The sequence below is a fragment of the Cognatiluteimonas telluris genome (assembly GCF_011320095.1).
Classification (GTDB): domain Bacteria; phylum Pseudomonadota; class Gammaproteobacteria; order Xanthomonadales; family Xanthomonadaceae; genus Cognatiluteimonas; species Cognatiluteimonas telluris.
This window is the reverse complement of record NZ_JAANOY010000004.1, coordinates 112280-169950: the sequence shown is the minus strand read 5'-3', so window position 1 is coordinate 169950 and position 57671 is coordinate 112280. Positions and strand designations below refer to the sequence as shown.

50 protein-coding genes, 1 tRNA gene and 1 pseudogene (2 of these 52 running past the window's edge) are annotated in these 57671 nt (G+C 67.9%); 29 read left to right on the top strand and 23 right to left on the bottom strand.

Going from position 1 to position 57671, the window contains the following annotated elements; all coding sequences use genetic code 11:
- From G7B67_RS04885 to G7B67_RS04865, 5 genes are all read left to right on the top strand, one after another.
- Positions 1–1523, top strand: the final stretch of a protein-coding gene (locus G7B67_RS04885) for an RHS repeat-associated core domain-containing protein (RefSeq protein WP_341480460.1). It extends 4501 nt beyond the left edge of the window; 1523 of the gene's 6024 nt are visible here — the last part of the coding sequence; its start codon lies beyond the left edge, outside the window; the stop codon is at positions 1521–1523.
- A 2-nt stretch (positions 1524–1525) separates the two neighbouring features.
- The gene (locus G7B67_RS04880) at positions 1526–2770 is read left to right on the top strand and encodes a DUF2750 domain-containing protein (protein ID WP_166208740.1); all 1245 of its coding nucleotides are present in this window, start codon (positions 1526–1528) and stop codon (positions 2768–2770) included.
- Positions 2771–2936: 166 nt separating this feature from the next.
- Positions 2937–9896 carry a carboxypeptidase regulatory-like domain-containing protein gene (locus G7B67_RS04875; RefSeq protein WP_166208737.1) on the top strand — a complete coding sequence of 2320 codons (6960 nt, stop codon included), beginning with the start codon at positions 2937–2939 and terminating at the stop codon, positions 9894–9896.
- Positions 9893–10588, top strand: coding sequence for an aquaporin Z (gene aqpZ / locus G7B67_RS04870; RefSeq protein WP_166208734.1), 696 nt, complete (start codon positions 9893–9895; stop codon positions 10586–10588). The genes G7B67_RS04875 and aqpZ overlap by 4 nt, the downstream gene beginning before the upstream one ends.
- A gap of 47 nt (positions 10589–10635) precedes the next feature.
- Positions 10636–10947: an outer membrane protein assembly factor BamE gene (locus G7B67_RS04865; protein WP_166208731.1), complete on the top strand. Its 312-nt coding sequence runs from the start codon at positions 10636–10638 to the stop codon at positions 10945–10947.
- A 137-nt stretch (positions 10948–11084) separates the two neighbouring features.
- Here G7B67_RS04865 and G7B67_RS04860 read toward each other — a convergent pair.
- A tRNA-Pro gene (locus G7B67_RS04860) sits at positions 11085–11161 on the bottom strand.
- Positions 11162–11304: 143 nt separating this feature from the next.
- Here G7B67_RS04860 and hisS point away from each other — a divergent pair.
- The 11 genes from hisS to hisIE all read left to right on the top strand — a co-directional run bounded on the left by hisS (position 11305) and on the right by hisIE (position 22506).
- The gene (gene hisS / locus G7B67_RS04855) at positions 11305–12720 is read left to right on the top strand and encodes a histidine--tRNA ligase (protein ID WP_166208729.1); all 1416 of its coding nucleotides are present in this window, start codon (positions 11305–11307) and stop codon (positions 12718–12720) included.
- An 8-nt stretch (positions 12721–12728) separates the two neighbouring features.
- Positions 12729–14645 carry an HAL/PAL/TAL family ammonia-lyase gene (locus G7B67_RS04850; protein ID WP_166208726.1) on the top strand — a complete coding sequence of 639 codons (1917 nt, stop codon included), beginning with the start codon at positions 12729–12731 and terminating at the stop codon, positions 14643–14645.
- 357 nt (positions 14646–15002) lie between these two features.
- Positions 15003–15323: a YerC/YecD family TrpR-related protein gene (locus tag G7B67_RS04845; RefSeq protein ID WP_166208723.1), complete on the top strand. Its 321-nt coding sequence runs from the start codon at positions 15003–15005 to the stop codon at positions 15321–15323.
- Positions 15324–15332: 9 nt separating this feature from the next.
- A complete protein-coding gene (hisG, locus tag G7B67_RS04840; RefSeq protein ID WP_166208720.1) occupies positions 15333–16247 on the top strand; it encodes an ATP phosphoribosyltransferase in 915 nt (304 codons plus the stop codon).
- A complete protein-coding gene (gene hisD, locus G7B67_RS04835; RefSeq protein WP_425482408.1) occupies positions 16244–17560 on the top strand; it encodes a histidinol dehydrogenase in 1317 nt (438 codons plus the stop codon). Before hisG ends, hisD begins: the two co-directional genes overlap by 4 nt.
- Positions 17557–18636, top strand: a complete 1080-nt coding sequence (gene hisC / locus G7B67_RS04830) for a histidinol-phosphate transaminase (protein ID WP_166208717.1) — start codon at positions 17557–17559, stop codon at positions 18634–18636. Before hisD ends, hisC begins: the two co-directional genes overlap by 4 nt.
- Before the next feature lie 5 nt (positions 18637–18641).
- Positions 18642–19718 (top strand): bifunctional histidinol-phosphatase/imidazoleglycerol-phosphate dehydratase HisB, encoded by a 1077-nt coding sequence (hisB, locus tag G7B67_RS04825; RefSeq protein ID WP_166208784.1) that lies wholly within the window; start codon positions 18642–18644, stop codon positions 19716–19718.
- Entirely contained in the window at positions 19715–20320 is a 606-nt protein-coding gene (gene hisH / locus G7B67_RS04820) for an imidazole glycerol phosphate synthase subunit HisH (protein WP_166208714.1), read from the top strand. Before hisB ends, hisH begins: the two co-directional genes overlap by 4 nt.
- Positions 20321–20358: 38 nt before the next feature.
- Positions 20359–21093, top strand: coding sequence for a 1-(5-phosphoribosyl)-5-[(5-phosphoribosylamino)methylideneamino]imidazole-4-carboxamide isomerase (locus G7B67_RS04815; RefSeq protein WP_166208711.1), 735 nt, complete (start codon positions 20359–20361; stop codon positions 21091–21093).
- Positions 21087–21863 (top strand): imidazole glycerol phosphate synthase subunit HisF, encoded by a 777-nt coding sequence (hisF, locus tag G7B67_RS04810; protein WP_166208708.1) that lies wholly within the window; start codon positions 21087–21089, stop codon positions 21861–21863. Before G7B67_RS04815 ends, hisF begins: the two co-directional genes overlap by 7 nt.
- Positions 21853–22506, top strand: coding sequence for a bifunctional phosphoribosyl-AMP cyclohydrolase/phosphoribosyl-ATP diphosphatase HisIE (gene hisIE, locus G7B67_RS04805; RefSeq protein WP_166208705.1), 654 nt, complete (start codon positions 21853–21855; stop codon positions 22504–22506). Before hisF ends, hisIE begins: the two co-directional genes overlap by 11 nt.
- A gap of 30 nt (positions 22507–22536) precedes the next feature.
- Here the strand turns inward: hisIE and mtnC are convergent, their stop codons facing one another.
- From mtnC to G7B67_RS04700, 21 genes are all read right to left on the bottom strand, one after another.
- Positions 22537–23235 (bottom strand): acireductone synthase, encoded by a 699-nt coding sequence (mtnC, locus tag G7B67_RS04800; protein ID WP_166208702.1) that lies wholly within the window; start codon positions 23233–23235, stop codon positions 22537–22539.
- A gap of 2 nt (positions 23236–23237) precedes the next feature.
- Positions 23238–23795: a 1,2-dihydroxy-3-keto-5-methylthiopentene dioxygenase gene (locus tag G7B67_RS04795; protein ID WP_166208699.1), complete on the bottom strand. Its 558-nt coding sequence runs from the start codon at positions 23793–23795 to the stop codon at positions 23238–23240.
- Positions 23792–24427: a methylthioribulose 1-phosphate dehydratase gene (locus G7B67_RS04790; RefSeq protein ID WP_166208696.1), complete on the bottom strand. Its 636-nt coding sequence runs from the start codon at positions 24425–24427 to the stop codon at positions 23792–23794. The genes G7B67_RS04795 and G7B67_RS04790 overlap by 4 nt, the downstream gene beginning before the upstream one ends.
- A gap of 150 nt (positions 24428–24577) precedes the next feature.
- On the bottom strand, positions 24578–26146 hold the full coding sequence (locus G7B67_RS04785) for an amino acid permease (protein ID WP_166208693.1): 1569 nt from the start codon (positions 26144–26146) through the stop codon (positions 24578–24580).
- Between the two features lie 250 nt (positions 26147–26396).
- Complete coding sequence (gene efpL / locus G7B67_RS04780; RefSeq protein WP_166208690.1) at positions 26397–26963, bottom strand: elongation factor P-like protein EfpL; 567 nt, start codon at positions 26961–26963, stop codon at positions 26397–26399.
- A 19-nt stretch (positions 26964–26982) separates the two neighbouring features.
- Entirely contained in the window at positions 26983–27270 is a 288-nt protein-coding gene (locus tag G7B67_RS04775) for a hypothetical protein (RefSeq protein ID WP_166208687.1), read from the bottom strand.
- A 10-nt stretch (positions 27271–27280) separates the two neighbouring features.
- Positions 27281–28051: an SDR family NAD(P)-dependent oxidoreductase gene (locus G7B67_RS04770; protein ID WP_166208684.1), complete on the bottom strand. Its 771-nt coding sequence runs from the start codon at positions 28049–28051 to the stop codon at positions 27281–27283.
- Positions 28052–28082: 31 nt separating this feature from the next.
- The gene (locus G7B67_RS04765; protein WP_243412251.1) at positions 28083–29447 is read right to left on the bottom strand and encodes a metal-dependent hydrolase family protein; all 1365 of its coding nucleotides are present in this window, start codon (positions 29445–29447) and stop codon (positions 28083–28085) included.
- A gap of 29 nt (positions 29448–29476) precedes the next feature.
- Positions 29477–29959, bottom strand: coding sequence for a GNAT family N-acetyltransferase (locus tag G7B67_RS04760; RefSeq protein ID WP_243412250.1), 483 nt, complete (start codon positions 29957–29959; stop codon positions 29477–29479).
- A gap of 1 nt (position 29960) precedes the next feature.
- On the bottom strand, positions 29961–32084 hold the full coding sequence (locus G7B67_RS04755; RefSeq protein WP_166208681.1) for a putative bifunctional diguanylate cyclase/phosphodiesterase: 2124 nt from the start codon (positions 32082–32084) through the stop codon (positions 29961–29963).
- Entirely contained in the window at positions 32081–32980 is a 900-nt protein-coding gene (locus tag G7B67_RS04750; protein ID WP_166208678.1) for a hydroxymethylglutaryl-CoA lyase, read from the bottom strand. Before G7B67_RS04750 ends, G7B67_RS04755 begins: the two co-directional genes overlap by 4 nt.
- 1 nt (position 32981) lies before the next feature.
- Positions 32982–34976: an acetyl/propionyl/methylcrotonyl-CoA carboxylase subunit alpha gene (locus G7B67_RS04745; protein WP_166208675.1), complete on the bottom strand. Its 1995-nt coding sequence runs from the start codon at positions 34974–34976 to the stop codon at positions 32982–32984.
- A gap of 52 nt (positions 34977–35028) precedes the next feature.
- The gene (locus G7B67_RS04740; protein WP_166208672.1) at positions 35029–35811 is read right to left on the bottom strand and encodes an enoyl-CoA hydratase-related protein; all 783 of its coding nucleotides are present in this window, start codon (positions 35809–35811) and stop codon (positions 35029–35031) included.
- Positions 35812–35981: 170 nt separating this feature from the next.
- Positions 35982–36344 carry a hypothetical protein gene (locus tag G7B67_RS04735; RefSeq protein WP_166208669.1) on the bottom strand — a complete coding sequence of 121 codons (363 nt, stop codon included), beginning with the start codon at positions 36342–36344 and terminating at the stop codon, positions 35982–35984.
- Positions 36341–36871, bottom strand: a complete 531-nt coding sequence (locus G7B67_RS13625) for a bactofilin family protein (RefSeq protein ID WP_166208666.1) — start codon at positions 36869–36871, stop codon at positions 36341–36343. The genes G7B67_RS04735 and G7B67_RS13625 overlap by 4 nt, the downstream gene beginning before the upstream one ends.
- A 101-nt stretch (positions 36872–36972) precedes the next feature.
- Entirely contained in the window at positions 36973–38580 is a 1608-nt protein-coding gene (locus tag G7B67_RS04725; protein ID WP_166208663.1) for a carboxyl transferase domain-containing protein, read from the bottom strand.
- Between the two features lie 271 nt (positions 38581–38851).
- Complete coding sequence (locus G7B67_RS04720; protein ID WP_166208660.1) at positions 38852–39259, bottom strand: hypothetical protein; 408 nt, start codon at positions 39257–39259, stop codon at positions 38852–38854.
- A gap of 180 nt (positions 39260–39439) precedes the next feature.
- The gene (locus G7B67_RS04715) at positions 39440–39820 is read right to left on the bottom strand and encodes a hypothetical protein (RefSeq protein WP_166208657.1); all 381 of its coding nucleotides are present in this window, start codon (positions 39818–39820) and stop codon (positions 39440–39442) included.
- 131 nt (positions 39821–39951) lie between these two features.
- Positions 39952–41145, bottom strand: coding sequence for a thiolase family protein (locus tag G7B67_RS04710; protein WP_166208654.1), 1194 nt, complete (start codon positions 41143–41145; stop codon positions 39952–39954).
- Between the two features lie 220 nt (positions 41146–41365).
- Positions 41366–42538, bottom strand: coding sequence for an isovaleryl-CoA dehydrogenase (locus tag G7B67_RS04705; RefSeq protein ID WP_166208651.1), 1173 nt, complete (start codon positions 42536–42538; stop codon positions 41366–41368).
- Positions 42539–42758: 220 nt separating this feature from the next.
- Positions 42759–43859 carry a Glu/Leu/Phe/Val dehydrogenase dimerization domain-containing protein gene (locus tag G7B67_RS04700; protein ID WP_166208648.1) on the bottom strand — a complete coding sequence of 367 codons (1101 nt, stop codon included), beginning with the start codon at positions 43857–43859 and terminating at the stop codon, positions 42759–42761.
- Between the two features lie 251 nt (positions 43860–44110).
- Here G7B67_RS04700 and G7B67_RS04695 point away from each other — a divergent pair, with 251 nt between their 5' ends.
- The 7 genes and pseudogenes from G7B67_RS04695 to G7B67_RS04670 all read left to right on the top strand — a co-directional run bounded on the left by G7B67_RS04695 (position 44111) and on the right by G7B67_RS04670 (position 50874).
- A complete protein-coding gene (locus G7B67_RS04695; protein WP_166208645.1) occupies positions 44111–47689 on the top strand; it encodes a methylmalonyl-CoA mutase family protein in 3579 nt (1192 codons plus the stop codon).
- Positions 47690–47789: 100 nt separating this feature from the next.
- Positions 47790–48392: pseudogene (locus G7B67_RS13620) on the top strand (histidine kinase dimerization/phosphoacceptor domain -containing protein); the annotation flags it as partial.
- An 82-nt stretch (positions 48393–48474) separates the two neighbouring features.
- Positions 48475–48786: a sensor histidine kinase gene (locus tag G7B67_RS13615; RefSeq protein WP_425482410.1), complete on the top strand. Its 312-nt coding sequence runs from the start codon at positions 48475–48477 to the stop codon at positions 48784–48786.
- Positions 48787–48917: 131 nt separating this feature from the next.
- On the top strand, positions 48918–49241 hold the full coding sequence (locus tag G7B67_RS04685) for a hypothetical protein (protein WP_166208637.1): 324 nt from the start codon (positions 48918–48920) through the stop codon (positions 49239–49241).
- 54 nt (positions 49242–49295) lie between these two features.
- Complete coding sequence (locus tag G7B67_RS04680) at positions 49296–49613, top strand: response regulator (protein WP_243412256.1); 318 nt, start codon at positions 49296–49298, stop codon at positions 49611–49613.
- 269 nt (positions 49614–49882) lie between these two features.
- A complete protein-coding gene (locus G7B67_RS04675; protein ID WP_166208631.1) occupies positions 49883–50392 on the top strand; it encodes a DUF1993 domain-containing protein in 510 nt (169 codons plus the stop codon).
- Between the two features lie 11 nt (positions 50393–50403).
- On the top strand, positions 50404–50874 hold the full coding sequence (locus G7B67_RS04670; protein WP_166208628.1) for a YehS family protein: 471 nt from the start codon (positions 50404–50406) through the stop codon (positions 50872–50874).
- A 12-nt stretch (positions 50875–50886) separates the two neighbouring features.
- Here G7B67_RS04670 and G7B67_RS04665 read toward each other — a convergent pair whose 3' ends face one another.
- Positions 50887–51609: an rRNA pseudouridine synthase gene (locus tag G7B67_RS04665; protein WP_166208625.1), complete on the bottom strand. Its 723-nt coding sequence runs from the start codon at positions 51607–51609 to the stop codon at positions 50887–50889.
- 137 nt (positions 51610–51746) lie between these two features.
- Here G7B67_RS04665 and ubiM point away from each other — a divergent pair, with 137 nt between their 5' ends.
- From ubiM to G7B67_RS04635, 6 genes are all read left to right on the top strand, one after another.
- On the top strand, positions 51747–52952 hold the full coding sequence (gene ubiM, locus G7B67_RS04660) for a 5-demethoxyubiquinol-8 5-hydroxylase UbiM (protein WP_166208622.1): 1206 nt from the start codon (positions 51747–51749) through the stop codon (positions 52950–52952).
- Between the two features lie 57 nt (positions 52953–53009).
- A complete protein-coding gene (locus G7B67_RS04655; protein WP_166208619.1) occupies positions 53010–54161 on the top strand; it encodes a 4-phosphoerythronate dehydrogenase in 1152 nt (383 codons plus the stop codon).
- Positions 54162–54437: 276 nt separating this feature from the next.
- Entirely contained in the window at positions 54438–55463 is a 1026-nt protein-coding gene (gene nadA, locus G7B67_RS04650) for a quinolinate synthase NadA (protein WP_166208616.1), read from the top strand.
- The gene (locus G7B67_RS04645) at positions 55463–56920 is read left to right on the top strand and encodes an L-aspartate oxidase (protein WP_166208613.1); all 1458 of its coding nucleotides are present in this window, start codon (positions 55463–55465) and stop codon (positions 56918–56920) included. The genes nadA and G7B67_RS04645 overlap by 1 nt, the downstream gene beginning before the upstream one ends.
- Before the next feature lie 220 nt (positions 56921–57140).
- The gene (locus tag G7B67_RS04640; protein WP_166208610.1) at positions 57141–57410 is read left to right on the top strand and encodes a hypothetical protein; all 270 of its coding nucleotides are present in this window, start codon (positions 57141–57143) and stop codon (positions 57408–57410) included.
- Positions 57411–57558: 148 nt separating this feature from the next.
- On the top strand, positions 57559–57671 hold the 5' end (the start) of the coding sequence (locus G7B67_RS04635; RefSeq protein ID WP_166208775.1) for a murein L,D-transpeptidase. It continues 547 nt past the right edge of the window; only the first 113 of its 660 coding nucleotides appear in the window; its start codon is at positions 57559–57561; its stop codon lies beyond the right edge, outside the window.

Here is a 57671-nt window from a genome sequence, read left to right as displayed (position 1 = left end):
GTGCCAGTTCCAACACCGCGGCACTGAAAACGCTGAGCAGCAGTTACGTGTCAGGGCGCGTGGATGAAACCGTGTTGCCGTCGGGCGCCCGACTGCAGTATCGCTACGGCGCCGACGGCCGCGTGCAGGAGATACTGCTCAATGGGCAGACGCTGGTCTCCCAGATAGCGTATTTCCCGTTCGGCGAGCCGATGGGTTGGACGTCGGTCGCAGGTCGCTACGAGCGCACGTTCGACACCGATGGGCGCGTCGCTGGGTTCACCAGCGGAAGCAGCAGCACGAGCCTGGCGTTCGACACCGCAGGACGGATCGCTTCGGCAGAAGACGCGGGTGCAGGGCCGGCATGGCGCTACCGTTACGACGCAGCCGACCGTCTCTCGGATGCGGATAACGCCAGCGGCAGCGGCCCTCTCGCCAATCTCAGCCTGCACTGGACGTACGACCCCACCGGCAACCGTACGTCGCAACAACGTGTGGTGGGCGCAACGCCGCAGGACACCGATTACACGATCGATCCGGCAAGTAACCGGCTGATGGCCGTCGCTGGCCAGGCCCGCGCTTACGACGCGATTGGCAACACGACCTCAAGCAACGGCCAGGCGTTCGTGTATTCGGGGCGCGGCCGCCTTGCCGAAGTCAGGCTGGGTGCGACGGTGCAAGCCCGCTACCAGTACAACGCTCTGGGCGAGCGCGTGTGCGCAGCCTACAACGGCAACAGTTGCCCCAGTGTCACGGGGGTGGGCGGGGGGTACACGCAATTCGTTTATGACAATAGCGGGCATTTGCTTGGCGAATACGACGCTATTGGAAATCTGCTTGCAGAACACGTTTGGCTGGGAGATACGCCGGTGGCGGTCTTGAAGCCGTCAGCAGGCGCGGGTGCGTTTGGAGGACAGATATCAGGCGACGTGGCGGCCTACTTTGTGGAGCCTGACCAACTCGATACGCCGCGTGCGATCGTCAATGCCGGCAATTCAATTGTCTGGCGATGGGAGAGCATGCCATTCGGCGAAACGACAGCTATCGAAGATCCAAACGGGCTGGGCAACTTCAGCTACCGCCTGCGATTCCCTGGGCAACAGTTCGACGGGATATCCCAGACCCACTACAACCACCTTCGGGACTACGATCCGACGAGCGGCAGATATGTCGAAAGCGATCCTATTGGACTGGAAGGCGGTTTCAACACGTATGCGTACGTTGACTCCGATGTGTTGTCCGACCGCGATCCAGAAGGCGAGCGTAGTCGAGCGGGACGAGCCTCTGCCATTTCCAGGATTCGAAATGATCCGAAAACCCCAAGCTGCGTAAAGGGATGGCTCAAGCAGGAGGAGAACCACATCCTTCGCGGCGGGCGTGGCAAAAAGCTGACTAAATACATGAGGCTTCCACCCGGATTCGAACTCGCCCATCTGCAAGACCAGGCCGCATGTAGCGGCTGCGACTATAAGAACACCGTCTTGCAGAACAAGAAGGTCCACAACATCCAGACTGCAGTGCAGAAAATATTCAGCAGGTATTGATCATGAGTGGTCTTGAAGCTGCCGAAATTTACAAAAAGTTCGTACAGGCAGTCGTTTCGACTGAGAATGCCTGGGCAATCTGGTGTGGGAATTCCTGGGCGAACGTCGCAGACCCCGATCGCGCTGGCCGCGTGTTGTTTCTTTTATGGTCAGCGGAAGAAGATGCAAGTGAAATGCTTAATGCAAATCGTGAAACGTTCCCTCCAGAATCGACTGTTGATTGCATAGACGTACAAAAATGGGTCGAACGGTACACGCCAGACCTGGTTGAGTCCGATGCCCTAGTTTTTATATCGCCAAATCGTGAATTCGCCGGAATTGCCGTTGCTCCCGACGATTTGTCCAGGGATATCCGGAGGACGATGCAGAACCTAGAGTTGCAAAGCTCAGATCTGGCGGAATTGCACAGAAAGGTCCGTGCAGGATTCAGGATTCCTCTCGTAGTGCACGGCCCAAGTTACGACCGTGACCCGGATGCCTTGCGCAGCGGGAGATTTGCGAACCTCATCAACGCGTATTGGAGCGGCTACTCGGTCCTGCAATCAGAGATCGCAACGCTGGCTCGGGAATCAGGGCTTCTGGAGGCCGGTTCCCGGCATGCGTTGAAGGAACTGTTCCTGGAGATTTCCTATTCTTCCCGAACCGAAATAGATATGGCCATGTCGGGCCCGGCGGATCGACCGAACACGTACAAGGTCCGTGCCCTGGCCGATGGTCGCAACCTGCTCGTGGGGCCCGACGAAGAGCGCTATTGGATCACTCGCCGGGCAGCGGGCATGGCGTTGCTGCATGTTGCTGCGGCGCTCGGCTTCGGTACCGCTGTACAGGATTATCTGCAGCGCGACCTCGATCGACTGCCCGTCGGGCCGGCGTTTCCCACGATGCCCGTCGCAAACAGGGATGGAGACGCGTGCTGCAGCGACGATCCGTTTGATCCAGGTCGAGCCGGGCGCCCGAAAGACGCATTCCAGCAGGCGCCCGGGCCGGTCTGGGTGATGATCCGTGCCCGCAACGACGACCAACAGTTCGATTACCAGCGGATTTTTTCCGCAATTGTCGAATTCGTTGTGGACGGGGGCCTCGGGCGCTGGGAGGGCGACAGCCAAGGCTCCGGGGAGGCGGATATCTCATTCCTTGCCGAAAGCCAGAAGGCCTTCGTCGAGCGGGTCGGCGCCTTTCTGGAGGGGTATTCCGGTGAGATCGAATTTCGATTCGATACCTGCTTTTCGCCGTTTGTAGTGCCGTGATGAGCGCGGGTGTTGTTCGCAGAAAGTTTGCAGTGGAGCGCGCGCCTCAAGAACAAGGTGTCGTCAGCCCGGCTGTAGGCTTTGCGAAGAGTTCCTGATTGGACAAGCCAGCAGCGTCGCCTGACAAAACGTGTATCGGCTGGATCTTTGTGGCTTTGGGGGAAGGATGGGCAGGATCAAGGGATTGTTCGCCGTAAGCCTGGCGCTCTTCGCGCTCGTCATCGGTGCGCGCGACAGTTCGGCCGAGGACACGCAGCTTGCGCGCGGCCTGGACTGGCTGCAGGCGCAGGTGCAGAGCAATGGCGTGCTGGCGGGCGAGGATGCCTCCTTGGCGATCGTCCGCCAGGTGCGCAACGAGGCGGCACACACCTTGGCGCTGGCCGGTCGCACCGCGTCCCTGCCGGACCTGCCCGCGAACGAAACCAGCGACACCTCCACCGAACTCCTCGCGCGGCGGCTGACGGGCCTGGGCGCGATGGGCAGGACGCAGGACGCGGCGCTCGAATTGCCCGCACTCGTGGCATTGGCAAATGATGACGGCGGCTTCGGCGGCGCGTTGGGGCAGCCGAGCAATCCACTGGATACCTCGTTGGCCTTGCTCGCAATGCGGGCGGCAGGGGTCACGCGCGATGCGCGCGCGCAAGCGGCGATCGGTTACCTGTTGAATGCCGCCAACAGCGACGGCAGCTATTCGCCCGGGCAGCCCGCCTATGTCACCGGCTATGTGGTGCAGGCGCTGACGCAGTTCCGCAACGACTACAGCGTGGGGGCTTCGATCCAGCGCAGTCGGGCGGCATTGCTCGCCTTGCAGGCAGCAGGCGCCTACGGCGACACCGTGAACGATGCGGTGGCGACCATCGCCCTGGCGCAGTCCGGCCCGGTCGCGGATACGGCGGGGAGCGTGGCCGAAATCCGTGCCGCGCAAGCGGGCGATGGCAGTTGGCAGGACGACCCTTACGTCACCGCACTCGCCCTGCGCGCCATGCTCGTTGCCCAGGCAGCCCCGACGGTCGACGACGGCACCATCGCCGGCAACGTGTATGACGCAAGCTCCGGCCTGGCCCTCCCCGGTGCCGTCGTTGTGCTCGGCAGCTCCGGGCTGACCGCGCAAAGCGGCGCGAATGGCGGCTTCGAACTCGCGCCCGTTCCGCCTGGGACGTATGTCGTCAGCATTTCCCATGCCGGCTATTCCAGCTATGCCGGTTCGACCGTTGTCGAGGCCGGCAAGACGACGAATCTTGGCCGCATCGGATTGTCGATCGCGGACACCACCGCAGTGCTGCGCGGCCGGATCAGCGACTCCAAAACCCAAGTGCCGATCGCCGGCGCCGCCGTGCAGGTCTCGGGCAGCGTCACCCTGCAGACACAATCCGATGCCAGCGGAGCGTACGAAGTGCTCGGCCTTCCCGCCGGAAGCTATTCCGTGCAGATCAGCCAGGCGGGCTATCAAACCCTCAACCAGGCCATCAACCTGCCGGCGCGTACGGCCGTCACGTTTTCTCCTGCCCTGACGCCCGATGGCGAAACGGCCCCGACCAGCGCCGACGTGACGGGCCTGGTCATCGATGCGGCAACCTCGACACCAATCGCAGCGGCGCAGGTCGTCATCAACGGGCAGAGCACCGCCAGCGACGCGAGCGGCCGCTTCAACTTAACCGGCCTGACCGCCGGGCCATTCTCGGGCAGCGTCCAGGCAGACGGTTACGACAGCATCAACCTGAGCGGTGTCCTGGCGAACGGCAGCAATGATGTCGGCCGCATCGGTCTCGACGCCACTGCAACCAACACGCAACGCACGCTGATCGGCACCATCACGTCGAGTGCAACCGGGCAGGCTATTGCCGGCGCTGCATTGACCCTCAACGGTGCGCCCGCTGGTGCTTCGGACAGCGCGGGCCAGTACCGGATCGCGGATACCGGCAGTGCCGACGTCAGCCTGGGCGTCACGGCAGACGGCTTCCAGCCCCGCGCGCTCTCAACGCGACTGGAAAATCCTGGCGTCTATCGCCTTGATGTGGCGATGGACGACCTGCAGCAGGGGACCTTCCAGGTCTTCAACCTGCAGGCGACGCCGGATTCGGTGTTGCCCAACGACACGATCCGGATCAGCGCGAACATCGCCAACCTCACGACGCTGGATCAGGACGCTCTCGTCGTGGTGCGGGTCCTGGACGGCAGCGGGCAGAAGGTCGCCCAGCTCTGCGGCGCACCAACGTCCGCCGGTCCCGAGCAGTGCACCTTTGCGTTCAGCGCGAGGCAGACGCAGGCCTTCGTCGCCGACTGGAAGGTGCCGAACCTTCCGGCCGGGCCGTATCAGTTGGCCCTGCACGTTGTGAAGCCGGGAAGCATCCAGCGCAGCACGCCGCTGGGGCTGATCCTGGGTTCGGACATCCACCCCATCGACATCCGGGCCACGCTCGGGCTGCAGGGCACGGTCGTGCCGTCGCCGCCGATCATGATCCAGGCATCGCCCAACGGCGTCGACTTCAGCGCGCTGGTGCAGAACAAGGGCAACGCGGTCATCCCCGCTGGCGAAGTCGTCCTCAAGGTGACCGATCACACCAGCGGCGCGGTGGCGTTCACCGCCACGGTTGCGATGCCGGAAACCCTGCCCAACGATATGGCGAATCTTGCCTTCGGCCACTGGCAGCCGCCGGCGACCGGTGCGCAGTACGACCTGGCCGCAACGTCGACGGATCCTGCGATCGGTGGAGCGGCCACGGGCGTCTTCTACGTCGGCGACGCGGCCAGCGGTGAATTCTCGGTCGATCCGGTCGAAACCACCGATGGCACCCAGCGGGTGAAGGCGACCTTGAAGGTCACAGGCATCAACAACCCCACCGGGCAGGCGGCCGATCCGCTGTTCACGCTGGTGCGCCAGGCGGTCAGCCGCGGGGGAAGCTATTCCGGTACCCAGGCCATGAATTGGCAGAACACCAACAACTGCCTTGGCTGCCATATCCAGACCCAGACGCTGTACGGAATCGCGAGCTCGCTGGACAAGGCCGATATCGACCACGCGACGGCTGTCTTCCTGCAGAACTCACAGGGAGCGAACATCCAGGCCTCGCGCGCGATCTACAACCAGCATCCGGAATATCCGTTGACCCAGGCGCAACTCGGCCTGTGGAGCATGAACGCGTGGCCGGATGCGGCGGAGAATTTCAACGCCCGTTATCGCGTAGCGAAGTATCTGTATTCGAAGCGGACCGACTACACCGCCGATCGCACCTACTGGTGGCGCGACTACAACAGCGCCGGATGGATGGTGGAAAACCCCGCGCCCAGCGCCACGGCGGTCCAGGGCCTGGCCGGCGTGCTGCACGATGCAGCGAAGCTGGGCATCGACCACTACGTCGAGTACAGCAGCCAGGTCCGCGCCAATGCCGGCGTCCGCTTGTCGGACATCACGGCTGGTCCGGACGGTCAGCTGTATGTCCTGCGCGAGGACGGCAAGGTCTACCTGCTGGACGTCGCCACCAATGCGTTGGCGTATTTCGGCGCGGCGACGGGCGTCCAGTACGGCTACGGAATCGCCGTTGCAGCCAATGGCGATGTCTTCGTCGCCACCGGGCATTTGAGCGGCAAGCCATCGGTGATCGAACGCGTCACGCCGTCGGGCAGCCAGGTGGTCTTCACCCTTCCGGACGACGCCGATTCGATCGACTTCCTGCCCGACGGCCGGCTGGCGATCCTGTGCTACGTCTCGCGCCGCGTGTACCTGGGTGATGTCGGCGACGGCAGCCTGCAGCTGCTCAGTTCCGGCAACCTGCTGCCGGCGCAGGCGCGCTCGATCACGGCATTGAAGGATGGATCGCTGCTCGTGTCGGGCACCTATACGTCCGGCCGGGCCCAGGCCACCGTGCACGTGGCGATGGACGGAACCCAGCGTTATCAGCACCGAGGTGTCTATTACCAGATGACGGATGTCGCGGTCGCACCGGACGGGTCGCTGGTGGCCGGCGGCGGCGACGGGATCTACGAGCTCAACCCCAATGAACTCGTCGAGCGTTTCGCGACCGGTTCGCCCAACAACTACAAGGTCGCCTTCGTCGGCGGGCGCCTGTTCGGAATCCAGTATCGCGCGGCCACCACGATCAGCGAGCTGGTCCGGCACGAAACCGACATCGCCGTCGAACTCGAGCAGATGCGGGCGGCGGTGGAGCGCACCGCGCGCCATTTCGTGAGCTACACCGATTACGGCATCCCGGCGCAGGCGTTCCGGTTGATCCTGTTGGCCGAGGCGCGCCCCTACGTACAGGACCCGGCATTGGCCGCCAGCGTGGATGCCGAGATTCCGCTGCTGAAGGCGGAGTTGCGCGCAGCGCAGCACGTCGATGGCGGCTGGAGCCGTTACAAGGGTGGGGTGAGCGATCCATTGACGACCTCCATCATCGGAACCGCGCTGGACTACACCGATCCGGACGCCACCGATGCCGTCCTGCGCAAGACCGTGCAGTACCTGCTGACCAAGCAGGGCTCCGATGGATCATGGTCTGGCCAGTATTTCGATACGCGCCTGGGCGCCACCAGCTACGTGATGGCATACCTGCCCAAGGCCGTCGCGCGCCTGGGAGGGATCGATACCAGCCTCGGGCTCGAATTCGCCTCCAACGTGAAGCTGGTGGATGCGTCGGCGACGGCAAGCGCCAGCACGATCAATGCCGATGGCTCATCGTCCTACCTGTTCGACCTCGGCCGCATCAATGCAACCGGGGCGATCTTCACCTTCACGCTCGACATGATCGGGATGAAGATCGACGAGTGGCGCAAGATCGCGACGGCTGCGTTCCTGCGCTTCGTCAATGGCTTCAACGGGGAGGTGGTCGACAGCCCGATTGCCATCCCGTCGGTCCATGCCGCCAACCACTACCAGCTGGACCTGGGATTGAACCGGGCCGTCTTCAATGCCAATGAAACGGTCGTCGTGCAGCCGACGGTGACCAACAACGGTTCCTCGTTCACCACCGGGAGCCTGCGTTACTTCATCGAAGACGCCAACGGGCAACCGGTCACGGAGCTTCCCGCCGTCGCGTTCAGCGGGATGTCCATCGGTGCGTCGCAGACGCTCCCGCAGCCATGGGATACGGCCAACCACCCTGCCGGGGATTACCGCGCACGCGTGGTCCTGCTCAGCCCCGATGGGCAAGCGTGGGGAGAGGCGATCCAGCCGTTCCGCATCGAAACGACATCGACCGGGCCGCAACTGACGTCCGCGGTCGCCACCGACAAGGCGATCTACGATCCGTTCGATACGGTCCAGATCCTGGGGCGCGTCCGCGACCTGACCATCAACGCCAGTTTCGAAAACCTGACCGTGTCGGAGCTGGTCACCTCGCCCTCGGGCGAGACGATCCTGGCAACGGACCGGCAGATTCCGCATCTGGCGCCCGAGTCCACGGCCACGATCAGCGTGCCGTTCAATCTTGTCGCCGCAACGGCAGGGACCTACCTGGTAACACAGACGGTCCGCGCTGCGGATGGCGCCGTGCTGGATACGAAGACCAGTCAGTTCGACGTTCGCTCCAGCATCGAGACGGGGTCGGGCCTCGCAGGCACCATCGCGGCATTGCCATCGCAACTGGAAGTCGGAGAAACCACCAGCCTGCTGGCCACGGCCAACAACGCCGGGAATGCGGCGTTCTCCCAGTTGCCGCTGGTCCTCACCGTGATCGATCCCGCCAACGAGACCGTGCTTGCGACGTGGACGCAGGTGGCCGACCTGCCGGTGGGGCAGAGCACCACCTTCTCGCGTCCATGGGACACCACGGGCGTTGCGCCTGGCGATTACGAAGCGGTACTGCAGGCGCAGGTCGGGACCGGCCTGGTGTTGCTGGCGCATGCGCCAGTGCGTGTGGTCGAACCGCCGATCAAGGCCGAGATGACCCAGTCGCTCTCGGCGACGGGCCGGGTGCTGGTGCTGATGACCTGCCGCATCGGGCATGGCGCCACCGAGGATGCCGCCTGTACCCGCGACCGCGCGGCGTTTGTCGATGCGCTGCTGACCAGGTTGTCGATCGCCCATACGGTCGTGACCACGACCGACGGCTTCGCCAGCGAATATGCAACCGGACGCTATGACACCTACTGGATCAGCGGCGGCGCGCGCAAGCTCGCCAACACCCTGGCGGAAGAGGTACGGGAAGCGATCTTCCAGGGCGATGGCCTGCTGGTGGATGGCAACCACGACTCGCGCAACCAGATACTGGATGCGGCCCTGGGCGTGCGCTTTACGGGAGAGCTTGCCGGCAACGCACACCAGGCCGTGCTGCTCACGGGCGATTTCGCGGTCGGCAGCTTCGATGCCAGCGGGGATGCATTGCGGTACGAGCCCGCCGGCGCGCATGTCGAAGGTCGCTTCGACAGTGCCGATGGGCTACCGGCCGTCTTGGGCGAGGCTTATGGCGATGGCAGGTCGATGGTTGCCGCGTTCGACCTGGTGTCCGCCCTCGCCGGAACGGACTCGGCGGCACAGGCGGAGGATCTGCTTGGCCGGATGCTGCGCCGGATCATGCCGGCTTCGCCAAGCTATGGGATCACCGGGGGATATCTCACCGTCAATACCGAGGTGAAGAACCTTGCCAAGGCGGTGGATCTCGCGCTCGTTGCCCAAGCGCAGGCGCCCTTGCGCCTGGTTGATGCACGGCCTGAGGCCTTCTCGTTGACGTCGCTGCTGGCCGAATGGCGGTTCAGGCTGGACGTCGCGCAGACCAGGAGTTTTGCCTTGGGCTTGCGCCTGCCGCCAGAGCCAGGGACCTACACGCTGGATTCGAAGCTCACCGTGCCTGCGTCAGGCGCGCTCCTGGCCAGCAACGCGTTGGCCGTGCCTGTCGTGAGCCCACGCGTGCTCGGCGACAAGCTGTCGCTCGACCTGTCCCAGTTGTCGTTGCAAAGCCCTGCGGAAGACAATGCGCGCAATCGGGCGATCGTGTTGCTCGCCCAGGCGATGGATGCGCTGGACCGGAATCAGCGCGACATGGCCATCGACAGCCTGCTGAAGGCAATCGCTGAACTGGGCAAGATCGGCAGCGTGTCGACGACGTCGTGCCACGTGCAATTCGCGGGACTGGTGAAGGCCGCACGCATCACCGGTCCGGCATCCAACATCGGGAGACAGGATCGATGACCAGGAAGTTGCTGGGAGAAGCGCTGGGTACGCTATGGCTTGTGCTTGGCGGCTGCGGAAGCGCCGTGCTGGCGCTGGGTTTCCCGGACATCGGCATCGGGCTGCTGGGCGTTGCGCTGGCGTTCGGCTTCGCATGGATGGTCGGCGTCCACGTTTTCGAGCCCGTGTCGGGCGCCCACCTGAATCCCGCGGTGACCGTCGGGATGGCCGTGGCTGGCCGATTCCCGCTGCGCCTCGTCGTGCCCTACATCCTTGCCCAGGTCGTCGGCGCGATCGCCGGGGCGGCAATCGTCTACCTGATCGCCAGCGGGAAGGTCGGGTTCGATGTTGCGTCCGGATTGGATGCCAACGGGTACGCGGAACACTCCCCGGGGGCATATTCCCTCGCCTCGGCGCTGGTCTGCGAGACGGTGCTGGGCTTCCTGTTCGTGCTGGTCGTGCTCCGCGCACGCGAGCAGGCGTTTCCAGCGGCCTACGCGCCGCTGGTGACCGGGTTGGCACTGGTGGTCGTCTGCCTGGTCGGCATCCCGGTGACGAATGCGTCGGTCAATCCAGCCAGGAGCCTGGGGCCCGCGGTCTTCGTCGGTGGCTGGGCGCTGCAGCAACTCTGGCTGTTCTGGCTTGCCCCCTTGCTGGGCGCGGGCCTCGCCGGTGGTGCCTCCCGCTACTTCGGTATTCCGCAGACTCGTTGATCATCCGCAAGGACATTCCCGTTGCAAACTAATGGAGAACTGCCGACATGAAGTTGGGGAACTGGTTGGTCACGCTGGTGCTCGCCCTCGCGATGGTTGCCTGCTCGGCAGGCGGCAAGCCATGGACGGGAGACCCGCAGCTGGTCCACAAGCTGCAGCTGAAGATGTCCGAAGCCGAGGTTCGCGACCTGCTGGGCGAGCCCAGCCAGACGCAGGACATGGACATGCTTGGGGTCAAGCAACAGATGTGGAATTACAACGGGTCGCAGCGCGTGATGCTGCTGTTCCAGAACGGCAAGCTGGTGAATGCCAGCCTGGGTGGGACAACCGTGCTGGAAGCGGGGGTTGGCGATATCTAGCCAGCCCGGGCCGGCTTCCGGGGCGCGCCGCCCAACAGCCATGGGGCGCCCGATCCATCGGCATGCTGACGGCAACCGGGTCCGGCGGGTCGACTCGACAAGAAGCCGGCCCAGGGCCGGCTTCTTGAAGAACATCATGGTCGGGGAGACAGGATTTGAACCTGCGACTTCTACGTCCCGAACGTAGCGCTCTACCAGGCTGAGCTACACCCCGACAGGTGAGCCCGGCATTTTAGTGAGTTCGGGCACCCGTGGGCAAGTCCGGGCTTGGGCGCCGCGCTGACGGGCCCGCCGGGGGGCGGCGCCGGCGACGCAGCCGCTACACTGTCGCCCCCGCGCCACACGGACTTCTGAGCCTTGATCAAGCCGCGTACCCCGCCCGGAGTCATGGAGCTGCTGCCGCGCGAGCAGATCGCGTTCCAGCGCATGCTCGACGCGATCCGCGAGACCTTCGAACGCTTCGGATTCCTGCCGGTGGAAACGCCGGTGATGGAGTTGTCGGAGGTGCTGCTGACCAAATCCGGCGGCGAAACCGAGCGCCAGGTGTATTTCGTGCAATCCACCGGCGCGCTCGGCAAGGCCGAAGCGGGCGAGGACGCGCGCGCCATGCCGGAACTGGCCCTGCGCTTCGACCTGACGGTGCCGCTGGCGCGGTATGTCGCCGAGCACGAGCACGCGCTGGCCTTTCCCTTCCGGCGCTACCAGATGCAGCGGGTGTATCGCGGCGAGCGCGCGCAACGGGGCCGCTTCCGCGAGTTCTACCAGTGCGACATCGACGTCATCGGCAAGGACGCCCTGTCGATCCGGTTCGACGCCGAGATCCCGGCGGTCATCCATGCGGTGTTCGATCGCCTGGCGATCGGCGACTTCACCATCCAGCTCAATCATCGCAAGCTGTTGCGCGGCTATTTCGAAGGCCTGGGCATCGACGACGGCGCCCGCCAGGCGGCGGTGCTGCGCGAGCTGGACAAGCTCGACAAGCGCGGCGAGGACGCGGTGCGGGCGACCCTGGGCGGCGGCGATTTCGCCTTGCCGGAAGATACCGTCGAACGGCTGATGGCGTTTTCGCGGATCCGCTCGCGCGGGCACGCCGATGCGCTGGCGCAACTCGATGGGCTGGGCGCGGGCAGCGCGCTGTTCGAGCAGGGTCGCAGCGAACTGCGCGAAGTGCTGCAGCGCCTGCACGCGATGGGCATTCCCGAGTCCCGCTATGCGATCAACCTGTCGATCGCACGCGGCCTGGATTACTACACCGGCATCGTCTACGAGACCACGCTCGATGCGTATCCGCAGGTCGGCTCGATCTGCTCGGGAGGGCGCTACGACGACCTCGCCGGGCATTACACGAAATCAAAATTGCCCGGCGTCGGGATCTCGATCGGCCTGACGCGCTTGTTCTTCCAGCTGCGCGATGCCGGCATCGTGGCTGCGGCCGAAAGCTCCGTCGACGTGCTGGTCGCGCTGCTCGACGACGCCGGCCTTGACCACGCCCTGGCGCTGTCGCAACGCCTGCGCGCCGACGGATTCAACGTCGAAACCCAGCTCGAACCACGCAAGCTCGCGCGGCAGTTGCAGTACGCCGATCGCGCCGGCATCCGCTTCGTGGTGATCCGCGGCGAGGACGAGGCCTCGCGCGGCGTGGTCGCGATCAAGGACCTGCGGCGGGGCACGCAGTTCGAGGCTGCTGAAGGCGAGATCGCAGGGGCCCTGCGCGATGCGCGCCTCAAGACGCTGCTGTTTCCCGATGCGGCCCAGGCGGAGACAGCACGATGAGCGGCGGGATGAACGACTCGAACGCAGCCGCCGTCCGCCTGGACGGCAACTCGCTGACCCGTGAGCAGCTGGTGCGCGTCGCCCAGGGCGCCTGCGTCGATCTCGATCCCGCTGCATTGCAGGCGGTCGCACGCGCGGCCGAATTCCTCGCCGACACCGTCCGCCGCGAAGAACCGATCTACGGCGTGTCGACCGGGTTCGGCAGCAATGCCGACAAACTGCTCGGCGGCCATCCGATGCGCGATGCGCAGGTGGACGCACAGACGCCGGGCCGCAGCCTGCATGTCGAGCTGCAGCACAACCTGATCGTGACCCATGCCGTCTGCGTGGGCGAGCCGTTCGCGGCCGATGTCGTGCGCGCGATGCTTTGCATCCGCATCAACACCTTGCTGCGCGGGCATTCGGGTATCCGCGTGCAGACCTTGCAGGCGCTGGCGGCGATGCTTAACGCCGGGATCGTGCCGGTGGTGCCGCAGCTCGGCTCGGTCGGCGCGTCGGGCGACCTGGCGCCGCTGTCGCACCTGGCGATCGTGCTGCTCGGTGGCGGCGAAGCGTTCTTCGCCGGCGAGCGCATGCCGGGCGCGCAGGCGCTGGAACGTGCGGGCCTCACGCCGGTGACGCTGTCGTACAAGGAAGGCCTGGCGCTGAACAACGGCACCGCACAGATGCTGGCGACCGGCGTGCTGGCGCTGCACCGCCTGGACGCGCTGCTGGACACCGCCGATCTTGCCGCGGCGATGACCGTGGATGCGTTTGCAGGGCGCCTGGGCGCCTTCGCCGCCGAGGCGCATGCGCTGCGTCCGCATCCAGGGCAGGTGCGCAGCGCCGCCAACCTGCGCGCGATGCTGGATGGTTCGTCGCTGGCCGACATCCGCTACCACCTGGTGCCGAAGTTCCGGCAGTGGCAGCCGTCGAGCTGGGCCCGGCGACCGGTGGCCGAACAGCCGTGCTTCGACATCGGCTGGGAGTGGGTTCCGTTCGACCAGCGCCACGGGCGCGGCAACTTCTACCAGCGTTTCCGGCCGTTCCGCGGTGGCAAGAAGCACCAGCCGCAGGACAGCTATTCGCTGCGTTGCGCGCCGCAGGTGCATGGTGCGGTGCGCGATGCGGTCGAGCAGGCCAAGCGCGTGCTCGACATCGAACTCAATTCGGTGACCGACAATCCGCTGGTGTTCCCCGCTGCCGAGGCCGAGCACGTCGAGCAGCAGGTGATTTCCGCCGGGCATTTCCACGGCATGCCGCTGGCCTTGGCGATGAGTTACGTCAAGGCCGCGATCCCGGTGCTGGCGTCGATCTCCGAGCGCCGCCTCAACAAGCTGGTCGATCCGGCGACCAACGACGGCCTGCCGCCGTTCCTGATCGGCAACGAGGACGGCACCGAGTCTGGTTACATGATCGTGCAGTACACCGCAGCGGCGATCGTCAACGACCTCGCCAGTCGCGCGATGCCGGCGTCGGTGTATTCGATCCCGACCAGCGCCAATGCCGAGGATCACGTGTCGATGGGGGCCAACGAAGCCCGGCACGTGCTGGCGATGACCGATGACCTGGGCAAGGTGCTGGCGCTGGAGCTCTATACCGCGGCGCAGGCGCTTGACCTGCGCCGCGACATGATCGATGCGGCGCGGGCGCTGGCGCACGGCAGCGATGCCGCCGGGTTCGCGGCGAAGGTGCAGGGTTGCTGGGACCTGGATGCATCGCAGCGGGCGGCCTTCCTCGCCGAGGTCGACGGATTGCGCGCGGAGCTGGCGGCCCTGCCGTCGCCGCAACCTGGCCGCGCGGTGGGCGCCGCGCATGCGGCGATCCGCGAGCGCATCGCCTTCATGGATCGCGATCGTGCGCTCGATGGCGAGGTCAGGGTGGCCCTGCAACTGGTCGCCGACGGCTCCGTCCTCGCCGCGGCGCGCGGGGCACTGCAGCACTAGGGCGCGCCATCCCGCCTCGCGGAGTTGGCGCAGCGCCTTTCTGCGACGGCGGCAAAACGGGCGCCGGACCGCTTGAAGTCCAGCCGGCCGGCCAGGTTTGAGCCGGTCTCCCCCGATGGCGGCCATCCGCCGCCGATCAATGCCCGCCAGAAGGCTGCCCCGCCCAGCACGGGTCTGGCGTCTGGGCGCGCATTCGATGCGGGTCATGTCCTGCATGCATCCCGATGCCCGCCTGCAGCCCTCGTGGGCGTGTTCCCGTGCCAGGCGCAGGTGCGGCAACAGGAGGCGTCGATCCGCCGGTTGACGGCCCGCACGAGGATGGCATAATGTATTAACACGCTAATACGTTGGCACGACATGAAGCAGCGCCCACAACCCACTCCGAAGCCCGATGCCGAAGCCAACCTGGACGGCCTGTCGCGCGCGCTTGCCGCGCTCACCGATCCGGCCGACGTGCGTGCATTCCTGGAGGACCTGTGCACGCCCGCCGAGATCGAGGCGATGGGCGATCGCTGGAAGGTGGTGCCGCTGCTGCTCGATGGCGTTCCGTATCGCGAGATCCACGACCGCACCATGGTCAGCGTCACCACCGTGGGCCGGGTCGCGCGCACGCTCGAGCGCGGCGCGGGCGGGTATGGCGCGGCCGTCCAGCGGCTGCGCCGCCGCCGCGCGCGCTAGGCCGGCCGGATGGGCAAGACATACGCCACGGCGGGGCGCGAGCGCCTGCGCATCGCCATCCAGAAAAGCGGTCGCTTGAGCGACCCGGCGCGGGCGCTGCTCGCCGGCTGCGGGCTCGCGTGGCGCGAGAGTCGCGATCGCCTGTTCTGTCACGGCGAGTCGCTGCCGATCGACCTGCTGCTGGTGCGCGACGACGACATTCCCGGCCTGATCGCCGACGGCGCCTGCGACCTGGGGATCGTTGGACGCAATGTGCTGCTCGAGCACGCCGGCGTCCGCGCGCTTCAAGGCCAGGCCGCCGCCTATCGCGAATGGCGTGCGCTCGGGGTCGGCAGCTGCCGCCTGGTCCTGGCGCTGCCCGAGGCCATCCAGTGGCACGCGCCCGCACAGTTGCAGGGCCTGCGCATTGCCACCAGCTACCCGGCGCTGCTCGGGCAGTGGCTGCGCGAGCAAGATGTCGCCGCCGAGATCGTGACCTTGTCCGGGTCGGTGGAAATCGCGCCGCGGCTCGGCCAGGCCGACGCCGTGTGCGACCTGGTCTCCAGCGGTGCAACGCTGGCCGCAAACCAGTTGCGGCCGGTGGAAACACTGCTGCAGAGCGAGGCGGTGCTCGCCGGCCCCGTCGCCGGGTTCGGCGACGCCCGCGAAGATCTCTCGATGCTGCTGTTGCGCCGGCTCGATGGCGTGCTGCGCCTGAAGGACAGCAAGCTGCTGTTGTTCCGCGCCAGCCGGCGCGCCGTCCCGAGCCTGCTCGAACTGCTGCCAGATGCCGAGGCGCCCGTCATCACCGGCATCGACGGCAGCGACGCACTCGCGCTGCAGGCGATCTGCCATGGCGCGGTGACCTGGCAGCGGCTGGAGGATCTCAAGCGCGCCGGCGCCAGCGGACTGCTGGTACTGCCGGTGGAAAGGATGCTGGCATGAGCGCGCCGGGAGCCGTGCTGGGCCGCAGCGACTGGCGCTCGCTCGACGCGGCGGCGCGCGAAGCCGTCCTGGCGCGACCGACCCGGCTGGCTTCGGCACGCACCGAGGCCATCGTCGCCGACATCCTGCAGTCGGTACGTCGCGACGGCGATGCAGCGCTGCGCGCGCTGTCGCTCCGGTTCGACGGCGCTTCGATCAATGCGTTGCGCGTGACCGAAGAAGAATTCCATGACGCCTCCGACGCGATCCCCAAAGCGCTACGGGCGGCGATCGAGGATGCCGCCGCGCGCATCGCCCGCTTCCATCGCGCCGGAATGCTGCAGCCGTACGCGGTGGAAACCGCAGCCGGCGTCCTGTGCGAACGCATCGTCCGCCCCATCGCCCGCGTCGGCCTCTACGTGCCGGCCGGCAGCGCCCCGCTGCCGTCGACGGCGCTGATGCTCGGCGTTCCGGCGCGGCTGGCCGGTTGCAGTGACGTGGTGCTGTGCACGCCGCCGCGCAGGGACGGGCGCTGCGATCCATCGGTGCTGCACGCGGCGCGGCACTGCGGCATCGACAAGGTGTTCAAGGTCGGTGGTGCGCAGGCCATCGCCGCGATGGCCATGGGAACGCAGGCCATTCCGCGTTGCGACAAGCTGTTCGGCCCGGGCAACGCGTACGTCACCGAGGCCAAGCGCCAGGTGTCGCGGTTGCCGGACGGGCCGGCGATCGACATGCCCGCAGGGCCGTCCGAAGTCCTCGTGATCGCAGACGCGGGCGCGAACGCCGCCTTCGTGGCGGCGGACCTGCTTTCGCAGGCCGAACATGGCGGCGACTCGCAGGTGCTGCTGCTGTCCGACGACGACGCCCTGCTGGATGCGGTGGCGCGCGAGGTCGAGCGGCAGATCGACCACCTGCCGCGCGCCGACATCGCCCGCCAGGCGTTGTCGGTATCGCGCGCGCTGCGCGTCGAATCGATCGCCGAGGCGGTCGCCATCAGCAACCGCTATGCACCCGAGCACCTGATCCTGGCGCTGCGCGAACCGCGCGCGTGGCTGGACGGCATCGCGTCGGCCGGGTCGGTGTTCCTGGGCGACTGGGCCCCGGAAGCGCTCGGCGACTATTGCAGCGGCACCAACCATGTCCTGCCCACCGGTGGCGCGGCGCGCGCCACCAGCGGACTGAGCGTGGCCAGCTTCCAGACCACCATCAGCGTGCAGTCGGTGGAACGCCGCGGGCTGGACGCCATTGGCGGCATCGCGATGACGCTGGCGCGCGCCGAGGGGCTGGACGCGCACGCGCACGCGGTCGGACTGCGCATGGAGGCCGCATGAACCCGGTGCCCATGTTGCTGCGGCCGGACCTGCGCGGCTTCAGCGGCTACCGTTCCGCGCGCAGCGAATCGCTGCAAGGCGATGTATGGCTCAACGCCAACGAGTCGGCGCAATCCAACCACGCCGACGACACGGGCGCGTGGCGACGGTATCCGCAACCGCAGCCACCGCCGCTGCGGGCGGCGTTGGCGACGCTGTACGGCTGCGACGAGGCCCAGCTTCTGATCGGACGCGGCAGCGACGAGCCGATCGACCTGCTGGCGCGGGCGTTCTGCCAGCCGGGGCGGGATGCGGTGCTGGTCACGCCGCCGGTGTTCGGCATGTACGCGGTCTGCGCCCGGCTGCAGGGTGCGCGGGTGGTCGAGGTGCCGTTGCGGGATCGCGCGGCGGGGTTCGATGTCGACCTGGACCAGGTGGCACTGGCCGCGCGGGCCCAGCATGCACGCCTGGTGTTCCTGTGTTCGCCAGGCAACCCCACCGGCAACGTGCTGCAGGCCGGTGCCGTGCTGGCGCTTGCGCGCGCGCTGCAGGACAGCGCGCTGGTCGTCGTGGACGAAGCCTACGCGGAGTTCGCCGACACGCCGTCCCTGGTCCCCGCCATCGCCGCGCAGCCCAATCTTGCGGTGCTGCGCACCTTGTCCAAGGCGCACGCGCTGGCGGGCGCGCGGATCGGATGCCTGGTCGCGGACCCCGCGGTGGTTTCGGCCCTGCAACGCTGCCAGGCGCCATACCCGGTGCCAGCGCCCTGCGCCGAACTGGCGCTGGCGGCGCTGTCCCCCGCTGCGCTGCGCCTGACCGCCGCCAATATCGATGCCATGCGCGCGCAGCGCCAGGGGCTGATCGATGCGCTGGTAGGCGTGGCGTGCGTGCGGCGCGTCTATCCGTCGCAGGCGAATTTCATCCTCGCGCGCTTCGACCGCGTCGAGGACGTCTTCGGGCGCCTGCTGGCGGCGGGCGTCGTCGTGCGCAGCATGCGCGAGCAGCCCGGGCTCGGCGATGCGCTCAGGATCACGGTCGGCACGGCGGCGCAGAACGCGCGGCTGCTGGACACCCTGCGTACCGCGGTGGCGGCGTGAGCGCGATGCCGGCGCCGCTGCTGTTCGTGGACCGCGACGGCACGCTGATCGCCGAGCCAGCGGACTTCCAGGTCGACCGTTTCGACAAGCTGCGCTTCGTCGATGGCGTCATCCCGGCGATGCTGCGCCTGCGTGATGCCGGCTACCGCTTCGTGATGGTGAGCAACCAGGACGGGCTGGGGCGGCCGTCGTTTCCGCGGGATGACTTCGACGGCCCGCAGCGGCTGATGCTGCAGGTATTCCAGAGCCAGGGCGTGGTCTTCGACGAGATCCTGATCGACACCAGCCTTGCCGGGGAGAACAGTCCCGGGCGCAAACCCGGGATCGCGATGGCGGCGCACCTGCTGCGGCGCGGGGATGTCGACTGGGCGCGTTCGGCGATGGTCGGCGATCGCGACACCGACGTGCGTTTTGCCGACAACCTCGGCGTTCGCGCGTTCCAGCTGCGCACGCCGGAATTCGGGGGGCAGTGGGATTGGCCGGCGATCGCGCATGCCTTGTGCGATGCACCGCGCGTCGGGAACGTCCGGCGCGCGACGGCCGAGACCCGGGTCGATGTCGACATCGACCTGGACCGCGCTGCGCCGGCATCGGTGTCGACCGGGCTCGGTTTCCTGGACCACATGCTGGAGCAGCTGGGCACCCACGCCGGCATCGCGCTGCGGTTGCAGGCGCGCGGCGACCTGCACGTGGACGAACACCACACCGTCGAGGACTGCGCGCTGGCGCTCGGGCAGGCGTTGCGCCATGCGCTGGGCGACAAACGCGGCATCGCACGCTACGGATTCACGCTGCCGATGGACGAAGCGCTCGCCAGCGCCGCGCTGGACCTGTCGGGGCGGCCGCACTTCGTCTTCCGCGGGACGTTCGCACGCGAGCGCGTCGGCGACCTTCCGACCGAACTGGTGCCTCATTTCTTCCGCTCGCTCGCCGAGGCGGCGGCCATGACCCTGCATCTTTCGGTCGATGGCGAGAACGACCACCACAAGATCGAAGCCTGCTTCAAGGCCGTCGCGCGCGCCCTGCGCCAGGCGGTGCGTCGCGATGGCGCCGTGTTGCCGACCACCAAGGGCGTGCTGTGATCGACGTGGCCGTCATCGACGCCGGCGGCGCGAACCTCGCTTCGGTCTGCCATGCGGTCGAGCGCGCCGGTGCGTTGCCACGCCGCGTGCGCGATGCCGCCGCGCTGGGTGCCCCGGACCGGATCATCCTGCCCGGCGTCGGCGCGGCTGCCCCGGCCATGCGCTGCCTGCGCGAACGGGGCCTCGACATCGCATTGGGCGGGGCGACGGCGCCGCTGCTCGGGATATGCCTCGGGATGCAGTTGTTGTTCGAGCATTCCGAGGAGGGCGATGTCGAATGCCTGGGGCTGCTGCCGGGGCGGGTTCGGCGGCTGCGCGGCACGGCCGGTGCACGCGTCCCGCACATGGGCTGGAACAGCCTCGAGGACGTGCGCGAGGCACCGTGGCTGCGTGGCATCGACGACGGCGACCAGGCCTATTTCGTGCATGGTTATGCCGCTGCGGTGACGCCCGACTGCATGGCGGCCTGCGGGCACGGCAGCGAGCGATTCGCGGCGATCGTGCAACGCGGGACACGGCACGGCGCGCAGTTCCACCCCGAGCGCTCGGCGACGACCGGCGCGCGCCTGCTGGCGAACTTCCTTGGAACCGGCAGCGGATGAGGATCACGGAGTCAGCATCCCCGCATGAGCATCCCCGCATGGGCATGACCGTGTACCCGGCGGTGGACGTGCGCGGCGGCGCCGTGGTCCGCCTGTACCAGGGCGATTACGCGCGGGAAACGCGCTACGCCGGATCGCCCGCGGACGTGCTGCGAAGCTACGCCCGGCAGGGCGCGCAATGGGTGCACCTGGTGGACCTGGATGCCGCCCGCGAAGGTGGCTACACACTCGTGCCCCTGTTGCGTTCGCTGGCGAGCGAGCGGTCGCTGCGGGTGCAGACCGGCGGCGGCATCCGCGGCGAGGCCGACGTCGAGGGCGTGCTGGAGGCCGGCGCGGCACGCGTCGTGATCGGTTCGCGTGCGGTCGACGATCCGGCAGAGGTCTCGCGCTGGCTGGCCCGCTTCGGCCCCGAGCGGCTGACGCTCGCGCTCGATGCCCGCTGCGGTCCATGCGGGACCTGGTATCCGGTGTCGCATGGCTGGTCGAGGTCGGGCGGACGCACGCTGCGCGACCTGCTGGCCTTCTACCTGGACCACGGTCTGCGGCATGCGCTGTGCACCGATGTCGATCGCGACGGAACCCTGGCAGGGCCCAACCTCGCGTTCTACGAACTCCTGCGCACATGGGCGCCGGGCATCGCGGTGCAGGCCTCCGGCGGCGTGCGCGATGCCGCCGATGTCGCCGCGCTGGCCGGGATCGGTTGCGCGGGCGTCGTCATCGGCAAGGCCTTGCTCGAAGGGCGCGTCACGGTGGCGGAGGCCGTCGCATGCTGAGTCGCCGCATCATTGCGTGCCTCGACGTCCGCGAGGGGCGCGTGGTCAAGGGCGTGCGCTTCCGCGACCACGTCGACATGGGCGACTGCGTCGAGCTGGCCATGCGCTATCGCGACGCCGGCGCGGACGAACTCGTGTTCTACGATATCGGCGCCAGCCCGCAGCAACGCTGCGTGGACGTGCGCTGGGTGGAGCGCATCGGCCGCGTGCTCGACATCCCGTTCTGCGTTGCCGGCGGCATCCGCGACGTCCGGCAGGCGCGCGAGGTGCTGCTCGCGGGCGCCGACAAGATATCGGTGAACACGCCGGCACTGGAGCGGCCGGAACTGGTGGACGAGCTGGCCGAGGCCTTCGGCGTGCAGTGCGTGGTCGTCGGCATCGACAGCCTGCGCGACGCCGATGGCCAATGGCGCGTGCGCAGCAACACGGGCGAGCCTGGCACCCTTCGGGCATTGCCGCGGCGGACGCTCGACTGGGTGTGCGAAGTGCAGGCCCGCGGCGCCGGCGAAATCGTCCTCAACTGCATGGGCAGCGATGGCGTGCGCCGCGGGTACGACCTGGAGCAGTTGCGCGCGGTGCGCGCCGCCTGCCGGGTGCCGCTGGTGGCATCGGGCGGCGCGGGTTCGGCGCAGGATTTCGTCGATGTCTTCGTGCAGGCGGACGTCGATGCGGCGCTCGCGGCGAGCGTGTTCCACACTGGCGCGATCGGGATCCCGGTGCTCAAGCAGGCCGTGGCCGCATGCGGCATCCGGGTGCGGCATGCGGCCTGAAGTCATCGACACGCTGGCCTGGGACAAGCAGGGCGGCCTGCTGCCCGCCGTGGTGCAGGACGCCGACACGCTGCGCGTGCTCATGCTCGGCTACATGGATCGCGCCGCCTTGCAGGCGACGCTCGACAGCCGATACGTGACCTTCTTCAGCCGCAGCCGGCAGCAGCAATGGAGGAAGGGCGGCCAATCCGGCCATGTGCTTGCACTGGTCGCGATCGAGGCCGATTGCGACGGCGACGCGCTGCTGGTGCGTGCGCAACCGGCGGGCCCGACCTGCCACCTGGGGCGCATCAGCTGTTTCGCCGCCGCCGCCGCCGATGCCCTGGGCGAGCTCGACCTGCTGGTGGCGCAGCGCCACCGCGATCGCCCACCGGGCAGCTATGGCACGCGCCTGTTCGATGCCGGGGTGCGTGCCATCGCGCAGAAGGTGGGCGAGGAAGGCGTGGAGACGGCGCTGGCGGCGGTCGCGCAGGACGATGGCGCGCTCCTGGGCGAAGCCGCCGACTTGCTGTACCACCTGGCGGTGCTGTTGCGCGCGCGTGGCCTGTCGCTGGCGGATGCAAAACAGGTGCTGGCAGCGCGGCGCTCTGCCGGGTGTCCAAGTCGGGAGGAGGGCGACGGCGGACACGCAACGCTGGCGTGAGTCCGCGATTTGCGCGGGATCGGCGCGCGATCAGCCCGCGATGTCTACCTGCGCGAACGACTCGACGCGCGGGTGTCCGTTCGCCACCTTTGCGTCTCGCGCCTGCGGGTAATCCTCGCGCCGATCGAGCAGGACGGTCCGCATGCCCGCCTCGCGCGCGGCGTCGAGCTCCTCGACCACATCGGACAGGAAGACGATGTCGCCTGGCGGCTGCCGCAATGCTTCGGCGATGCGGCGGTAACTGTCGGCTTCCCGCTTGTGCCCAACGCGGGTGTCGAAAAAATCGCTGAAGACCGGCGCCAGGTCGCCGGCTTCGCTGTGGCCGAACAGCAGCTTCTGCGCATCCACCGAACCGGACGAATACACCGCCAGCCGGGTGCCGTCCGCATGCCAGTCGCGCAGCGCCTGCGCCGCATCGGGATAGACGTGGCCGTGGAAATCCCCGCGCAGATAACCCTCGCGCCACATCAGCCCCTGCAACGCCTTGAGCGCGGTGTGCTTGCGGTCCTGGTCGATCCAGCCCTGCAATGTCTCGACGATGACCTCGTCGCTGCAGATGCCGCCGCTCTCGGTTGCCACCAGGTCCAGCCAGCGGCGCACCTCCGGATCGTCGCCATGCGCGCGCACGAACCCGGGCAGGGCGCGCCGCGCATATGGAAACAGCACGTCCTTCACGAACGAAATACTGCTGGTGGTGCCTTCGATGTCGGTGAGGATGGTAGTCGCCACGTTCAGCCCGCTTGTCCGGGCTCGTAGCGCGGAAACCTGCGCGCGATGTCGGTGCCGGTGAAATGTCCCACCCAGCCATCGGGTTCGGTGAAGAAGCGGATCGCGACGAAATAGGGTTCCGGCCCCATGTCGAACCAGTGATGGGTCGAATCGGGCACCGCGATCAGGTCGCCCTGCTCGCAGCGGATCTCGAACACCCTGTCGTCCACGTGCAGGGTGAACAGTCCCGAGCCGGCCACGAAGAACCGCACCTCGTCTTCCTTGTGGAAGTGCTCCTCGAGGAACTTGGCACGCATCTGGTCGCGCTGCGGATGATCGGGCGCGATGCTGACCACGTCGACGGAGCGGAAACCGCGTTCGCCGACCAGCCGGTCGATGTCGCCGCGATAGGCGGCCATCACGTCCTCGGACGACGCCCCCGGCGCGATGGCCTGCGTCGCCTGCCACTGCTCGAAGGCCACGCCGATCGCCGACAGCTCGCTCGCGATGCGCGACGCATCCTCCGTCGACAGCAACGGTTGGTCCGGGTGCGCCTCCTCGAAGATCCGAAGCCGGCTCATCGCAGCCTCCGCAGTTCCAGTTCGCAGCGCAGCAGGAATTCGAATGCATCCAGGTGGCGTCGTGCTTCGGCCATGTCACGTCCCCAGGTGTAGAGGCCGTGGCCGTCGATCAGATAGCCCCACATGCATTGGCGGTCGAGCAGCGCGTCGACCTGCGCGGCCAGCGTGTGCATGTCCTGGGTGTTGGACAGCACCGGCACGTCGACGTGGGTATCGTGGGTTTCGTTGCCGGCGAAGGCCTTCAGCAGCTCGTAACCTTCCAGCCGCACGTGGCCGGCGCCGGAATACAGCCGCGACGCGATCGTCTGCGCCTGCGAATGCGTATGCAGCACGCAGCCGATCTCGGGGTACCGCCGGTACAGCTGGGTATGCAGCAGGGTTTCGGCGGACGGACGCAGGTTGCTGCCGACCGCGTTGCCGTCGAAGTCCACGACCATGATGTCGGCTTCGGCCAGGCGGCCCTTGTCGCGACCCGAAACCGTGATCGCCGCTTGCGCATCGTCCAGGCGGCAGGAGAAGTTGCTGCTGGTCGCGGGCGTCAAGCCCGCCGCGGCGAGTTCGCGCACGTTGGCGATGATCTCCGCGGCCACCGCGGGCAGCTGCCGCGCCTGGTTGGGCATTGAATTGCTCATGGCGACAGTTTACCGCCCGCGGGGAAGGGAGAGGTGGATGCGGCGGGCGGGACGTCGGGCATCACCGGCGATGTGTGCAGCCCATGTAGCCGCTGCAAAAAAGAACGGCGCGATGATCGCGCCGTTCGGGTCAACCGCTGCAGGCATTGCTCAGGCCTGCGGGCCCTCATGGAACGGTGGCTCCGGTGGCGGCACTTCGCCGCCCTTGGCGGCCTTGAGGCCACGCCCCAGCTCGCTGCGCTTGTAGCCGTACAGCATGTAGACCACCAGGCCGATGATCGCCCAGCCGAAGAACAGGCTGATCGTGTACATCGACAGGTTGACGAACAGCAGCAGGCAGCCGGCGACCGCGAGCGGGCAGACCACCCACACGAATGGCGTGCGGAACGGGCGATGCCGGTTGGGCTGCTGCTTGCGCAGGATCATCACCCCGATCGCCACCATGATGAAGGCGAACAACGTGCCCGAGTTGGAGATGTCGGCCAGGATTCCCACCGGGAACATCGCGCCGAACAGCGCCACGAACACGCCGGTGATGATCGTGATCACGTGCGGGGTGTGGTACTTCGGATGCACCCGCGACAGCACTTCGGGCAGCAGGCCGTCGCGCGACATGGTGAAGAAGATGCGGGTCTGGCCGTAGATCATCATCAGCACCACCGACGGCAACGCCAGCGCCGCGGCCAGGCCGATCATGTTGCCGACCTTGCCGAAGCCGATCATGCGCATGACGTGCGCCAGCGGTTCCTTGCTGCACACCAGCGCGTCGGCGTGGCTCAGGCAGACCGAGGCCATTTCCGGTGTGCCCGGCTGCAGGATCACGCCATCGGCACCCACCATCGGCGTCGAACCGGCGGCACCCACGGCGCCATAGCCGACCAGCAGGTAGAAGATGGTGCAGATCGCCAGCGATCCGATCAGGCCGATCGGGATGTTGCGGTTGGGGTTCTTGGTTTCTTCCGAGGCGGTGGAGACCGCGTCGAAGCCGACATAGGCGAAGAAGATCGACGCCGCGGCGCCGAGCACGCCCACGCCGCCCATCGGGCTGCCCCAGCCGGTGGGGAAGAACGGAGTGAAGTTGTCGCTGTTGACCGCGGGCAGCGAGATCACGATGAAGGCGACCAGCGCGGCGATCTTGATCGACACCAGCACCGCATTGACCTTCGCCGACTTCGACGTGCCGATCACCAGCAGCCAGGTCACCACCAGCGAGATCAGGCACGCAAGCAGGTTGAACACGCCGCCGTCGTAGGGACCGGTGCGCAGCGACATCGGCAAGGCCAGTGTCCCGGGTTCCACCAGTCCGAACAGGTTGCTGTGCAACAGCAGCCCGTTCATGTAACCCGACCAGCCGACCGCGACCGCGCCCGCTGCCACCGCGTATTCGAGCACCAACGCCCAGCCGACGATCCACGCCAGGCCTTCGCCCAGCACGCCGTAGGTGTAGGTGTACGCGGAGCCGGCGACCGGCACCATCGAAGCCAGTTCGGCGTAGGCCAGCGCAGCGAGCGCGCAGACCACGGCCGCGATGACGAAGGACACCATCATCGCCGGACCGGCCTTCTGTCCGGCCTCGGCAGTGAGCACGAAGATACCAGTGCCGATCACGGCACCGATGCCGAGCATGGTCAGCTGGAACGCACCCAGTTGCCGGGTGAGCGCCTTCTTGCCGGCGGTCTCCAGGATCTTGTCGAGCGGCTTGACGCGCCAAAAAAGCATCGTGTTCTCCCCCAAGGAGTCTGCAGGCGGTGCACGGCCAGGCCGTGCGTGCAAAACAGTGGCCGACCTTACCGGTCGGCTGGGATGCACACAAGCTCCGCGGCGTCCCGGCGAGCGGGGCATGCGCCTGAACGAGGGGCCGTCCGGCCAACGAAGAGCGGCTCCCGGTAGGAGCGGCTTCAGCCGTGAGCCCTTCGCCATTTCCGGGCGGACGAAACGCCCGCGGCTGTAGCTGCTCCCGCGGATGGGCTCAGTCGGCGCGACCGCCGAATTCCCCGGTCGTGGTGTTCACCCACACCCGCTCGCCATTGCCGATGTACTCGGGCACCTGGATCTCGATGCCCGTGGACAGGCGTGCCGGCTTCGGGCGCTTGGTCGCGGTGCCGCCCTTGAGCTCGGGCGGGGTTTCGACGACTTCGATGGCCACGCTCTGCGGCAACTGCAGGGCGACCGGCATGTCGTCGATGATCTGCACGTAGCAGTTGGCCAGGCCGTCGACGATGAATCCGGCGCCATCGCCGACCACGTCCGCATCCAGCGTATAGGGCGTGTAGTCCTCGTCGTCGAGGAACACGAACGCGTCGCCGTCCTTGTACGAGAACGTCGCCTGCCGGCGCGAGAGTTCGACTTCCTTCAATTCGTCCTCACCGCCGAGGCTGAGGTCGAACTTGTTGCCGCCGGGCACCGAGTACATGGTGAAACGGAACTTGACGTTGCCGCCGCGCCCCTGTGGCGAACTGCGCTCGATGTCGCGCACCTGGTAGACGGTGCCGTTGTGGTCGACCACGTTTCCTTTCTTGACGTCGTAGGCTTTCATCGTGCTGCTTCTGGTTGGTTCATCGGGAAGAAATGTCGCGGTCGAATCCGAGCTTGCGGAACAGGTACTCGTTCCAGTGCCAGGCCAGCAGGCCCCAGAGCGCGCCGGCCGGCAGGCACAGCAGCGGCACCAGCGGCAGCACCGCGCCCAGGTGCAGCGGCTGCTGGCGAGCGGCGAGCAGCAGCAACAGCGCGATGCCTACGCTCATCAGGCCGCCGACCAGCAGCAGCCCGTAGACCAGCACGAAATGCACCCGGCCGCGGGCGCGCAGCACCGGCCAGCGTCGTTGCAGCCAGCTCTGCCTCATGACGGGATGCTCACTTCGGCGCCAGTCGGGTCGCGCCGTCGAGGCGGATGGTTTCGCCGTTGAGATAGGTGTTGCCGAGGATGTAGGCGACGAGATCCGCGTATTCCTCCGGCTTGCCCAGGCGCGAGGGGAAGGGGATCGAGGCGGCCAGCGACTGCTGCACCGCCTCGGGCATGCCGTCGACCATCGGCGTCCAGAAAATGCCCGGCGCGATGGTCATGACGCGGATGCCGAAGCGGGCGAGTTCGCGCGCCATCGGCAGCGTCATCCCGACCACGCCGCCCTTGGAGGCCGAATACGCCGCCTGGCCGATCTGGCCTTCGTAGGCCGCGACCGACGCGGTGTTGACGATCACCCCGCGCTCGCCATCGACGCCGGCCTCGTTGCGCTGCATGCGCTCGGCGGCGGTCTTGGCGACGTTGAAGCTGCCGACGAGATTCACCATCACCGTGCCGGCGAATTGCTTGAGCGGCATCGCGCCGTCCTTGCCCAGCACGCGGCCGGCGCCGAGGATGCCGGCGCAGTTGATCGCGACGTTCAGGCCGCCGAGGAATGCGATCGCCGCGTCGATGTTGGCCTCGACGCTGGCCTCGTCGGTGACGTCGGTGCGCAGGTAGCGCGCGTTGGCTGCGCCAAGTTCGGCGACGGCCGCCGCGCCCTTGTCGTCGTTGACGTCGAACAACACGACCTTGCCGCCGTTGGCGACCAGGTGGCGCGCCACGGCGAAGCCGAGGCCGGAAACGCCGCCGGTGATGACCGCGCGGACGGAATTGAGCTGCATGGGGGAGTCCTGCGAAGGCGAAACCCCGATTTTACCGTAGGGCGGGTCGGGCATCCGACGGCGCCCGGTACACGACGCCATCCTTCATCACGAACGCCGGGTGCTGCAGGGCGCCGATATCCACCGTCGGGTCGCCGTCGAAGGCCACCAGGTCGGCGCGCAGGCCCGGGGCGATGCGGCCGAAGCGGTCCTGCTGCCGGAGGATCCTCGCCGCCACGCTGGTGCAGGCGCGCATCGCCTCGAGCGGGGTCATGCCCAGCCGCACCATCCAGGTCGGCTCGCGCCAGTTGTCGCCATGGCGGAAGACGCCGACGTCGCTGCCGCAGCCGATCGTCACCCCGGCCGCGCGCGCGGTGCGGAAGGCGCCTGCGGCTTCCTGCATCTTCGGCGTCGCCGGTGCACCCGGCGTGTGGTGGTTGAAATATTCCTCGGTGGCCTCGACCGCGGTCAGCGTCGGCAGGTAGGCCACGCCGCGGTCGTGCATCAGCTTGAACGTCGCCGTGCTGCCACCGTAGCCATGCTCGATGCTGTCGACGCCGGCTTCGATCGCCATCCGCATGCCGGCATCGCTGGCGCTGTGCGCCGCGACCGGGCGTCCCGACAGATGGGCGGCTTCGACCAGCGCCTTGAGCTCGGACTCGGTGAAGGTCGGCGCGGTGCCACCGTCGGCGCCGACGCGGTAATCCGAATACACCTTGATCCAGTCGGCGCCATGGCCAGCCTGTTCGCGCACCGCCGCCAGCACCTGGTCAACGCCGCTGACCGGCTGCGCGCCGCTGGGCAGGTCGAGGTCCGGGCGGAAGCCGTGCGGCCCCGGCCCGTAGCTGGCGGTGGCGACGATCGCGCGGGTGGCGACGAACAGCCGGGGGCCCGGAATCATGCCTTCGTGGATCGCGCGCTTGAGCGACACATCGGCGTAGCCCGCGCCTTCGGTGCCGAGGTCGCGCAGGGTGGTGAAGCCGGCCAGCAGCGTGTCGCGCGCGTGCTGCGCGGCTTCGAGGGTGCGGTAATCCTGCGGTTCCTTGAGCACCTGGTCGTTCCACAGGGTCTCGTTGTAGGGATGCAGGAACAGGTGCGAATGCAGGTCGACCAGGCCAGGGACCAGCGTCATGCCCGGCAGTTCGATCCGTTGCGCGTCGGCGGCATCGATGGCGTCCGCGGCGCCGACGGCGACGATCGCGCCATCGCGCACCAGCACCGCCCAGCCGTCGTGGGACGCGGGGTCGCTGCCGTTCCAGACCCGCTGCGGGAGCAGGAGATAGGACGTACTGGAAGGCGCTGCATCGGTGGCGCCCGCGTTTGCGGCGACGGCGCCAAGCGACCAGCACAGCAGGCACAGGAGCAGGGCGGTGACGACTGATGTCATCGGATGCAAGGCCATCGGACGCAAGGTCATCGGCTAATTCTCCGGGCGCGGGCCGCGGGCTACAGTGCGCGCAGGTAGAAGGTGTTGCAGCCGCCGTGCCCGGTGGCACCGAGCGGTCCGACGATGCGCTCGAACCCGCTGCGGTCATACAGTTTCATCGCCGCGTCCATGCCCGCGAGCGTTTCCAGGTAGCACTGGCGGAAGCCGAATCCGCGCGCCGCCTCCAGGCAGCGCTCCATCAACGCCGCGCCCGCGCCGCGCCCGCGCGCCAGGGGCAGGAAATACATCTTGCGCAACTCGCAGGTGTCGTCGGGGCCGCCGGACAGCGGCGCCACGCCGCCGCCGCCGACGACCACGCCATCGTCCTCGACGACGAAATAGGCACTGCGCAGCGCCGCATACGCACGGCTCATCCAGTCGACCTCGGGGTCGCTGATCGCAAAGCCGCTACCGACCGCCCCGAATTCCGGCATGACGGTGCGGATGATGAGCGCGACATCGGCGTCGTCGCGCGCTTCGATCGGCCGTATCCGCAACGTCACGTCAGGCTCCGGCAAGGATCAGTGGCTGGTCCAGGCGACGGGCGAATTCGCCTGGGCGCAATCCCGGCGCGAACAGGAAGCCCTGGCCGACCGGCACGCCCAGCTGCAGCAGGAACTGCCGCTGCGCTTCGGATTCGATGCCCTCGGCGACCAGGCCCAGGCCGAGGCTGCGCGCGATGCCGGCGACCGCCTGGCAGACCGCGACATCGGACTTGTTGCCCGGTGCGCCATGCACGAACAGCTGCGACAGCTTCAGGCCGTGGATCGGCAACCGGCGCAGGTAGTTCAACGCGCTGTAGCCTTCGCCGAAGTCGTCGATCGTCAACATCACGCCCAGCTCGCGCAGGTCGGCGAAGGCCTTGATCGTGTCCGGCGCGTCCTCGATCAGCACGCGCTCGGTGAACTCCAGCTCCAGCGCCGTGCCCGGCAGGCCGAATTCCTGCAGCACGCCGGCCACGACCTGCGCCAGGTCGTCGCCGAGGAACTGCCGGTAGGAAACATTCACCGCGACCCGCACGATGCCCAGCCCCGATTCGCGCCATTCGCACACTTGCCGGCAGGCCTCGCGCAGCACCCACGTCCCGATGCGCACGATGTCGCCGGTGACTTCGGCGTGGCCGATGAAATGGTCGGGGCGCATCTCGCCGAGCTGGTGGTTTTCCCAGCGGATCAAGGCTTCGGCGGCCACGATGCGGCCGTGGCGCAGGTCGACCTGCGGCTGGTAGACGAGGTGGAACTCGTTGTTGTCGGTTGCGCGCCGCAGGTGGGTTTCCACCCGCAACCGCTCGGCCTGGGTCTGCGCCAGTGCCGGCGTGAACGCCTGCCAGCCGTTGCGGATGCGGCGCTTGGAGTCGTACATCGCGGCATCGGCGTTCTGGATCAGCACGTGCGCGCTGTCGCCGTCGCCGGGTGCGCGCGCGATGCCGATGCTGGCGGTGATGCTGAATTCCTCGTGCTCGAACTTGAAGCTGTCGCCGAAGGCGGCGAGGATGCGCTCGGCGATGCGCTCGGGTTGCTGCGGGTCGTCGCCGAAGCCGCAGGTGACAAGGAATTCGTCGCCGCCGAAGCGGGCGATCAGGCCTTCGGTGCCGACCGCGTGGCTGATGCGCCGTGCCGCGGTGACCAGCAGCTCGTCGCCGGCGCCGTGGCCGAGCACGTCGTTGACGACCTTGAAGCGATCCAGGTCGATGTAGAGCACTGCCACCTGCGACTGCGCAGCATCGCCCAGCCGCTCGGACAGCTCGCTCAGCACCGCATCGCGATTGAGCAGCCCGGTCAGCGGATCGGTGCGTGCCTGCACGCGCAGCGTCTCCTCGGCCTGCTTGCGGCGGGTGATGTCCTGCAGCGTTCCCGTGACGCGCTGCGACAGCGGCTGCCCGTGGTCGGGTTCGGCGATCGCGCGCACCCAGAAGGCATGGCCATCGCTGCGCCGCCCCTGCAACTCGAGGTCGAACGCATTGCCTTCGACCTGCGCGTGTTCGATCGCCGCGCGCAGGCGCCGGCGGTCGGGCTCGACCAGGCAGGCCTGCATCTCGTCCATGGTGGTCGGCGGATCGACGCTGCCGAGGATGCGCACCGACTCGCTGCTCAGGTACAGGCGGTTGCGCGCGGCATCCCATTCCCAGCCGCCGATGTGCGCCAGTGCCTGCACGCGATCGAACAGCGCGCTGTCGCGCTTGAGTTCGGTCACGTCGCTGAACAGCGACAGCACCTGGTGCGCGCGCTCGGCGCCGGGCGCGATCTGCGGCACCGCGGTCACGGACAACCAGGTGAGCTGGCGCCGGGCGAGGTTGTAGAAGCCCAGTACGGTGCTGTCGGCGACCTTGCCGGTGCGCAGCGCGCGCAGCGCGGGGAGCTCGTCCTCGTGTAGCGCGTTGGCGTTCTCGTCGATGACTTCCCAGCGACTGGGCCGCAGTTCATCGTCCAGCGTGCGCATCGGATCGACCTGGAACAGGCGCATCGCCGCCGCATTGGCATAGATGATGTGGCCTGCGGCATCGCGGACGATGATGCCCTTGTCGACCAGTTCCATCAGTTCGCGGTAATGCACGTCGTCCTCGGCGCGCACGCCGGGTATGCCGGTGACCGCGGGCCCCGCGCGGCGATTGCCGGTGTCGCGGTTCATGCCGCCGCCAGCGCCTGGCCGACCTTGCTGCCGTTGGCGCGGCCAAGCAGTTGCGCCAGCCAGCGACCGGTATCGGCTAGCGAGGCCAGGTCGATGCCGGTGTCGATGCCGAGTCCATGCAGCATGTAGACGACGTCCTCGGAGGCGACGTTGCCGCTCGCGCCCCTGGCATACGGGCAGCCCCCGGTCCCGGAGACGGAGGCGTCGACGACCGCGACGCCTTCCTCCAGGCAGGCGAGGATGTTCGACAACGCCTGTCCGTAGGTGTCGTGGAAATGCACCGCCAAGGCCTGCATCGGCACCACGTCGGCGACCGCGCGCAACATCGCGCGCGCCTTGCCCGGGGTGCCGACGCCGATGGTGTCGCCGAGCGAGATCTCGTAGCAGCCCAGGCCATGCAGGCGCCTGGCCACGTGCACCACGTCGGTGAGCGGCACCTCCCCCTGGTAGGGACAACCGAGCACGGTGGACACGTAGCCGCGCACGCGCACGCCATCATGGTGGGCGCGTTCCAGGACCGGTCGGAAGCGCTCGATCGATTCGTCGATCGAGGCGTTGATGTTCCTGCGGTTGAAGGCTTCCGAGGCAGCCGTGAACACCGCGACCTCGCTGGCGCCGGCGGCGCGCGCGCGGTCGTAGCCCTGTTCGTTGGGCACCAGCACCGGATACGCCACGCCCGGCGCGCGCTGGATTCCGGCGAAGACTTCGGCGGCATCGGCCAGTTGCGGTACCCACTTGGGGCTGACGAAGCTGGTGGCTTCGATCGTGCGCAACCCGGTTGCCGACAACCGGTCGATCAGCGCGATCTTGTCGGCCGTCGAGATCGCGGTCTTCTCGTTCTGCAGGCCGTCGCGCGGCCCGACTTCGACGATGCGCACCTGGCCGGGACGTGCCATCTCAGGCTTCCAGCGTCACCAGGACCGCATCGGCGTCGACGAAATCGCCTTCGGCCGCGCGCACCTCGGCGACCACGCCATCGCGCGGCGCCTTCAGCGCGAGCTCCATTTTCATCGCCTCCATCACCAGCAACTCCTGGCCCGCCCGCACCTGGTCGCCCGCCTGGGCCTTGACCAGCACCACGCGACCCGGCATCGGCGCCTGCAGGCGGCGGTCGTCCGCCCCCCGCGACGTGCTCTCGCGACGATACACCCCGACGGGCGTGAGCTGCAGGCGCCGCGCGCCGTCGTGCACCTGCACCCGGGTGCGGTCGATCCGGACCACGCAACGCCGGCCTTCGCCATCGAAACACGCACTGAGCACGCCGTCGACCAGGCGCGCGCCGGCCACCTCGGTGACCCGGCCCTCGTGGCTGATGCGATACGTGCCACCGGCGCCCTGCGCGACCAGCTCCAGCCGCTGTCCGCGATGCAGGAAGGCCAGCGGCCGCTTGCCGGCATGGCCGAGCCGCCAGCCATCGGCGATCGCCCACGGCGAGGTCGGATCGGCGGAGCGCTGCGCGCGCCGGCACTGGTCGGCTTCATGCCAGAGCAGGCGCGCGGTGGCGGCGGCGAGCAGCAGGCTGGCGTCGACTCCGGCCTGCGGCAGGAACTCGTCCAGGTGCCGGTCGAGGTAACCGGTGTCGATGGTGCCGTCGACCACCACCGGATGCCGCAGCAGCTGCTCGAGGAAGGCGATGTTGGATTTCGGGCCTTCGATCTCGCAGTGCGCCAGCGCATCGCGCATGCGTGCCAGCGCGCCGCGACGATCGGCGCCCCACACGATGAGCTTGGCGATCATCGGGTCGTAGAAGATGGTCACGGTGTCGCCTTCGACCACGCCTGAATCGACGCGCACGTGCGCACCGGTATCGGGCAGGCGCAGGCGCTCGAGTCGGCCCGAACCGGGCAGGAAACCTGCTTCCGGATCCTCGGCGTACAGCCGCACTTCGATCGCATGGCCGCGCTGGACGATCGCGTCCTGGGCCAGCGGCAGCGGTTGCCCGGCGGCGATCCTCAGCTGCCACTCGACCAGGTCCAGGCCGGTCACCATCTCGGTCACCGGATGCTCGACCTGCAGCCGCGTATTGATCTCCATGAAGTAGAAACCGCCATCGGGCGCGACGATGAATTCGACCGTGCCGGCATTGGCGTAATCGATCGCGCGCGCGGCCTGCACGGCGGCGGCGCCCATCGCGGCACGCAGTTCCGGGGTGAGGAACGGCGAGGGCGACTCCTCGAGCACCTTCTGGTAGCGCCGCTGCGCCGAGCATTCGCGCTCGTTGAGATGGATCGCCTGGCCGTGGCTGTCGCCGAAGACCTGGATCTCGATGTGGCGCGGCTGCTCGATGTAGCGTTCCAGCAGCACACGGTCGCGGCCGAAGGCGTTGGCGGCTTCGCGCTGGCAGCTTTCCAGGTTGGGCAGGAACTGCGCGCTCTCGCGCACGATGCGCATGCCCTTGCCGCCGCCGCCGTGCGCGGCCTTGATCATCAGCGGATAGCCGATGCGGTCGGCTTCGCGCTGCAGCAGCGTGGGCGACTGGTCTTCGCCGGTGTAACCGGGCACCACCGGCACGCCGGCGGCCTGCATGAGGTCCTTGGCACCGGCCTTGCTGCCCATCCGGCGCATGGTCGCCCCGCTCGGGCCGATGAACACCAGGCCGGCGGCGACCACCGCGTCGGCGAAGTCGGCGTTCTCGCTGAGGAAACCGTAGCCCGGATGGATGGCCTGGGCACCGCATGCCAGCGCGACCTGGATGATGGCGTCGCCGCGCAGGTAGGAATCCTGCGGGCGGGGACCACCGATTGGAAACGCTTCGTCCGCCTGGCGCATGTGCTGCGCATCGGCGTCGGCGTCGGAATACACCGCGACGGTGCGGATGCCGAGCCTGCGCGCGGTGCGGATGACCCGGCAGGCGATCTCGCCGCGATTGGCGATGAGGATCTTGTCGAACATCAGGCTTGCCTTCCTCTCCCCCGGGCGGGGACTGGGCGGGATCGGCGGCGGCTCATGCGCACCACGCCGGCTTGCGCTTGTCGAGGAACGCCGCGAGACCTTCCTGTCCTTCGGCGGACACCCGCAAGCTGGCGATGAGATCGGCATTGGCTGCGTCCACCGCCGCCGCGTCACCGCCGGCAGCAATGCGCCGTACCAGCGCCTTGGCGCTGGCGGCGGCGACCGGCCCGGCTTTCAGCAGCAAAGCGATCTGCCGGTCGACGGCGGCATCGAGCGCATCGGCTGCCACCACCTGGTGCAGCAGGCCGATGCGCAGGGCTTCGGCGGCATCGAAGATCTCCGCGGTGGCGAACCAGCGCCGCGCCTGGCGCGCGCCGATCGTGGCGATCACGTACGGCGAGATGACGGCGGGCAGCAGGCCAAGCTTGCTTTCGGTCAGGCCGAATTTCGCTTCGACGGCACCGATGGCGATATCGCAGCAGGCGACCAGGCCCACGCCGCCGCCGAACGCCGCGCCATGCACGCGGGCGATGGTGGGCTTGGGCAGGGTATCGAGCGTGCGCATCAGGTGGGCGAGGGCGAGCGCGTCATCGCGGTTTTCCACCTCGCCGGCCGATGCCATGCCGCGCATCCAGTTCAGGTCGGCACCCGCGGAAAACGACGCTCCGGAAGCTTCCAGCACGACCACGCGGACCTCGGGATCCCCCGCCACTGCGTCGAGCGCGATAGTCAGTCCGGCGACCAAGCTGGCGTCGAAGGCGTTATGCAGGGCCGGCCGCTCCAGCCGCAGCCGGGCCACGGCCCCATCGCGTTGCAGTGACAGCGAATCGGTCATCGGGCCACCCGGTGGGAAACCACCCATGATAGCCGGTGGCCCGTGGGCCTTCGCGGGGCGCCCTGCGGGGGGGCCCGGAAAATGCCGCCTCCGGGGAAACGCTGGCAAGAATGCCGCCCCCGCAACGTGGGGCAGGGGTGCGATTCCGACGCGAACCGGGCGCGCGGCGGCTAATGCCGCCGCTTGGCCTTCGGGCCGGTGGCCTCGGTCATTTCCACCTGCAGGGTGAAGGTGCGCTGCTCGTCGGGAGACAGCGCGCCGACGCCGATCACCTGGCGGGTGATTTCCTCGCCGCTTTCGTTGCGGATCGACAGCACCATCGAATATTCGAAGGTGGCTTCGCCCGGCGGTGGCGTCAGCGTGCCTTCCACCGTCAGTGGCGAAATTTTCGTCTTCTCGCGCTGCAGCGCGGCCTCGTCGTAGCGCAGGTGGCCCCGGCAGGCGGGGCACACGCTGGCGCTTTCGAGGATGGTGGCCTTGCAATGCGGGCAGGTGCGGGTCGCGCCCGCGGTACCCGGGCGCACGGTGCTCATGACGCGGCGTGGGGCTCCATGCCGTTGCTGGCCGCGCCGTTGCTGACGCCGCCGGGCTTCTTCTCTTCCCAGCCGAAGTCCGCCTGGCCACGCATGCGCGAACCGGCGGCGACGGTGAGCGCACCGGCCTTGACGTCGCCGACCAGCACGCCGCCTTCGAGCAGTTCGACGCGCTGGGCGCCGTCGATGTTGCCCTCCAGTTCGCCGGCGATGATCACGCGCTTGGCGCGCACGCCGCCGGTGAGCTTGGCGCCGGCTTCGATGGTCAGGTCGCCCTGCACGTTGACGTCGCCCTTGAAGCGGCCGGCGATGCGGACGTGGCCGGTGCCTTCGATCTTGCCCTCGATGGTCAGGTCCGAGGCGATCAGCGATTCCTTGGGCTGGGTGTCGGCGGCGCGTCGCGGCGCGGGCGCGGTGTCGACGGCCGTTGGCGTTTCGCGGAACGGCGGCGGATCGGGGGTGAACGCCTGGTGGCCGCTGGTGGGCGCGTCCTTTTTGACCGGCGCGGGCTGGTTGAAGATCGCCATGGTGCGGATTCCTCTTGCTGTGCTGATGACTCCCCTGGACCATCGAGCCTAGCACGGGGATGCGGCACCGGCGCTGTGACGCGGCGCCGCAAAAACCGGCGCTACATGCGGAAGACGCCGAAGCGCTCGCGTCGGATCGGCGCATTCATCGCTGCCGACAATCCCAGCCCGAGCACGCGGCGCGTGTCGGCCGGATCGATGATGCCGTCGTCCCAAAGCCGCGCGGTCGCGTACCACGGGCTGCCCTGGGTTTCGTACTGCTCGCGGATCGGCGCCTTGAACGCGGCTTCCTCGTCGGCGCTCCATTGCCCGCCGCGCGCCTCGATGCCGTCGCGCTTGACCGTCGCCAGCACGCCCGCCGCCTGCTCGCCGCCCATCACGCTGATGCGCGCGTTGGGCCACATCCACAGGAAGCGGCCACCGTACGCGCGTCCGCACATGGCGTAATTGCCGGCGCCGAAGCTGCCACCGATGACGACGGTGAATTTCGGCACCGACGCACATGCCACTGCGGTGACCATCTTCGCGCCGTCCTTGGCGATGCCGGCGTTCTCGTACTTGCGCCCGACCATGAAGCCGGTGATGTTCTGCAGGAACACCAGCGGGATCCCGCGCTGGTCGCACAACTCGATGAAGTGCGCGCCCTTGAGCGCGCTTTCCGAAAACAGGATGCCGTTGTTGGCGATGATGCCGACCGGGTAGCCGTGCAGGTGCGCGAACCCGCACACCAGCGTCTTGCCATAGCGCGCCTTGAATTCCTGGAACTGGCTGCCGTCGACGATGCGCGCGATCACCTCGCGGATGTCGAACGGGCGCCGCGTGTCCTTCGGCACCACGCCGTAAAGCTCCTGGCTGGCGAACAGCGGTTCGCGCACCGGCTGCGTGGCCACCGGCACCGACTTGCGGCGGTTGAGGTTGGCCACGAGGTTGCGCGCGATGTCGAGCGCCTCGCGATCGTCCTCGGCCAGGTGGTCGGCCACGCCCGATGTCGCGGTGTGCACGTCGGCGCCGCCGAGGGATTCGGCATCGACCACCTCGCCGGTCGCCGCCTTCACCAGCGGCGGGCCGCCGAGGAAGATCGTGCCCTGGCCGCGGACGATGATCGACTCGTCGGACATCGCCGGCACGTAGGCGCCGCCGGCGGTGCATGAGCCCATGACGACCGCGATCTGCGGGATGTTGTCCGCGCTCATCCGGGCCTGGTTGTAGAAGATGCGGCCGAAGTGCTCGCGGTCCGGGAAGACCTCGTCCTGCAGCGGAAGGAACGCGCCGCCGGAGTCGACCAGGTAGATGCAGGGCAGGTTGTTCTCGCGCGCGATGTCCTGCGCGCGCAGGTGCTTCTTCACCGTCATCGGGAAGTAGGTGCCGCCCTTGACGGTGGCGTCGTTGGCGACGATGACCACTTCCTGGCCCTGCACGCGGCCGATGCCGGTGACGATGCCGGCCGCGGGCGCGGCGTCGTCGTACATGCCTTCGGCCGCCAGCGGGGAAAGCTCGAGGAACGGCGAGCCGGGATCGAGCAGGGCGGTGATGCGATCGCGCGCCAGCAGTTTGCCGCGCTCGGTGTGCCTGCTGCGCGCCTTCTCGCCACCGCCCTCGGCGGCGCGCGCCAGGCGCTGGTCGAGTTCATCGACCAGTCCGCGATGCCATGCGGCGTTGCCGCGGAAGTCTTGCGAGCGCGGATCGAGCTGCGATTGGATGACGGGCATGCGGACCTGGCCGGAAGCGGAAGTGCACAGGATATCGGACAGCCTGTGCGGGTTTCTCCCGGGACCGACGCAAGCAGGCGTCAACGCTGGTTTCGCGAGACTGCGCGTGGATGGTCGTCCGGGCCTGTCCGCGGACCGGGATCGCGCCGGTTGGCTGGCCGGTTGCGGCGACCCCGGATGGACCGCCGCGCCCAGGCAGGCGGAGCACGCAAGGGTCGGGGCAAAAAAAGGCCCGCCGAAGCGGGCCTTTCGATTCCATGACGAACGTTGATCAGGGCTGGTCGGCATCCTTCTTGGCCTGCTCGGCGGCGGTGTCGGCCTTGTCGGCGACATTCTGCGCGGCGTCGGCGGTGTTCTGCGCTGCCTCGGCGGTGGCATCGGCGGCGGTCGCGGCGGCCTCGTTCGCGGCGGCGGCGGTCGCGTCGGCGGCCTGCTGGGCGTTGGCGGAGACTTCGCCGGCGGCTTCGCCGGTGGAGGCGGCGGCCGATTCAATGCCCTGCTGGGCGGCGTCACCGGCAGCCTGGGCGGCGTTGGCAGCAGCGTCGCCGGCATCGGCGGCGGCGGCCTGGGCCTGGTCGGCCTGCTGCTGGGCTTCCGGGGTGTCGTTATGGCAGGCCGACAGGGCGAGGACGCCCGCAGCCACGAGGATGAGAAGTTGGGTCTTCATGTCGATCTCCATGGAGGTTGCCCGAGCGAAGCCCGGGACTGAATCGGTAAATTCACGCACCGGGCGTGAGCATGACGTGTGCGGGTCGCGGCCACTTCCGGTTCCGGCTGGCCGGCGTCATGGTAAGCACCGGGCAAAGAAAAAGCCGCCGGTGAACCGGCGGCTTTTCCCGACAACCACTTTGGAACGCTATTACTTCTTGGCGTCGTCGGTCGCCGGCGCGTCAGCCGAGGCAGCAGCCTCCTGGGCAGCGTCCTTGGCCTGGTCGGCGGCGTCGGCATTCTGCTCGGCGGCGTCAGCGGCGTCGTCGGCAGCGCCCATGCTGCCGGCAGCGTCGGCGGCGTTGGCGTTGGTGCTGGCGGCGTCGGCAGCGGCCGAAGCGGCGTCGGCCGAAGCCTGGGCAGCGTCTGCAGCGGTAGCGTCGCCGGTGGCAGCGGTGGTGTCAGCAGCCTGCTGTGCGTCAGTGGCAGCGGCAGCAGCGTCAGCGGCCGAATCGGCAGCCTGCTGCTTGTTGGTGCACGCGGCCAGGGCCAGGCCCAGAGCCAGGGCGAGCAGCGCCTTGTTGGTCGTCATGATTTCATCTTCCTCGTCGTTAGTTTGGCAACGCGCAACTGCGCGCCGTTAACATGATGACAAGCTCCTGTCGCCTGTCAAGCGGTTGCTTGCTTATTTTTCCGTTAACCCAACCGGCAGTAACGCAGGCATCACGCCAACTCGATGGCGACGGCCGTGGCCTCGCCGCCGCCAATGCACAGCGACGCCACCCCGCGCTTGCCGCCCCGGGCCTGCAAGGCATGCACCAGGGTCACCAGAAGGCGCGCGCCGCTGGCTCCGATCGGGTGTCCGAGGGCCACTGCGCCGCCATTGACGTTGAGCTTGTCGTGCGGGACGCCCAGGTCTGTCATCGGTGCCATCGCCACGCAGGCGAAAGCCTCGTTGATCTCGAACAGGTCGACATCCCCGACCGACCAGCCCGCCTTGTCCAGCACCTTGCGGATCGACTCGATCGGTGCGGTGGTGAACCACTCCGGATCCTGTGCGTGGCCGGCGTGGGCGACGATCCGCGCCAGGGGCCTGATGCCGCGAGCGACGGCTTCGCCCGCCGACATCAGGACGGTCGCCGCGGCGCCGTCCGAAATCTTCGACGACGAGGCGGCCGTCAGGACGCCATCCTTGCCGAAAGCCGCCCGCAAGCCCGGGATCTTGGCGACGTCGACCTTGCCCGGCTCTTCGTCCTTGTCGACGACCACGTCGCCCTTGCGGCCCTTGACGGTCACCGGGACGATTTCGGCATCGAATGCGCCCGAGGCCTGCGCGGCCTGCGCGCGGGTGACGCTTTCGGCCGAGAAGGCGTCCAGCGCCGCCCGGTCGTAGGAATACTTCGCGCAGGCCATGTCGCCGAAGACGCCCATCGCCTTGCCGTCGTAGGGATTGGTCAGGCCGTCATGGGCCATGTGGTCGAGGAATTCGGCGCTGCCGTAGCGGACGCCGGTGCGCGAGCCGTTGAGCAGGTGCGGCGCATTGGTCATCGATTCCATGCCGCCGGCGACGACCACCGAGGCGGTGCCGGCCTTGATCAGGTCGTGGCCGAGCATCACCGCCTTCATGCCCGAGCCGCAGACCTTGTTGATGGTCGTGCACGGCGCGGCGGTCGGGATCCCCGCGGCGATCGCCGCCTGGCGCGCGGGCGCCTGGCCCAGGCCTGCCGGCAGCACGCAACCCATGATCACCTCGTCCACCTGGTCGGCGCCGACGCCGGCATGGGCGAGGGCGCCGGCGATCGCCGCCGCGCCCAGCGTGGGGGTGGGCACGCCGGTGTACTGGCCGAGGAAGGAGCCGATGGCGGTGCGCTTGGCACCGACGATGACGACATCGGAAGCAGACAGGGGAGCGGACATGCAAACTCCGGAGCGGATTTCAGGCCGGCGCGAGGGCCGGAACCGACCGATTATGGCGCTGGTTGCTGCGGTGCGGCAAACCCATCCGTCGGTCGTCGTGGCGGTCACCGGGAGGGCGCCTGCCGCGGCCGACCGTCCGCTCTGCCGGCGCCCCGCCTACGCCGCCGGCTCGCGCCCGGCCTCCGCACGAAGGCCGCCCCTGCGACGAAGCGCCACAGCCTCAGTCGCGGCCCTCGAACAGCTCACGCCCGATCAGCATGCGCCGGATCTCGTTGGTCCCGGCGCCGATTGCATACAGCTTGGCGTCGCGCAGCAGTCGGCCGGTGGGGTATTCGTTGATGTAGCCATTGCCGCCCAGTGCCTGGATGGCTTCCAGCGCGACCTGCACCGCGGCGTCCGAGGCATGCAGCAGGCAGGCGGCGGCATCCACCCGCGACTTGTGCCCGGCGTCATAGTCGCGCGCGACCTGGTAGGCGAAGGCGCGGCTGGACTGCAGCGCCGTGTACATGTCGGCGATCTTTGCCTGCATCAGTTCGAAGCAGCCGATCGGCGTATCGAACTGCCGGCGCTCGCGCACGTAGGGCAGGGCGGCATCGAGCGCGGCCTGCATCAGCCCCAGCGGGCCGCCGGTGAGCACCAGGCGCTCGGTGTTGAGGCCGGACATCAGCACCTTGACCCCGTTGTTGACCTCGCCGAGGACGTTCGCGGCGGGGATCGCGCAGTCCTCGAACACCAGTTCACAGGTGTTGGAACCGCGCATGCCAAGCTTGTCCAGCTTCTGCGCGGTGCTGAAGCCCGGCATCCCCTTCTCGACCAGGAAGGCGGTCATGCACTTGCTGCCCGCCTCCTTGCCGGCGGTGCGCATGTAGACGATGAGGACATCGGCTTCGGGGCCGTTGGTGATCCACATCTTGTTGCCGTTGGCGATCCAGGTGTCGCCGCGCCCCGCTGTTGAATGACGCTCTGCGCGGCAGCTCATCGAGCCGACGACATCCGAGCCCGCGCCCGGTTCGCTCATCGCCAGCGCGCCCTTCCACTCGCCGCTGCACAGCTTGGGCAGGTATTTCCGGCGCTGTGCGTCGGTGCCGTTGGCGAAGAGATTGTTGACGCACAGGTTCGAGTGCGCGCCGTAGGACAGGCCTACGGATCCGGAAGCGCGAGAGATTTCCTCCATCGCCACGGTATGGGCGAGATAGCCCATCGCGCTGCCGCCGAATTCCTCGGCGACGGTCAACCCGAGCAGGCCCATCTCGCCCAGCTTGGGCCACAGCTCCTGCGGGAAGGCGTTGTCGTGGTCGATCTGTGCCGCGCGCGGCGCGATCTCGGCGTCGGCAAAGCGCCGCACGGCCTCGCGCAACGCATCGATGTCTTCACCGAGGGGGAACGGGCGCATGGAACTCCGAGCGTACTTTGGCGGCGGATATCTGGCCGGGAACCGGATTCTCGTCCCCCGGCCCACCGGCCGACGGACCTCTGGATTTTCAGCCGTCATCCCCGCGCAGGCGGGGATCCAGCGACTTTACGCAGTGATTTCGACGGTGCGGTGAACCCGCAGTCACGCGGACGCCAAAGTCACTGGATCCCCGCCTACGCGGGAATGACGAGCGCGGGGATCAATGCCCGCGCATGCGGCCGAGGAACCGCGGCGCGGTCCGCCCCATCGGCAGCTTCAGCTTGCCGATGGCGGCGATGCGCTCCTCGGCCAGGCGGTCGGCGGCGCGGTAGGTCGGGATGCCGTCGCGCTCGGCGATCTCGTAGATGCGGCCGAGGTTGTGGTAGATCGTCCGCATCATCCGCATCGCGCGCTCGCGGTTGTAGCCATCGATCTCCAGCGACACGTTCATCACGCCGCCGGCGTTGACCGCGTAATCGGGCGCATAGAGGATGCCGCGCTTCTCGACTTCGTCGCCGATCGCGTTGTTGGCCAGCTGGTTGTTGGCCGCGCCGCAGATGATCTTGGCCTTCAGGCGCGGCAGCGTCTGCTCGTTGATGGTGCCGCCCAGCGCGCAGGGCGAGTACACGTCCGCGGCCACGTCGTAGATCTCGTCCAGGCCCACGGCTTCGGCGCCGTACTCGCTGACGGCCTTGTCGACCAGGCCCTTGTTGATGTCGGTGACGAAGATCTTGGCGCCGCGCTCGCGCAGCAGCTTCACGTATTCCATGCCGACGTGGCCCAGGCCCTGCACGGCGTAGGAATACTTGCCGACTTCCTCGTCGCCGAACTTCTTGTTCAGCGATGCCATCAGGCCCTGCAGCGCGCCGTAGGCGGTGAACGGCGAGGGATCGCCCGAGCCGCCATGCACCTGGTGCACGCCGGTCACGTACTCGGTCTCCCGGTACACGTATTCCATGTCGTTGACGTCGATGCCGACGTCCTCGGCGGTGATGTAGCGCCCGCCCAGCGAATCGACGAACTTGCCGAACGCGCGGAACAGCGCTTCGGACTTGTCCGTTGCCGGGTCGCCGATGATCACGCCCTTGGCGCCGCCGATGTTCAGGCCGGCGACCGCGTTCTTGTAGGTCATGCCGCGGCTCAGGCGCAGCACGTCGTTCAACGCCTCGGCCTCGCTCTTGTACGGCCACATCCGCAGGCCGCCCAGGCCCGGGCCCAGCACGGTGTTGTGGATGGCGATAATCGCCTTCAGGCCGGCGTCCTTGTTGTGGCAGAACACCACCTGCTCGTGGCCGAAGGTGTCGAGGGTTTCAAAGATCATCGGGAGCGCTCCAACGCCGGGCCGTTCGCGCATCGCGAAAGACGCCAGCAATGTGTGGTAAGTGTTTGAAAGACGTGAAATCCGCGACGCGATGGGCGCTTCGCGCCGGGCCGCAGGGGCAATAGTCTAAAGGAATCGGGCTCGACAGGCCCGTGGCCGCCAGCCAGGCCAGCCCCGGGGTCGGTGCAGACAGGGCACGTGAAGGCCCCTTGTTACAATCGGCGATCGCCTGTTTTCAGTGACTTGCGCCCATGAATACCCCCGCCCAGCCGCTGTCCGCCTCGCAGCCGACGGCATCCCCGGAAACCGCCGCGCCGCTGCGTTTCGTCACCGCCGCCAGCCTGTTCGACGGCCACGACGCGGCGATCAACATCATGCGGCGGCTGATCCAGGGTCAGGGCGCGGAGGTCGTGCACCTGGGCCACAACCGCAGCGTCGAGGACGTGGTCCGTGCCGCGCTGCAGGAAGACGCCGACGGCATCGCGCTGTCCAGCTACCAGGGCGGGCACGTTGAATATTTCAAGTACATGGTCGACATGCTGCGCGAGCGCAATGCCGGCCACATCAAGGTCTTCGGCGGTGGCGGCGGCACGATCACGCCGGAAGAAATCCGCGAGCTGCAGGATTACGGCGTCGAGCGCATCTACCACCCCAATGACGGCATGCACATGGGGCTGGTGGCGATGATCGAGGACGTGGTCCGCCGCGCCGGCGAAGGCCGCCTGCCGGTGGAGACGCCGCACAAGGTCGATTTCGACGACGAGATCGCCATCGGGCGGATGCTCTCTGCGATCGAGGAAGGCGCGCTCGACGAGTCGCAGCTCGCCCATCTGCGCAAGCAGTGGCAGCTGGCTGGCAGCAAGACGCCGGTCGTCGGCATCACCGGCACCGGCGGCGCCGGCAAGTCGTCGGTGACCGACGAACTGCTCAACCGTTTCCTCGCGTCCTTCCCGGACATGCGCATCGCGGTGATTTCGGTCGACCCCACCCGTCGCCGCACCGGCGGCGCGCTGCTCGGCGACCGCATCCGGATGAATTCGCTGCGCAGCGAGCGCGTCTACATGCGCTCGATGGCGACGCGCCGGCAGAACGCCGCGACCAACACGGTGCTCAAGGACTGCATCGCCTTCCTCAAGTCGCTCGGCTACGACCTCGTCATCGTCGAGACTGCGGGCATCGGCCAGTCGGATTCGGAGATCGTCGACCTCGTCGACTTCCCGATGTACGTGATGACCAGCGACTTCGGCGCGCCGAGCCAGCTGGAAAAGATCGACATGCTCGATTACGCGGAACTTGTGGTGCTCAACAAGTTCGACAAGCGTGGCGCGGAAGACGCCCTGCGCGACGTGCGCAAGCAGTGGAAGCGCAACCGCGTGGCGTTCCAGACCAAGGACGAGGATGTCCCGGTCTATCCGACCATCGCCAGCCAGTTCAACGACCCCGGCATCAGCTGGATGTTCGCCAACCTGTGCCGGCTGCTGCGCGAGAAGCTGTCGCTGCCGGCGGAAACGTGGACGCCGCAGATCGATACGTCGCTGAAGGAACCGCGCGCCACCGTGCTGATCCCCGGCGCGCGCGTGCGTTACCTGGCCGAGATCGCCGAACAGGGCCGGGCGATCAACCGCCAGATCGAGACCCAGGCCGAAATCGCCGACCGCGCGCAGAGCTACTGGCAGTCGCTGCGCGACCTGGGCGACGCGAGGCTCCCCAAGGCGCTCGCGTTGTACGCGAGCGAGGATCTGCTGTTCGTAGGAGCAGCTTCAGCCGCGAGCGCTTCACCGACGAGCGACGATCTCGCAGGGCGGGTTTTAACCCGCCAAGCCGAAGGTGATGCAGCCGCGGCCGCTGAAGGCGGGTTGCAACCCGCCCCGCAGATCGACCGCACGCTGCTGACGCTGCGCCAACGCTACAACGACGCCATCCAGTCGCTGTCCGCCGAAGGCCTCAAGCTCCTGCGCGACTGGCCCGGGCGCCTCAAGTCGATCACCGACGACACCACCACCTACCAGGTCCGCGGCAAGTCGATCACCGTCGACAATTACCGCGAGTCGCTGTCGCACCAGAAGATCCCCAAGATCGCCGCGCCGACCTACAAGTCCTGGGGTGAACTGCTGGTGTTCCTGCAGAAGGAAAACCTCCCCGGCTACTACCCGTACACCGGCGGCGTGTATCCGTACCGGCGCACCGGCGAGGATCCGATCCGCATGTTCGCCGGCGAAGGCACGCCCGAGCGCACCAACCGCCGCTTCCACTACCTCAGCGTGGGCCAGCCGGCGGCGCGCCTGTCGACCGCGTTCGACTCGGTGACGCTGTACGGCGAGGATCCTGCGCCGCGCCCGGACATCTACGGCAAGATCGGCAACTCGGGCGTCAACGTTCCCACGCTCGACGACATGAAGAAGCTGTACTCCGGCTTCGACCTGTGCGCGCCGACGACGTCCGTGTCGATGACCATCAACGGCCCCGCGCCGATGATCCTGGCGATGTTCATGAACACCGCCATCGACCAGCAGGTCGAGAAGTACCTGCGCGAGGACCAGTCGCGCTGGGATGCCGCGCACGACAAAATCGAGAAGATGTTCGAAGGCCGCCAGCGCCCGCAGTACGCCGGCATGCTGCCGCCCACCAACGACGGCCTCGGCCTGGGCCTGCTCGGCGTCACCGGCGACCAGGTCGTGGATGCCGAGACCTACGCGCGGATCAAGGCGCACACGCTCTCCACCGTGCGCGGCACCGTGCAGGCCGACATCCTCAAGGAGGACCAGGCGCAGAACACCTGCATCTTCAGCACCGAGTTCGCGCTGCGGATGATGGGCGACATCCAGCAGTACTTCGTCGACAACAAGGTGCGCAATTTCTACTCGGTGTCGATCAGCGGCTATCACATCGCCGAGGCCGGCGCGAACCCGATCAGCCAGCTCGCCTTCACCCTGAGCAACGGCTTCACCATCGTCGAGTACTACCTTGCGCGAGGAATGCGCATCGACGACTTCGCCCCCAACCTGTCGTTCTTCTTCAGCAACGGCATGGACCCGGAATACACCGTCATCGGCCGCGTCGCCCGCCGCATCTGGGCCCGCGCGATGCGCGAGCGCTACGGCGCCGATGCCCGCAGCCAGATGATGAAGTACCACATCCAGACCAGCGGCCGCTCCCTGCATGCGCAGGAGATCCAGTTCAACGACATCCGCACCACGCTGCAGGCGCTGTACGCGTTGTTCGACAACTGCAACTCGCTTCACACCAACGCCTACGACGAAGCGATCACCACGCCGACGGAAGAAAGCGTGCGCCGCGCGGTCGCCATCCAGATGATCATCAACAAGGAGCTGGGGCTCAACTTCAACGAGAACCCCTGGCAGGGCAGCTTCATCGTCGACAAGCTCACCGACATCGTCGAGGAGGCCGTCTACAAGGAGTTCGAGGCCATCAGCGAGCGCGGCGGCGTGCTCGGCGCCATGGACACCATGTACCAGCGCGGCAAGATTCAGGAAGAGAGCCTGTACTACGAGCACAAGAAGCACGACGGCTCGCTGCCGCTCGTTGGCGTCAACACCTTCCTGCCGAAGGAGCATGCCGGCGACATCGTCACCGAGATCGAGTTGATCCGCTCGACGGAAGGGGAAAAGGGCCAGCAGATCGACAACGTCGCCGGCTACCAACGCAACCGCAATGGCCTTTCCGACGCGGGGCTGAAGGCGCTACAGGCGACCGCGCGCGAGCGGCGCAATGTGTTCGCCAGCCTGATGGAGGCGGTGAAGACGCACAGCCTGGGGCAGATCAGCCATGCGCTCTATGAAGTCGGCGGCGAATACCGGCGCAACATGTAAGCCCGGACAACCTCCTGGAACGCTTGCACGGAACCTGCGATCGCTTGCGCAGTGCTCACGCCCCGCGCGCTAGCATCGGGTTTCGGGAGGACGGCATCACATGAGCGCCACGCTCCGCTTGCGGCTGCGCAATGCCCAGCCGCGCCTCGGTTCGGCCATCGGCCTGGCGTTATTACTGCTGGCAGCTGGATTGCGTTTCGTGTTCGGGGGCTTGAGCCAAGGGTTCGGACCGATGACCTTCCTGCCGGCGATCCTGCTGGCAGGCCTGGTCGGCGGGTTCCGGATTGGTTCGATGATCGCCGCGCTCTCTATCGTGGTCGGCTGGGGCTGGTTCTTTCCGCCTTACGGCACGCTCAACCTTTCGAGCGGCGACCGGATCTCGATGGGCGTTTTCATCGTGACCGCGGGCCTGGAGCTGTACGTAGTGCACATGCTGAGGTTGACGATGGACGACCTGTCGTCGGCAGAGAGCCGCTCCAGCACGCTGTTCCGCGAGCTGCAGCACAGGGTGGCCAACAACCTGCAATCCGTCGCCGCGTTCCTGTACCTGCGGAAAAAGACGCTCGAGCCGGACAGCGCAGGCGCCCACGCGCTGGAAGCCGCCCAGGATCGGCTGACCTTGATGTCCGACGTGCATCGCCGGCTCAACAACCCGAGCTCGATCGACCAGCCGCTGGGCTCCTATCTTGAGGAACTCTGCGCGGATCTCATCGCCGCCAGCAATATGCCAAACATCCGCTCCCGCGTGGAAGCGGCGTCGATCGAATTCGACCTCGAAAGTACTCATGACGCTGTCGTTGATCGTCGCAGAACTGGTCACCAACAGCCTCAAGCACGCCTTCCCGGACGGCCGGGACGGCACCATCACGATCACGGTCGAACGGGAGCGGGATGTTTATACGTTGGTCGTCGCGGACGATGGATGCGGCGCGACCACGACTCCGGCTCCTCGGAAAAAAAATGGATTGGGACAACGGATCCTGCAGAACCTGGCGTTCCAGCTCGGTGGCCAGATCGTGCTGGAGCATGGCGACGGCACGGTGGCGACGATGGTGTTCAGGCCCCAAACGGAGGCAGCCGTCAGGGTCAAAGCCTGACAGGGAAGATCCCGGATCCATTCAGGGCAGCTTTGCCCGGCCATACGCGACCTCCCGGAATGCGACGCGCTTCCTGCTGACGCTTGACGCTCCGCGCTAACCTTCCGTCGTTACGAAAGCAGGATGAATAAATGAGAGCCACCATCGTCGGTCTGGTGACGCCGCATCTGCTGCGCATCGTCGAACCCGCCAACGAAGCCGAGAAGGCCGTCAACGTCGACTGGCACCTGCGGGATTCCGTGACCAGGACGATGCGCGAGCTGGGTGACCAGTACAACGCAGCGGCATTGGTGACGGCATACAGTGATGGGCTGGAGAGCCCGCGTAAGGCGGGCTTGAGCCCGCCCTACGGTCTGCAGCCGAATGTGGGGTGCGTAGGGTGGGCCCTGGCCCACCTTCTGGGGATTACAGGGTATTCGCGCGCTTTTCTAAAAAAAGGGGCCAGAGTGAATTAACGTTTGAAACGTCAAATTTCTCCGGCCCCATTTCAGGGCGGCGCGGTGCTGGAGATGGCCGGCGGTGCCGAGGCGCTGGCCAGGGCGCCATCGTTCGAGCCGCAGGTCGCCGTGCTGGATCTGGGCATGCCCGGCATGGATGGGCTGACCCTGGCGCGCAGGCTCCGGGACACCATGGGCGAACGCACGCCCTACCTTGTCGCATTGAGCGGGTTCGGGCAGCCGTCGGACAAGACGTTCGCCCGTGACGCTGGTTTCGACGACTACCTTGTCAAACCGGTGGGGCCGGAAGATCTCCAGCAGGCCCTGCGGCAAGCGCGGATGTCTGTACCTGCGCGATTCGGTAGCCAGGACGATGCGCGAGCTGGGTGACCGGTACAACGAATCGGCATTGGTGACGGCATGCATCGATGGGCTGGAGAACGCTGCGGGTCTGGCAACGAAAATCGCGTGGCGTACATCGGCGCCCTCCGGCCGCGGCCGCCGCTGCGGGGAATCCAAGGCGCGATCAACAACAGCCCCACGAACTGAAGGGTCCGGAAGTCATCAAGCATTTCCGCGCTGTGCGGTGTTGGCAACGATCAACGCCACTGGTCGGCTTGCGGGCTACCATGCGCTTCCCCCCCGACAGCGGATCTGCCATGTCCCTCTCGATGCACACCGCATCCGTCCCCGTCTTCCAGCAGATGCTCACCGCGCTTGGCAATGTCCTGGCCAAAGCCGAAACCCACGCCACCGAGCGCAAGATCGATCCCGTCGCGCTGCTGCAGTCGCGCTTGTTCCCCGACATGTTCCCGTTGACCCGCCAGGTGCAGATCGCCTGCGACTTCGCCACCAGCGTGTCGGCGCGGCTTGCGGGCGCGGAGGTCCCGGCGTACGAAGGCGGCGACCAGACCTTCGCCGATCTGCAGCAGCGGATCGCGGCGACGCTGGCGTTCATCGGCGGCCTGGACGCGGCGCGGTTCGAAGGCAGCGAACAACGCGAGCTCGTGTTGCGTCCCGGAACGCCGAAGGAACGCAGGATTGGCGGCCAGGCCTATCTGCTGGCGTACGGGCTGCCGCAGTTCTTCTTCCATGTCACCACGGCGTACGACCTGTTGCGCCACGGCGGTGTCGAGATCGGCAAGAAAGACTACATGGGCACGTACTGACGGCGCATCCGATGATCAACAACGACGTCCTGCGCAGCATCCGTTACATGCTCGACCTGAGCGACAACAAGGTGGTCGAGATCGCGCGCCTTGCAGATCCAGCATTCCCCATCGACAAGGACGATGTGCACGCCTTCCTGCTGAAGGAGGACGAGCCGGGCTACGCCATGTGCAGTGACGACGTGCTGGCGCATGTCCTCGATGGGCTGATCGTGCATCGTCGTGGCAGGGATGAAGGCCTGCCGTTACGACCGGTGGAGAAGCGCATCAGCAACAACGTGGTGTTGAAGAAGCTGCGGGTCGCGTTCGAGCTCAAGGACTCCGACATGCACCAGGTGTTCGCGGATGCGGGATTCCCGGTGTCCAGGCCGGAGCTGTCGGCGTTGTTCCGCCAGCCCGGGCACAAGAACTTCCGCAAGTGCGGTGACCAGTTGCTGCGTAATTTCCTCAAGGGCCTGACGCTGCGCGTGCGCGGCGCCTGAGTCGGGCGTGCCCTAGAAACGTTCGCCGACCGGCAGGTAGCGCCACATGCCGTCCGGCATCCTGGCCAGCGGAACCTTGCCGATGCGGATGCGTCGGATCGCCACCACATCCAGCCCCACCTGCGCACACATGGCGCGCAGTTGGCCGCCTTGCACGCCCTTGAGCGCGAAACGCAGGCGGACCTCGTTCTGCCAGCTGACCTTGCACGCCCGCAGCGGCCGTCCGTTGTAGTGCAGGCCGTGGTTGAGCTTGTGCAGCCCATAGGGCGCGATGTCGCCGCTGACCTCGACCACGAATTCCTGTTCGATCTCGTCGCCGTCTTCGGTCAGCCGGCGCCATACGCGGCCGTCCTGCGTCAGCACCATCAGGCCGCTGGCCTCGGCATCCAGCGGCACCAGCGGCGTCAGGCGATGGAAGTGGCGTTCGAGCAGGTGCACGCCCGACGGATCGTCCGGCCAGCGTGTTTCGGGTTGCACCAATCCTGCCGCGACCTTGCGGCCGCTGATCGTGTCGTAGCCGACCGGCTTGTGCAGCAGGACCGTTGCCGGCTCGACCGTCTCCAGTTGGGCGGTGGGGTCGATCGCGACGAGTTCGCCCGACACCGGATGCGCCGGATCTTCCGTCACGCGTCCATCGACGGACACCCAGCCGCCCTTGATGTATTGCTCGGCCTCGATGCGCGAACAGCGGGCAAGATCGGCAACGCGTTTGGCCAGGCGAACGTGATCGGGCATCTCAACCGGAGTCGGTGGAATCGGGCCACGCAGTGTATCGACCATGCACAGCAATCCCCACCCGGCTTGACCGGCATCAACGCGGTCCGCGCGCGGCATGCCTAGCCTGCGCCCTCCAACTCCAGGAGGGCGGGCGCATGGACTTCGACGTCGTGGTGGTAGGGGCCGGGCCGGCGGGATTGTGCCTGGCGCGCTCGCTGGCCGGCAGTGGGTTGCGCATCGCGCTGGTGGAACGGCAGGCCGAGGCGGCCCTGGCGTCGCCCGCGGACGACGGGCGGGAGATCGCGATCACCCATCGATCGCAGCGCTTGCTGCAGGCGCTGGGTCTCTGGGATCGGTTGCGTGCGGACGAGATCGGCGTGCTGCGCGAGGCGCTGGTGCTCGACGGCAACGACACCGACGGGCTGGCCTTCCGTCCGGCCCTGGCCGGGGCGCAGCAGTTGGGCTGGATGCTGCCCAACCATTCGATCCGCCGAGCGGCTTTCGACGAGGTGGCGCCCTTGCCCGACGTGCGCCTGCTGGCGGGCACGCGGGTGGTGTCCGCCCGGACGGAGGCAGGCGGTGCGCAGGTGGACCTGGACGATGGCCGGGCGCTGCGTGCGCACTTGCTGGTGGCCGCCGACAGCCGGCACTCGGAGACGCGTCGTGCGCTCGGGATCGGTGCGCGCATGCACGACTTCGGCAAGACCATGCTGGTGGTGCGGATGCGCCATGCGGTCGCGCACGATCAGGTTGCCTGGGAATGGTTCGACCATGGGCAGACGCTGGCCCTGCTGCCGCTGCACGACCCGCACGTCTCATCCGTGGTGGTGACGCTGTCGCCGATGCAGATGCAGGCGTTGCTGGCGCTGGACGACGCGGCGCTGGGGGTGGAGATGGCCGCGCGCTTCGGCCAGCGCCTGGGGATCATGGATGTCGACGGGCCGCGCTGTGCCTACCCGCTGGTAGGCGTGTATGCGCGGCGCTTCGTCGCCGACCGCGTTGCGCTCGTGGGCGATGCGGCGGTGGGCATGCATCCGGTCACGGCGCACGGGTTCAACTTCGGCCTGCTGGGGCAGGACACGCTCGCGCGCGAATTGCGTACGGCGCTGGCGACGGGGCGCCCGATCTGGAGCATGGACGTGCTGCGCCGTTACGAACGCCGCCATCGCGCGGCCACGCTGCCGCTCTACATGGCCACGCAACTGCTGGCCGGCCTGTACACCGACGACCGACCGCCGGCGCAGGTGCTGCGCAAGCTGGCGCTGGGGCTGGGCGCGCGGCTGCCCGCATTCCGCCGCAGCATCGTCGCCGGGCTGACGGCCGCTCACGAGGGCAGGGCACGCCAGTGGGTCTCCCGCTAGCGGCGATCGACTGGACGATGCCTGTTGCATGAATCCCACTTTTCTTTTCGCGCGCCAATGAAGATCCTCGTCGATGAAGACATGCCGCTGGCGCGGGAACTGTTCGCCGGCTTCGGCGAGGTGGTGGCCAGGCCGGGTCGCGGCCTGGCACGGAACGACGTGCGAGACGCCGACGCGCTGCTGGTGCGTTCGATCACGCGCGTCGATGAAGACCTGTTGCGCGGGTCGCGCGTGGCCTTCGTCGGTTCGGCCACGATCGGCGTGGATCATGTCGACCTGGCCTACCTGCGGCGCCGCGACATCCGCTTCGCCAGCGCGCCCGGATGCAATGCGATGTCGGTCGTGGACCATGTCTGCAGCTGCCTGCTGGAACTGGCCGACCGCCGCGGCTTCGAGCTCGCCGGCAAACGCGTGGGCATCGTCGGCCTGGGCAATGTCGGCTCGCGCCTGCGGCAGCGCCTGCAATCGATGGGTCTGGCCGTGCTGGCGTGCGATCCGCCGCTGGCAGCACGGGGCCATGCCGGACTGGTCGGGATGGAGGCGATCGCTGATTGCGACATCGTCAGCATGCATACGCCGCTCGAACACGGCGGAGCGCATCCCACCGTGCACCTGGCGGACGCCGCGTTTCTCGCGCGCCTGAAGCCGGGGGCGATCCTGGTCAACACCGCGCGCGGCGCGGTCGTCGATGGCCGCGCACTGCTGGCGGCGCTGGAGCGACGCGGCGACCTGCTGGCCGTGCTCGACGTCTGGGAAGGCGAGCCGCGGGTGGACACCGCCCTAGTCGAGCGGGTGGCCATCGCCACGCCGCATGTCGCCGGGTATTCGTACGACGGCAAGCTGCGCGGCACCTGGATGCTGTACGAAGCGTTCTGCGCGTTCCTCGGGCAGGCACCTTCGATCTCGTTGCCGGCGCTCGTTCCGGAATCCGCCCGCCAGGTGCTGGACCTGGCGCGCATGGCACCGACCTCCGCCCTGGACCTCGTCCGCGCGGTCCACAACGTGATCGACGATGACACCGCCTTCCGAGGCACGCTCGCCGTGCCGGAGCATGCGCGTGCCGCGGCGTTCGACCGTTTGCGCTCGCGTTACCGGATGCGCCGGGAGTTCGCGACGGTGGCATTGGCGCACGCCCGGCCGCGGGTCGACACCTTGCCGGCGCACCAACGCGCGCTGGCCGGGGCGCTGGGGTTTCGCTTCCCCGACTGACGCGGGCAGTGCAAGGCAATCGGGCCCCGAACGCCGGTGCCCAGGCAGGCGTGCAGGCGGGTCGTAGTCGATCAGGGGCACCCGCGCGTTGCTTCGGTTTGACCCAGATCAGCGCACTGCCGCCGGGCGGCTGTTGAGATGCCCGGATGTGAACCATGCGACCACGCTTGCGTCCCGGATTCGCCGCCGGAGGGTCACCAACGGCGGGTCACCGCGAGCGAACACGGCTACCCACCGGCAAAGCCACCTGACCCTCCATTGCGCAGGCGATCCCCCATGAACGATTCCGACTCCTTGCCCGCACCTGTATGGCGCGACGGGCTCGAAGACGACTACGCCGAACTCACCACGCGGCTGGAGCCACTGGTGCCGTGCCTGGAATGGCCGCTGCACCTGCCGTGGATCGACGCGATCAACCGGCTCAAGCGCCAGCGCGGCGCGGTGATCATGGCGCACAGCTATCAATCGCCGGAGATCTTCCATGGCGTGGCCGACGTCACCGGTGATTCGCTCGGACTGGCGCAGGCGGCCGCCGATTGCGACGCCGAGCTGATCGTGCTGTGCGGGGTCCACTTCATGGCCGAGAGCGCGAAGATCCTGGCGCCGCACAAGACCGTGCTGATTCCCGACCTCGAGGCGGGCTGCTCGCTGGCGTCCTCGATCACCGCCGACGACGTGCGCGCGCTGCGTGCGCGGCATCCGGGCGTGCCAGTCGTGAGCTATGCCAACACGTCCGCGGCAGTGAAGGCCGAGTCCGATGCGATCTGCACCTCGGCCAACGCGGTGCAGGTGGTCGAGGCGATGGGCGCGGGGCGGGTGATCTTCCTGCCCGACGAATTCCTCGGCCGCCACGTCGCCAGCCAGACCCGTGTCCAACTGGTGCTTTGGCACGGCCACTGCGAGGTCCACGAGACGTTCACCGCGCAGCAGGCGCGCCACGCACGCGAACGCTTCGATGCCAAGCTCGTCGCGCATCCCGAATGCCCGCCGGAGGTGCTGGCCGAAGCGGATTTCGTCGGTTCCACCACGGCCATGGGCAACTGGCTGGAACGCGAGCAGCCGGCACGCGTCGCGCTGATCACCGAATGCTCGATGGCCGACAACCTGCGGGTGCGCTTTCCCGCCACCCAGTTCATCAAGCCCTGCAACCTGTGCCCGCACATGCAGCGCATCACGCTGCCGGGCATTTACGCGGCGCTGCGCGACTTCAAGCACGCCATCGAAATCCCTGCCGACATCGCCGACCGTGCGCGTGCGGCGTTGCAACGCATGCTGGCGGTGGGCCGGCGCGAAACCGTCTGATGCGGGCACGCGCGCCGATCATCGTGGTGGGCAGCGGCGTCGCCGGATTGGTCACCGCGCTGGCCGCGGCACCGGCGCCGGTGCGCCTGCTGTGCCGCCGGCACGACGGGGATGGAACGGCCAGCGCGCTGGCGCAGGGCGGCATCGCCGCCGCGCTGCAAGCGCCGGACCATCCCGCCGCGCACGCCGCCGACACCCTGGCGGCCGGGGCCCATCACAACGATGCCGCGATGGTGCGCTGGCTCTGCGCGCAGGCACCGGCAGCGATTGCGTGGCTCGAGCGGCAGGGCGTGGCGTTCGACCGCGATGGCGACGGTCGCCTGCAATTGGGGCGCGAAGGTGGCCATGGCGCCGCGCGCATCGTGCATGCCGGAGGCGATGCCAGCGGTGCGGCGCTGGTGCGCGCGCTGCATCGGCGGGTGCAACAGGCCGGACATGTCCAGTGGCACGGTGGCGTCGACGTGGACGCGCTGTTGCTGCGCGATGGCGTGGTGCGTGGGGTGCGCGTGTGCGATGCGCGCGGTCAGCGACATGAAATGCAGGCGGCCGCCGTGGTGCTCGCGACTGGCGGCATCGGTGCGCTGTTCGCGCGCACCAGCAACCCGCCAGGCGCCGAAGGCAGTGGGCTGGCATTGGGGCTTGCGGCCGGCGCGCCGGCGCGCGACCTGGAGTTCGTGCAGTTCCACCCGACCGCACTCGACGTGCCCGGCGGCCATTGCCTGCCGCTGGTGACCGAGGCGTTGCGCGGCGCCGGCGCGCGCCTGCGCGATGCCGCCGGACGGCCGCTGATGACCGGGTTGCACCCGCAGGGTGACCTCGCGCCGCGCGACGTGGTTTCCCGTCGCGTCTGGCAGGCGCGCCGCGATGGCGGCCGCGTTTGGCTGGACGCCGGCGATGTGCGAGGCGACTGGACGGTGCGGTTCCCGACGGTCCTGGCTGCCTGCCTCGCGCGGGGCATCGATCCGCGCCGCGATGCCATTCCGGTCACCGCCGTGGCGCATTTCCATATGGGTGGCCTGGCCGTGGATGCCGATGGCCGCACCGGCCTGCCGGGCCTGCATGCCGTGGGCGAGGTGGCCTGCAACGGCGTGCATGGCGCCAACCGGCTGGCCAGCAATTCGCTGCTGGAGGGCGTGCTGTGCGGGCGCCGTCTCGGTGCGCTGCTGGCTGCCGCCGATCTCCAGACAGTCTCGCGCGGCCGCTCGAACTGGGTCGCGCGCGGCAACGCGCTGTCGCCGACGCCGCTGGCCGAACTGCGCGCACTGTTGTGGCAGGCGGCCGGACCGGAGCGTTCTGCCGCCGACCTGGAGCGAGCCATCCGCAGTTGCGCGCCCTGGTCCGCCGATGGGTGGCAGGCCGCGGTGGCCCACCGACTGCTCGATGCCGCGCTGGCCCGTCGCGCATCCCTGGGTTCGCACTACCGTGTCGATTCGGCCCTGGCGCGCTTGGCGTCGTGAACCGCGGCCACTCCCACATTGGCGGGATGGGGGTTGATCCACGCAGCGTTCCCGCTCGCGGGCTGAAGACCCAGGCGCTGCTTGGGTTTCAAGCCGCGACGTCCCTCGTCGCCACATCCTCTTCACGCTCAGGGACGTATTCAAACGTGACCTGAAGGCGGGCCAAGGAGCCGGCAAGCAGGCCGCTCAATTTCCGACATCAGACGAAAGGAGATTGGAAATGTCTCTGACCAAACAACATCGGGCGATGGCGCGCCTTCTCGCCGTGGCGATCGTCGCCGCCTCCGGCCTGTCCGCCTGCGCCACCTACGATGACGATTTCGCGCGGGTCAATTCGCGCCTGGACCAGCTCGACACCAAGGTGCAGAGCGCCGCCCAGAGCGCCGACGCCGCCAATCAGTCCGCACAGCAGGCCAACCAGCGCCTGGATGCCATCGAAGGCCGCGTCCAGCAGCTGGAAGCGGCCCCGGGCCGCAAGCCGCGCGGTTAGTCGCGCTTGCACCCTCTGCGACGACCGGCCTGACGCGTCCGGTGGCCTTTGCTGGCCACCGGGCGTTACCCTTCGCCGGGTCTTCGTTCCAAGGAGTCGTCCCATCCGTACGTGCACACACCCTGCGATCCGGGGCGTTGCGCTGGCGCTGTCGTTGGCCTTCGCGAGTTCAGGCGTGGCCAGCGCCGAGGAGGCCACCGCGCCGCCGGTCGCCGCCGTCGACCAGCTTCCGCCGGGTCAAAATGTCTCCAGCACCGTGGT

Bases quoted from the DNA above. Each gene is read 5' to 3' on its own strand.
- G7B67_RS04880 (WP_166208740.1), top strand. From the start codon at position 1,526: ATGAGTGGTCTTGAAGCTGCCGAAATTTACAAAAAGTTCGTACAGGCA.
- G7B67_RS04875 (WP_166208737.1), top strand. From the start codon at position 2,937: ATGGGCAGGATCAAGGGATTGTTCGCCGTAAGCCTGGCGCTCTTCGCG.
- aqpZ (WP_166208734.1), top strand. From the start codon at position 9,893: ATGACCAGGAAGTTGCTGGGAGAAGCGCTGGGTACGCTATGGCTTGTG.
- G7B67_RS04865 (WP_166208731.1), top strand. From the start codon at position 10,636: ATGAAGTTGGGGAACTGGTTGGTCACGCTGGTGCTCGCCCTCGCGATG.
- G7B67_RS04850 (WP_166208726.1), top strand. From the start codon at position 12,729: ATGAACGACTCGAACGCAGCCGCCGTCCGCCTGGACGGCAACTCGCTG.
- G7B67_RS04845 (WP_166208723.1), top strand. From the start codon at position 15,003: ATGAAGCAGCGCCCACAACCCACTCCGAAGCCCGATGCCGAAGCCAAC.
- hisG (WP_166208720.1), top strand. From the start codon at position 15,333: ATGGGCAAGACATACGCCACGGCGGGGCGCGAGCGCCTGCGCATCGCC.
- hisD (WP_425482408.1), top strand. From the start codon at position 16,244: ATGAGCGCGCCGGGAGCCGTGCTGGGCCGCAGCGACTGGCGCTCGCTC.
- hisC (WP_166208717.1), top strand. From the start codon at position 17,557: ATGAACCCGGTGCCCATGTTGCTGCGGCCGGACCTGCGCGGCTTCAGC.
- hisB (WP_166208784.1), top strand. From the start codon at position 18,642: ATGCCGGCGCCGCTGCTGTTCGTGGACCGCGACGGCACGCTGATCGCC.
- G7B67_RS04815 (WP_166208711.1), top strand. From the start codon at position 20,359: ATGGGCATGACCGTGTACCCGGCGGTGGACGTGCGCGGCGGCGCCGTG.
- hisF (WP_166208708.1), top strand. From the start codon at position 21,087: ATGCTGAGTCGCCGCATCATTGCGTGCCTCGACGTCCGCGAGGGGCGC.
- hisIE (WP_166208705.1), top strand. From the start codon at position 21,853: ATGCGGCCTGAAGTCATCGACACGCTGGCCTGGGACAAGCAGGGCGGC.
- G7B67_RS04795 (WP_166208699.1), bottom strand. From the start codon at position 23,795: ATGAGCCGGCTTCGGATCTTCGAGGAGGCGCACCCGGACCAACCGTTG.
- G7B67_RS04790 (WP_166208696.1), bottom strand. From the start codon at position 24,427: ATGAGCAATTCAATGCCCAACCAGGCGCGGCAGCTGCCCGCGGTGGCC.
- G7B67_RS04785 (WP_166208693.1), bottom strand. From the start codon at position 26,146: ATGCTTTTTTGGCGCGTCAAGCCGCTCGACAAGATCCTGGAGACCGCC.
- efpL (WP_166208690.1), bottom strand. From the start codon at position 26,963: ATGAAAGCCTACGACGTCAAGAAAGGAAACGTGGTCGACCACAACGGC.
- G7B67_RS04775 (WP_166208687.1), bottom strand. From the start codon at position 27,270: ATGAGGCAGAGCTGGCTGCAACGACGCTGGCCGGTGCTGCGCGCCCGC.
- G7B67_RS04770 (WP_166208684.1), bottom strand. From the start codon at position 28,051: ATGCAGCTCAATTCCGTCCGCGCGGTCATCACCGGCGGCGTTTCCGGC.
- G7B67_RS04765 (WP_243412251.1), bottom strand. From the start codon at position 29,447: ATGACCTTGCGTCCGATGGCCTTGCATCCGATGACATCAGTCGTCACC.
- G7B67_RS04755 (WP_166208681.1), bottom strand. From the start codon at position 32,084: ATGAACCGCGACACCGGCAATCGCCGCGCGGGGCCCGCGGTCACCGGC.
- G7B67_RS04750 (WP_166208678.1), bottom strand. From the start codon at position 32,980: ATGGCACGTCCCGGCCAGGTGCGCATCGTCGAAGTCGGGCCGCGCGAC.
- G7B67_RS04745 (WP_166208675.1), bottom strand. From the start codon at position 34,976: ATGTTCGACAAGATCCTCATCGCCAATCGCGGCGAGATCGCCTGCCGG.
- G7B67_RS04740 (WP_166208672.1), bottom strand. From the start codon at position 35,811: ATGACCGATTCGCTGTCACTGCAACGCGATGGGGCCGTGGCCCGGCTG.
- G7B67_RS04735 (WP_166208669.1), bottom strand. From the start codon at position 36,344: ATGAGCACCGTGCGCCCGGGTACCGCGGGCGCGACCCGCACCTGCCCG.
- G7B67_RS13625 (WP_166208666.1), bottom strand. From the start codon at position 36,871: ATGGCGATCTTCAACCAGCCCGCGCCGGTCAAAAAGGACGCGCCCACC.
- G7B67_RS04725 (WP_166208663.1), bottom strand. From the start codon at position 38,580: ATGCCCGTCATCCAATCGCAGCTCGATCCGCGCTCGCAAGACTTCCGC.
- G7B67_RS04720 (WP_166208660.1), bottom strand. From the start codon at position 39,259: ATGGAGATCGACATGAAGACCCAACTTCTCATCCTCGTGGCTGCGGGC.
- G7B67_RS04715 (WP_166208657.1), bottom strand. From the start codon at position 39,820: ATGACGACCAACAAGGCGCTGCTCGCCCTGGCTCTGGGCCTGGCCCTG.
- G7B67_RS04710 (WP_166208654.1), bottom strand. From the start codon at position 41,145: ATGTCCGCTCCCCTGTCTGCTTCCGATGTCGTCATCGTCGGTGCCAAG.
- G7B67_RS04705 (WP_166208651.1), bottom strand. From the start codon at position 42,538: ATGCGCCCGTTCCCCCTCGGTGAAGACATCGATGCGTTGCGCGAGGCC.
- G7B67_RS04700 (WP_166208648.1), bottom strand. From the start codon at position 43,859: ATGATCTTTGAAACCCTCGACACCTTCGGCCACGAGCAGGTGGTGTTC.
- G7B67_RS04695 (WP_166208645.1), top strand. From the start codon at position 44,111: ATGAATACCCCCGCCCAGCCGCTGTCCGCCTCGCAGCCGACGGCATCC.
- G7B67_RS13615 (WP_425482410.1), top strand. From the start codon at position 48,475: ATGACGCTGTCGTTGATCGTCGCAGAACTGGTCACCAACAGCCTCAAG.
- G7B67_RS04685 (WP_166208637.1), top strand. From the start codon at position 48,918: ATGAGAGCCACCATCGTCGGTCTGGTGACGCCGCATCTGCTGCGCATC.
- G7B67_RS04680 (WP_243412256.1), top strand. From the start codon at position 49,296: ATGGCCGGCGGTGCCGAGGCGCTGGCCAGGGCGCCATCGTTCGAGCCG.
- G7B67_RS04675 (WP_166208631.1), top strand. From the start codon at position 49,883: ATGTCCCTCTCGATGCACACCGCATCCGTCCCCGTCTTCCAGCAGATG.
- G7B67_RS04670 (WP_166208628.1), top strand. From the start codon at position 50,404: ATGATCAACAACGACGTCCTGCGCAGCATCCGTTACATGCTCGACCTG.
- G7B67_RS04665 (WP_166208625.1), bottom strand. From the start codon at position 51,609: ATGCCCGATCACGTTCGCCTGGCCAAACGCGTTGCCGATCTTGCCCGC.
- ubiM (WP_166208622.1), top strand. From the start codon at position 51,747: ATGGACTTCGACGTCGTGGTGGTAGGGGCCGGGCCGGCGGGATTGTGC.
- G7B67_RS04655 (WP_166208619.1), top strand. From the start codon at position 53,010: ATGAAGATCCTCGTCGATGAAGACATGCCGCTGGCGCGGGAACTGTTC.
- nadA (WP_166208616.1), top strand. From the start codon at position 54,438: ATGAACGATTCCGACTCCTTGCCCGCACCTGTATGGCGCGACGGGCTC.
- G7B67_RS04645 (WP_166208613.1), top strand. From the start codon at position 55,463: ATGCGGGCACGCGCGCCGATCATCGTGGTGGGCAGCGGCGTCGCCGGA.
- G7B67_RS04640 (WP_166208610.1), top strand. From the start codon at position 57,141: ATGTCTCTGACCAAACAACATCGGGCGATGGCGCGCCTTCTCGCCGTG.